The organism is Pseudoxanthomonas sp. 97-1-1, assembly GCF_057773125.1.
The window spans coordinates 57,672-113,575 of sequence record NZ_JBYMTJ010000005.1; the positions used below are offsets into that span (position 1 = coordinate 57,672).

General features: G+C 66.8%; 55 protein-coding genes and 2 tRNA genes (2 of these 57 cut by a window edge). 24 read left to right on the forward strand and 33 right to left on the reverse strand.

The window, feature by feature from the left end; genetic code table 11:
• The 7 genes from AC3DET_RS18100 to AC3DET_RS18130 form a co-directional block, all read left to right on the forward strand.
• A protein-coding gene (locus tag AC3DET_RS18100) for an efflux RND transporter periplasmic adaptor subunit (RefSeq protein ID WP_488392615.1) crosses the window boundary here: on the forward strand, positions 1-387 show its 3' end. Its footprint begins 882 nt before the window's first position; only the last 387 of its 1,269 coding nucleotides appear in the window; the start codon falls outside the window, past its left edge; it ends in the stop codon at positions 385-387.
• A 67-nt stretch (positions 388-454) separates the two neighbouring features.
• Positions 455-1,177, forward strand: coding sequence for an ABC transporter ATP-binding protein (locus AC3DET_RS18105; RefSeq protein WP_192202941.1), 723 nt, complete (start codon positions 455-457; stop codon positions 1,175-1,177).
• 75 nt (positions 1,178-1,252) lie between these two features.
• A complete protein-coding gene (locus AC3DET_RS18110; RefSeq protein ID WP_488392531.1) occupies positions 1,253-2,563 on the forward strand; it encodes an ABC transporter permease in 1,311 nt (436 codons plus the stop codon).
• Positions 2,564-2,586: 23 nt separating this feature from the next.
• The gene (locus tag AC3DET_RS18115; RefSeq protein WP_488392532.1) at positions 2,587-3,810 is read left to right on the forward strand and encodes an ABC transporter permease; all 1,224 of its coding nucleotides are present in this window, start codon (positions 2,587-2,589) and stop codon (positions 3,808-3,810) included.
• Between the two features lie 52 nt (positions 3,811-3,862).
• Positions 3,863-5,077, forward strand: a complete 1,215-nt coding sequence (locus AC3DET_RS18120; protein ID WP_488392533.1) for an ABC transporter permease — start codon at positions 3,863-3,865, stop codon at positions 5,075-5,077.
• 3 nt (positions 5,078-5,080) lie between these two features.
• Entirely contained in the window at positions 5,081-6,418 is a 1,338-nt protein-coding gene (locus AC3DET_RS18125; RefSeq protein WP_337732585.1) for a sigma-54-dependent transcriptional regulator, read from the forward strand.
• A complete protein-coding gene (locus AC3DET_RS18130; protein ID WP_192202936.1) occupies positions 6,415-7,743 on the forward strand; it encodes an ATP-binding protein in 1,329 nt (442 codons plus the stop codon). The genes AC3DET_RS18125 and AC3DET_RS18130 overlap by 4 nt, the downstream gene beginning before the upstream one ends.
• A 164-nt stretch (positions 7,744-7,907) precedes the next feature.
• Here AC3DET_RS18130 and glmU read toward each other — a convergent pair whose 3' ends face one another.
• Positions 7,908-9,275, reverse strand: a complete 1,368-nt coding sequence (gene glmU, locus AC3DET_RS18135; protein WP_488392534.1) for a bifunctional UDP-N-acetylglucosamine diphosphorylase/glucosamine-1-phosphate N-acetyltransferase GlmU — start codon at positions 9,273-9,275, stop codon at positions 7,908-7,910.
• 81 nt (positions 9,276-9,356) lie between these two features.
• Here glmU and AC3DET_RS18140 point away from each other — a divergent pair, with 81 nt between their 5' ends.
• Complete coding sequence (locus tag AC3DET_RS18140; protein WP_488392535.1) at positions 9,357-10,940, forward strand: hypothetical protein; 1,584 nt, start codon at positions 9,357-9,359, stop codon at positions 10,938-10,940.
• Here AC3DET_RS18140 and AC3DET_RS18145 read toward each other — a convergent pair.
• Positions 10,900-11,829: a glycosyltransferase family 2 protein gene (locus tag AC3DET_RS18145; protein ID WP_488392536.1), complete on the reverse strand. Its 930-nt coding sequence runs from the start codon at positions 11,827-11,829 to the stop codon at positions 10,900-10,902. The two genes, AC3DET_RS18140 and AC3DET_RS18145, sit on opposite strands and share 41 nt — an antisense overlap.
• 79 nt (positions 11,830-11,908) lie before the next feature.
• Here AC3DET_RS18145 and AC3DET_RS18150 point away from each other — a divergent pair, with 79 nt between their 5' ends.
• Positions 11,909-12,328 carry a GtrA family protein gene (locus AC3DET_RS18150; protein WP_192202932.1) on the forward strand — a complete coding sequence of 140 codons (420 nt, stop codon included), beginning with the start codon at positions 11,909-11,911 and terminating at the stop codon, positions 12,326-12,328.
• Between the two features lie 60 nt (positions 12,329-12,388).
• On the opposite strand, the gene AC3DET_RS18155 is transcribed toward AC3DET_RS18150, so the two are convergent.
• The 9 genes from AC3DET_RS18155 to AC3DET_RS18195 form a co-directional block, all read right to left on the reverse strand.
• Positions 12,389-12,811: a F0F1 ATP synthase subunit epsilon gene (locus AC3DET_RS18155; RefSeq protein WP_142126049.1), complete on the reverse strand. Its 423-nt coding sequence runs from the start codon at positions 12,809-12,811 to the stop codon at positions 12,389-12,391.
• 80 nt (positions 12,812-12,891) lie between these two features.
• A complete protein-coding gene (atpD, locus tag AC3DET_RS18160; RefSeq protein ID WP_142126048.1) occupies positions 12,892-14,298 on the reverse strand; it encodes a F0F1 ATP synthase subunit beta in 1,407 nt (468 codons plus the stop codon).
• A 39-nt stretch (positions 14,299-14,337) separates the two neighbouring features.
• Positions 14,338-15,201: a F0F1 ATP synthase subunit gamma gene (gene atpG / locus AC3DET_RS18165; protein WP_192202931.1), complete on the reverse strand. Its 864-nt coding sequence runs from the start codon at positions 15,199-15,201 to the stop codon at positions 14,338-14,340.
• Positions 15,202-15,282: 81 nt separating this feature from the next.
• Entirely contained in the window at positions 15,283-16,830 is a 1,548-nt protein-coding gene (atpA, locus tag AC3DET_RS18170) for a F0F1 ATP synthase subunit alpha (RefSeq protein WP_488392537.1), read from the reverse strand.
• 46 nt (positions 16,831-16,876) lie between these two features.
• Positions 16,877-17,404, reverse strand: coding sequence for a F0F1 ATP synthase subunit delta (locus AC3DET_RS18175; RefSeq protein ID WP_192202929.1), 528 nt, complete (start codon positions 17,402-17,404; stop codon positions 16,877-16,879).
• A gap of 17 nt (positions 17,405-17,421) precedes the next feature.
• On the reverse strand, positions 17,422-17,892 hold the full coding sequence (locus AC3DET_RS18180) for a F0F1 ATP synthase subunit B (protein ID WP_142126044.1): 471 nt from the start codon (positions 17,890-17,892) through the stop codon (positions 17,422-17,424).
• Between the two features lie 105 nt (positions 17,893-17,997).
• Positions 17,998-18,297 carry a F0F1 ATP synthase subunit C gene (gene atpE / locus AC3DET_RS18185; protein WP_055939490.1) on the reverse strand — a complete coding sequence of 100 codons (300 nt, stop codon included), beginning with the start codon at positions 18,295-18,297 and terminating at the stop codon, positions 17,998-18,000.
• 64 nt (positions 18,298-18,361) lie between these two features.
• The gene (atpB, locus tag AC3DET_RS18190; protein WP_241045911.1) at positions 18,362-19,159 is read right to left on the reverse strand and encodes a F0F1 ATP synthase subunit A; all 798 of its coding nucleotides are present in this window, start codon (positions 19,157-19,159) and stop codon (positions 18,362-18,364) included.
• 24 nt (positions 19,160-19,183) lie between these two features.
• On the reverse strand, positions 19,184-19,555 hold the full coding sequence (locus tag AC3DET_RS18195; protein ID WP_337732589.1) for a hypothetical protein: 372 nt from the start codon (positions 19,553-19,555) through the stop codon (positions 19,184-19,186).
• Positions 19,556-19,971: 416 nt separating this feature from the next.
• Between AC3DET_RS18195 and AC3DET_RS18200 the strand changes: the two genes are divergently transcribed.
• Entirely contained in the window at positions 19,972-20,907 is a 936-nt protein-coding gene (locus AC3DET_RS18200) for a hypothetical protein (protein WP_488392538.1), read from the forward strand.
• A gap of 171 nt (positions 20,908-21,078) precedes the next feature.
• Positions 21,079-21,282, forward strand: coding sequence for a DUF2061 domain-containing protein (locus AC3DET_RS18205; RefSeq protein WP_337732591.1), 204 nt, complete (start codon positions 21,079-21,081; stop codon positions 21,280-21,282).
• Positions 21,283-21,354: 72 nt separating this feature from the next.
• On the opposite strand, the gene lpdA is transcribed toward AC3DET_RS18205, so the two are convergent.
• The 9 genes from lpdA to AC3DET_RS18250 all read right to left on the reverse strand — a co-directional run bounded on the left by lpdA (position 21,355) and on the right by AC3DET_RS18250 (position 34,900).
• Complete coding sequence (lpdA, locus tag AC3DET_RS18210; protein ID WP_488392539.1) at positions 21,355-23,496, reverse strand: dihydrolipoyl dehydrogenase; 2,142 nt, start codon at positions 23,494-23,496, stop codon at positions 21,355-21,357.
• 77 nt (positions 23,497-23,573) lie between these two features.
• Entirely contained in the window at positions 23,574-25,001 is a 1,428-nt protein-coding gene (locus tag AC3DET_RS18215) for a dihydrolipoyllysine-residue acetyltransferase (protein ID WP_488392540.1), read from the reverse strand.
• 207 nt (positions 25,002-25,208) lie between these two features.
• Positions 25,209-25,730 (reverse strand): DNA-deoxyinosine glycosylase, encoded by a 522-nt coding sequence (locus AC3DET_RS18220; protein WP_337732596.1) that lies wholly within the window; start codon positions 25,728-25,730, stop codon positions 25,209-25,211.
• A 3-nt stretch (positions 25,731-25,733) separates the two neighbouring features.
• A complete protein-coding gene (locus AC3DET_RS18225; RefSeq protein ID WP_192202921.1) occupies positions 25,734-26,189 on the reverse strand; it encodes a DMT family transporter in 456 nt (151 codons plus the stop codon).
• 76 nt (positions 26,190-26,265) lie between these two features.
• Positions 26,266-27,507, reverse strand: a complete 1,242-nt coding sequence (locus AC3DET_RS18230; protein WP_337732597.1) for an MFS transporter — start codon at positions 27,505-27,507, stop codon at positions 26,266-26,268.
• Positions 27,508-27,678: 171 nt separating this feature from the next.
• Positions 27,679-30,081, reverse strand: coding sequence for a TonB-dependent receptor (locus AC3DET_RS18235; protein WP_488392541.1), 2,403 nt, complete (start codon positions 30,079-30,081; stop codon positions 27,679-27,681).
• Positions 30,082-30,155: 74 nt separating this feature from the next.
• A complete protein-coding gene (gene pgmB, locus AC3DET_RS18240; protein WP_488392542.1) occupies positions 30,156-33,134 on the reverse strand; it encodes a beta-phosphoglucomutase in 2,979 nt (992 codons plus the stop codon).
• Positions 33,135-33,410: 276 nt separating this feature from the next.
• Positions 33,411-34,445: a LacI family DNA-binding transcriptional regulator gene (locus AC3DET_RS18245; protein ID WP_446539366.1), complete on the reverse strand. Its 1,035-nt coding sequence runs from the start codon at positions 34,443-34,445 to the stop codon at positions 33,411-33,413.
• Positions 34,446-34,450: 5 nt separating this feature from the next.
• Entirely contained in the window at positions 34,451-34,900 is a 450-nt protein-coding gene (locus AC3DET_RS18250; protein WP_446539365.1) for a DUF1801 domain-containing protein, read from the reverse strand.
• Between the two features lie 323 nt (positions 34,901-35,223).
• Between AC3DET_RS18250 and AC3DET_RS18255 the strand changes: the two genes are divergently transcribed.
• Positions 35,224-35,859 carry an OmpW/AlkL family protein gene (locus tag AC3DET_RS18255; protein ID WP_446539364.1) on the forward strand — a complete coding sequence of 212 codons (636 nt, stop codon included), beginning with the start codon at positions 35,224-35,226 and terminating at the stop codon, positions 35,857-35,859.
• A gap of 70 nt (positions 35,860-35,929) precedes the next feature.
• Here AC3DET_RS18255 and AC3DET_RS18260 read toward each other — a convergent pair whose 3' ends face one another.
• Positions 35,930-36,487 (reverse strand): CcdC protein domain-containing protein, encoded by a 558-nt coding sequence (locus AC3DET_RS18260; protein WP_337732603.1) that lies wholly within the window; start codon positions 36,485-36,487, stop codon positions 35,930-35,932.
• Between the two features lie 24 nt (positions 36,488-36,511).
• Entirely contained in the window at positions 36,512-37,396 is an 885-nt protein-coding gene (locus AC3DET_RS18265) for a DMT family transporter (RefSeq protein WP_446539362.1), read from the reverse strand.
• Between the two features lie 78 nt (positions 37,397-37,474).
• Between AC3DET_RS18265 and AC3DET_RS18270 the strand changes: the two genes are divergently transcribed.
• Positions 37,475-37,957 carry a YajQ family cyclic di-GMP-binding protein gene (locus AC3DET_RS18270; RefSeq protein WP_192202915.1) on the forward strand — a complete coding sequence of 161 codons (483 nt, stop codon included), beginning with the start codon at positions 37,475-37,477 and terminating at the stop codon, positions 37,955-37,957.
• A gap of 10 nt (positions 37,958-37,967) precedes the next feature.
• Complete coding sequence (locus AC3DET_RS18275; RefSeq protein ID WP_446539410.1) at positions 37,968-38,513, forward strand: DUF1415 domain-containing protein; 546 nt, start codon at positions 37,968-37,970, stop codon at positions 38,511-38,513.
• 78 nt (positions 38,514-38,591) lie between these two features.
• Here the strand turns inward: AC3DET_RS18275 and AC3DET_RS18280 are convergent, their stop codons facing one another.
• The 5 genes from AC3DET_RS18280 to AC3DET_RS18300 form a co-directional block, all read right to left on the reverse strand.
• Complete coding sequence (locus tag AC3DET_RS18280) at positions 38,592-39,014, reverse strand: REP-associated tyrosine transposase (protein ID WP_337732605.1); 423 nt, start codon at positions 39,012-39,014, stop codon at positions 38,592-38,594.
• Positions 39,015-39,169: 155 nt separating this feature from the next.
• Positions 39,170-39,856, reverse strand: a complete 687-nt coding sequence (locus AC3DET_RS18285; protein ID WP_488392543.1) for an HAD family hydrolase — start codon at positions 39,854-39,856, stop codon at positions 39,170-39,172.
• A complete protein-coding gene (locus tag AC3DET_RS18290; RefSeq protein WP_337732607.1) occupies positions 39,853-40,560 on the reverse strand; it encodes a pseudouridine synthase in 708 nt (235 codons plus the stop codon). Before AC3DET_RS18290 ends, AC3DET_RS18285 begins: the two co-directional genes overlap by 4 nt.
• Before the next feature lie 4 nt (positions 40,561-40,564).
• Positions 40,565-41,578 (reverse strand): class I SAM-dependent methyltransferase, encoded by a 1,014-nt coding sequence (locus AC3DET_RS18295; protein ID WP_488392616.1) that lies wholly within the window; start codon positions 41,576-41,578, stop codon positions 40,565-40,567.
• A 72-nt stretch (positions 41,579-41,650) separates the two neighbouring features.
• The gene (locus AC3DET_RS18300; protein ID WP_337732608.1) at positions 41,651-41,818 is read right to left on the reverse strand and encodes a hypothetical protein; all 168 of its coding nucleotides are present in this window, start codon (positions 41,816-41,818) and stop codon (positions 41,651-41,653) included.
• On the opposite strand from AC3DET_RS18300, the gene AC3DET_RS18305 reads away from it, so the two are divergent.
• The 5 genes from AC3DET_RS18305 to AC3DET_RS18325 all read left to right on the forward strand — a co-directional run bounded on the left by AC3DET_RS18305 (position 41,817) and on the right by AC3DET_RS18325 (position 45,429).
• Positions 41,817-41,942 (forward strand): hypothetical protein, encoded by a 126-nt coding sequence (locus AC3DET_RS18305; RefSeq protein WP_255431495.1) that lies wholly within the window; start codon positions 41,817-41,819, stop codon positions 41,940-41,942. The genes AC3DET_RS18300 and AC3DET_RS18305 overlap by 2 nt on opposite strands.
• A 434-nt stretch (positions 41,943-42,376) precedes the next feature.
• Positions 42,377-42,448: transfer RNA gene (locus AC3DET_RS18310), tRNA-OTHER, on the forward strand.
• A gap of 2 nt (positions 42,449-42,450) precedes the next feature.
• Positions 42,451-42,516 (forward strand) — tRNA-Asn (locus AC3DET_RS18315).
• 371 nt (positions 42,517-42,887) lie between these two features.
• On the forward strand, positions 42,888-44,006 hold the full coding sequence (locus tag AC3DET_RS18320; RefSeq protein ID WP_488392544.1) for a slipin family protein: 1,119 nt from the start codon (positions 42,888-42,890) through the stop codon (positions 44,004-44,006).
• A 199-nt stretch (positions 44,007-44,205) separates the two neighbouring features.
• Entirely contained in the window at positions 44,206-45,429 is a 1,224-nt protein-coding gene (locus AC3DET_RS18325; protein WP_488392545.1) for an RtcB family protein, read from the forward strand.
• 121 nt (positions 45,430-45,550) lie between these two features.
• On the opposite strand, the gene AC3DET_RS18330 is transcribed toward AC3DET_RS18325, so the two are convergent.
• Positions 45,551-48,052 carry an ABC transporter permease gene (locus AC3DET_RS18330; protein ID WP_488392546.1) on the reverse strand — a complete coding sequence of 834 codons (2,502 nt, stop codon included), beginning with the start codon at positions 48,050-48,052 and terminating at the stop codon, positions 45,551-45,553.
• Positions 48,049-48,789: an ABC transporter ATP-binding protein gene (locus tag AC3DET_RS18335; RefSeq protein ID WP_488392547.1), complete on the reverse strand. Its 741-nt coding sequence runs from the start codon at positions 48,787-48,789 to the stop codon at positions 48,049-48,051. Before AC3DET_RS18335 ends, AC3DET_RS18330 begins: the two co-directional genes overlap by 4 nt.
• 70 nt (positions 48,790-48,859) lie before the next feature.
• Here AC3DET_RS18335 and AC3DET_RS18340 point away from each other — a divergent pair, with 70 nt between their 5' ends.
• The 3 genes from AC3DET_RS18340 to AC3DET_RS18350 all read left to right on the forward strand — a co-directional run bounded on the left by AC3DET_RS18340 (position 48,860) and on the right by AC3DET_RS18350 (position 50,438).
• On the forward strand, positions 48,860-49,504 hold the full coding sequence (locus AC3DET_RS18340; RefSeq protein WP_488392548.1) for an arylesterase: 645 nt from the start codon (positions 48,860-48,862) through the stop codon (positions 49,502-49,504).
• 130 nt (positions 49,505-49,634) lie between these two features.
• On the forward strand, positions 49,635-49,847 hold the full coding sequence (locus AC3DET_RS18345; protein ID WP_142126021.1) for a hypothetical protein: 213 nt from the start codon (positions 49,635-49,637) through the stop codon (positions 49,845-49,847).
• 93 nt (positions 49,848-49,940) lie between these two features.
• Complete coding sequence (locus AC3DET_RS18350; RefSeq protein WP_488392549.1) at positions 49,941-50,438, forward strand: DUF1579 domain-containing protein; 498 nt, start codon at positions 49,941-49,943, stop codon at positions 50,436-50,438.
• A gap of 24 nt (positions 50,439-50,462) precedes the next feature.
• Here AC3DET_RS18350 and AC3DET_RS18355 read toward each other — a convergent pair whose 3' ends face one another.
• From AC3DET_RS18355 to AC3DET_RS18370, 4 genes are all read right to left on the reverse strand, one after another.
• A complete protein-coding gene (locus AC3DET_RS18355) occupies positions 50,463-51,119 on the reverse strand; it encodes a DsbA family oxidoreductase (RefSeq protein WP_488392550.1) in 657 nt (218 codons plus the stop codon).
• Between the two features lie 10 nt (positions 51,120-51,129).
• A complete protein-coding gene (locus AC3DET_RS18360; RefSeq protein ID WP_488392551.1) occupies positions 51,130-52,416 on the reverse strand; it encodes a Xaa-Pro dipeptidase in 1,287 nt (428 codons plus the stop codon).
• 209 nt (positions 52,417-52,625) lie between these two features.
• Entirely contained in the window at positions 52,626-53,660 is a 1,035-nt protein-coding gene (locus AC3DET_RS18365) for an aldo/keto reductase (RefSeq protein ID WP_488392552.1), read from the reverse strand.
• Positions 53,661-53,761: 101 nt separating this feature from the next.
• Positions 53,762-54,496, reverse strand: coding sequence for an SDR family oxidoreductase (locus AC3DET_RS18370; protein ID WP_488392553.1), 735 nt, complete (start codon positions 54,494-54,496; stop codon positions 53,762-53,764).
• A gap of 199 nt (positions 54,497-54,695) precedes the next feature.
• Here AC3DET_RS18370 and AC3DET_RS18375 point away from each other — a divergent pair, with 199 nt between their 5' ends.
• Both AC3DET_RS18375 and AC3DET_RS18380 read left to right on the forward strand, forming a co-directional pair.
• Entirely contained in the window at positions 54,696-55,604 is a 909-nt protein-coding gene (locus AC3DET_RS18375; RefSeq protein WP_337732617.1) for an AraC family transcriptional regulator, read from the forward strand.
• 109 nt (positions 55,605-55,713) lie between these two features.
• Positions 55,714-55,904, forward strand: partial view of a DUF3016 domain-containing protein gene (locus tag AC3DET_RS18380; protein WP_488392554.1) — the 5' end (the start) only. 382 nt of this gene lie beyond the right edge of the window; 191 of the gene's 573 nt are visible here — the first part of the coding sequence; it begins with the start codon at positions 55,714-55,716; the stop codon falls past the right edge of the window.

Consider the following 55,904-nt stretch of genomic DNA (forward strand, 5'->3'; position numbering starts at 1 on the left):
CCCGCCACGCTGACCAGCGCCGGCCAACCGTATCCGGGTGAAATTTCCGCGGTGTCGCCCGAAGTGGTGAACGGCGAAGTCGTCACCCGCCTGCGCTTCTCCGACAAGCAGCCGCCCGGCCTGCGCCAGAACCAGCGCCTGTCCGCACGCATCCTGATGGACACGCGCCGCAACGTGCTGATGGTCGAGCGTGGCCCGTTCCTCGAACAGGGCGGCGGTCGCTACGCCTACGTCATGGATGGAAGTTCGGCGGTGCGTCGCCCGGTGCAACTGGGCGTCAGCAGCCTGAGCAACGTGGAAGTACTCAGCGGTCTGCAGCCCGGCGACAAGGTCGTCGTTTCCGGCAGCGACCAGTTCGGCGACGCCGAGCGTGTCTCGGTCAACTGATCATCAGCCCCAACCCTCCCCTACGTCTCCCACTCCACTCCCGAACCCGAAGAAGAAGGAACCCGCCATGCTTGAGATGCGCCAAGTCGCCAAGGTCTACCGCACCGAACAGGTGGAAACGCATGCGCTGCGTTCCCTCGACCTGCATGTCCGCGAGGGCGAGTTCGTCGCGGTCACCGGCCCATCGGGCTCGGGCAAGACCACTTTCCTCAACATCGCCGGCCTGCTGGAAACCTTCACCGGCGGCCAGTTCCTGCTGGATGGCCAGGATGTCAGCGGCCTGGGCGATGACGCGCGCTCGCGGCTGCGCAACCACAAGATCGGATTCATCTTCCAGGGCTTCAACCTGATCCCCGACCTCAACCTGTTCGACAACGTCGATGTCCCGCTGCGCTATCGCGGCATGCCGGCGGCCGAGCGCAAGCAGCGCATCGAAGATGCGTTGGGCCGGGTCGGCCTGGGCTCGCGCATGAAGCATTTCCCCGCCGAACTCTCGGGCGGTCAGCAGCAGCGCACCGCGATCGCGCGCGCATTGGCTGGCAGCCCGCGCCTGCTGCTGGCGGACGAACCCACCGGCAACCTCGACTCGCAGATGGCCCGCGGCGTGATGGAGCTGCTGGAGGAGATCAACCGTCAGGGCACGACCATCATCATGGTCACCCACGACCCCGAACTGGCCGCGCGCGCGCAGCGCAACGTGCACATCGTGGACGGGATGGCCACCGACCTGTCGGTGGAGCCTGCATTGATCCGTGCGGCGCACGCCGCCGAAGCCAACGCATCCGCGTAGGGCGGGCCCCGGCCCACCTCAGACAGAATCCAGACGACCACATGGTGGGCCAAGGCCCACCCTACGGAGCCAAGCATGTTCGGCTATTACTTCTCACTGGCGCTGCGCAGTTTCAAGCGCAACAAGGCGCTGACCTCCCTGATGGTGCTGGCCATCGCGCTCGGCATCGGCGCCAGCATGACCACGCTGACGGTGTTCTATGTACTGTCCGGCGACCCGATCCCGCAGAAGAGCGACAAGCTGTTCTACCCGCGCATCGATCCGCGTTCGGCGAACGGCTTCACGCCCGGCAACGAGCCGGAAGACCAGTTCACCCGCTACGACGCCGAGCGCCTGCTGCGCGACAAGAAGGGTGATCGGCAGGCCTTCATGACCGGCGGCGCTTCTTCGATCGAGACGGAAGACGGCAGGATCGAACCATTCCGCATCGACTCGCGCTACACCACGGCCGATTTCTTCCCGATGTTCGAGGTGCCGTTCCGCTACGGCAATGGCTGGTCGGCGGCCGATGACGAATCGCGCGCGCGCGTGGCCGTCATCTCCAAGGCGCTGAACGAGAAACTGTTCGGCGGCGCCAACAGCGTGGGCCGCGAGATCAAGGCCTCCGGCGCGACGTTCCGCGTGATCGGCGTGCTGGATGAATGGCGTCCCGCGCCGAAGTTCTACGACATGACCCAGGACCGCTTCACCGAAGTGGAGCAGCTGTTCGTGCCGTTCTGGACCTCGCGCGCCTTGAAGATGGGCACGCAGGGCAACATGAACTGCTGGGGAGATTCCAGCGCCGAGGAGGAAGGCTCGCAAGGCCCGAATGCGCCGTGCGCGTGGCTGCAGTACTGGGTCGAGCTGGGCACGCCAGCGAAGGTCGAGGCATACAAGCAGTACCTGAAGAACTACTCCGACCAGCAGCGTGCTGCCGGCCGTTTCGAACGAGCCGCCAACGTGGACCTGCACAACGTGATGCAGTGGCTGGACAAGCAGGGCGCCGTTCCCGCCGACGTTCGCCTGCAGGTGTGGCTGGCGTTCGGCTTCCTGGCCGTCTGCCTGCTCAACACCGTCGGCCTGCTGTTGGCGAAGTTCCTGGGCCGCGCCTCGCAGATCGGCGTGCGGCGCGCGTTGGGTGCAACGCGCAAGGCCATCTTCGCGCAGTGCCTGGTGGAAGCGGGTACGGTCGGGCTGGTCGGTGGCGTGCTGGGCCTCGTGCTCGCCTGGCTGGGCTTGCTGGCCGTTCGCCAGCAGCCGGCCGGCTACGCCGACCTCGCGCACATGGACCTGAAGATGCTGCTGGCCACCTTCGCGCTGGCGATCGTCGCCAGCCTTCTCGCCGGCATGTTGCCCGCGTGGCGCGCCATGCAGGTGACGCCCGCCATCCAGCTCAAGAGCCAGTGACCCATCCATCCAAGAGGCACGTCATGGACATCCGCCCCATCCTTTCCACCCTGTCCCGCCACAAGACGGCCGCCGCACTGATCGTGCTGGAAGTGGCGCTGTCGTGCGCCATCATCTGCAACGCCGTGTTCCTCATCACCCAGCGACTGGAGCGCATCGACCGCCCCACCGGCATGGCCAACGAGGAGATCGTGCGGATCAGCATGGGCAACCTAGGCGAAAATCCCGACGCCGACGCGCTGGTGAAGCAGGACGTCGCCAGCCTGCGCGCGCTCGCAGGCGTCAAGGCGGCCGGCAGCATCAACCACGTGCCGTTCGACAATTCATCGTGGAACACCTCCATCCAGCTCGAACCGGAACAGGAACGCCCCAGCGCACAGGCGAACGTCTATCTCGGTGATGCGGTGGTCGAAACGCTCGGCCTGAAGCTGGCCGAGGGACGCGACTTCAATGCCGACGAGTACGTCAACTGGACCGAGATCAACAAGCAGAATGCGAAGTACGCAATGCCCGCCGTGATCCTGAGCCGCGAGCTGGCGAACAAGCTCTTCCCCGGCGAAAGCGCGATCGGGAAGAACATCTACGCCTGGAACACCGACAACGTGCCGCACCGCGTGGTCGGCGTGGTCGATCGGCTGATCCGCACGAACGACAACGGTGGCATCGCGGAAGCGGGCTTCGCGATGATCCTGCCGGCGAAGGACCTGACCATGGGGACCTTCGTGATCCGCACCATGCCGGAGCGTCGTGCCGAAGTGCAGAAGGCCGCGATCGCCACGCTGGAGAAGAACAGCGCGCGGCGGCTGGTCCTGCGCGAGGGCACGTTCACCGACATCATGAGCGACTACTACCGCGGCGATCGCGCGATGGCATGGCTGCTCATCACCGTGATCGTCTCGCTGCTGATCGTCACTGCATTGGGCATCGTCGGCCTGGCCAGCTTCTGGGTGCAGCAACGCACCAAGCAGATCGGCATCCGCCGCGCGCTGGGCGCAACGAAAGGACAGATCCTGCGCTACTTCCAGACCGAGAACTTCCTGCTGGCGACCATCGGCATCGTGATCGGCATGATCCTGGCGTACGGCATCAACCAGCTGCTGATGGGCAAGTACGAACTGCCACGCCTGCCGCTGCTGTATCTGCCGGTCGGCGCCGTGCTGCTGTGGCTGCTGGGCCAGGTCGCCGTGTACGGGCCGGCGCGCAAGGCCGCGTCGGTGCCGCCGGCGGTGGCGACGCGTACTGCCTGACGCGCACGGGTCGCCGCACACACTTCCGGGTGTGTGCGGCGCCGGAATGCTCATGCCACATCCGGGATTCCTGCTGCTAGGACGTCACCACGCAGGCACATGGCTGCTCGCGTTGCAACTCGCCATCGGCGTCGTGCTGTGCGTCCATGCCTGGCAGACGTTCGCCGCGCTCCAGGCCCGACGCTTCGAACCCAGTGGCATCGACGAGAACACGTTGATGCTGGTGCCCTGGATCAAGTCGCCTGCCGCAGACGATCCGGGTGTCGAGCATGTGCTGCAGACGCTGCGCGCCATTCCCGGGGTCGTCTCGGTGGCGGCAAGCAACCAGGCGCCGTACGGACGCAATGCATGGAGCGTGCATGCCTGGACCGGATCGGACCGGAGCCCCCGCCACCTGACCTCCCTCTATCTCGTCCATGAAGGCTTCTTCGATACCCTCGGCCTCTCCACAGCAAGCGGACGCCGCTTTCTCGCCGATGAGTTCCACGACTATCCGGGCGACCAGGGCCGGCTGCACGCCGGTCCGACGTCCGCCATCGTCTCCGTGGCGCTGGCGAAGCATCTGTATGGCGATGCCGATCCACTGGGCCGCACGTTGCACGTGATGCCCGGCGTGCCGCTTCACATCGTCGGCGTGGTGGACAGGATCCCGTTGCCGGCCACGGCGCATGGCACCGACGGTGCGGCCATGGTGTTGCCGGTGCGCTTGCAGGACACGGCGGCGGCCCAGTTCGTGGTCCGCCACCGGCCCGATCCCGCGGCGATGACGGCGCGCATCCGTACCGCGTTGTTGGCGGCGTACCCGACCGCCGTGTCCGCCATGCCCGTCAGCCTGGCGACGCTGCGCGAGCAGACCTTGCGCGCGCCCGCAGCGGACGCATGGCGGTCGGCGCTCGCCTGCGCGACCTGGTGGCTGCTCACACTGGGCATGCTGGTGCTGGGCGGCCATCGCTGGATCCAGGAGCACGCGCAGGAGTTCAGCCTTCGACGGGCGATGGGGGCCAGCGGCGCCCAGCTCGCCCTGCGATTGAGGCTGGAGTATCTCCTGCTGGCGGCGGGTGCCTCCCTGGCTGCGCTGGCGTGCATGGCATGGTTGTTCCCGCTGCTCGTGCCCGGATGGCGCGCAACGGCCGCGTCACCGTGGACGCATGCAGCGGCGATTGCCTGGACTGCCCTTGCGGTGCAACTTGCTGCCGGGTGGCCTGCCCGTCTCGTGCGCCGCATTCCGGCGCACCTCGTCAGCCGCAGTCCTTCGGTTAGGCTATAGCGCATGCCCACGATCCTCGTCATCGACGACAACCTGGCCGTCAGCACGGCCTTGAACGTGCTGTTCTCGCTGCACGACATCGACACGCTGCATGCCGAATCACCCGAGGCGGGCCTGACCCTGCTGCGCGAGCAGGCGGTCGACCTGGTCATCCAGGACATGAACTTCACCGAGGACACCACGTCCGGGGTGGAAGGCGAGCAGCTGTTCACCGCGATCCGCGCGCAGTGGCCCGACCTGCCGGTGATCCTGCTGACAGCGTGGACGCATTTGGAAGCGGCGGTGAACCTGGTCAAGGCCGGCGCGACCGACTACCTGGCCAAACCCTGGGACGACCGCAAGCTGCTGGCCACCGTCAACACGCTGCTGGAACTTGCCGAGACGCGCAATGAGCTCGATCGCCGCCGCAACCGCGAGCGCCGCAGCCGCGACCAGCTTTCGGCGAAGTACGACCTGCGCAACCTGGTGTTCGAGGACCCGGCCAGCGAACGCGTCGTCGCCCTCGCCTGCCAGGTCGCGCGTTCGGACCTGCCGGTGCTGATCACCGGTCCCAACGGTGCAGGCAAGGAGAAGATCGCGGAGATCATCCAGGCCAACTCCAGCGTGAAGTCGGGCGCCTTCGTGACGCTCAATTGCGGCGCATTGCCTTCCGAGCTGATCGAAGCCGAATTGTTCGGCGCCGATGCCGGCGCCTACACCGGTGCCAACAAGGCACGCGAGGGCAAGTTCGAGGCGGCCGACGGCGGCACGCTGTTCCTCGATGAGATCGGCAACCTGCCACTGGCGGGCCAGATGAAGCTGCTGCGCGTGCTCGAGACCGGGCGTTTCGAGCGCCTTGGCTCCAATCGCGAACGCCAGGTCGTGGTGCGCGTCATCAGCGCCACCAATGCCGACCTGCCCACGATGATCCGCGAGGGTTCCTTTCGCGAAGACCTGTACTACCGGCTCAACGCGATCGAACTCGCGCTGCCGCCCCTGGCCGAACGTCCCGGCGACATCCTGCCGTTGGCCGAGCGCTTCCGTCCCGCCGACAAGCCGCTGGGTGAAAGCGCGCGCGCTGCACTGCTCCGGCACGCATGGCCCGGCAACGTGCGTGAACTGCGCAACGTCATCCAGCGTGCCGGGCTGCTGGCGATGGGGGACCGCATCGAGGCAACCGACCTCAACCTGCCCCGGCCCGCACCGGTGCGCAACACGGTCGTTGCGGAACCGGAGCGGGCCGACATCGAAACCGCGCTTGCGCGCGCCGGCGGCATCATCGCCCAGGCCGCGGCCGATCTCGGCATGAGCCGGCAGGCCCTGTACCGGCGCATGGAACGCTTCGGCATCAAGACCCCATGATCCGTCGCTCCCTCGCCGGTCGCGTGCTGTCCTGGCTGTTGCCCTTGCTGGCGCTGGCACTGGTGCTGCCGGTCGCACTGTCGCACTGGCTCGGCGACGACATCATCGCGGTGCTGGTCTCGGCCATCGTGGTGCTGCCGCTGGCGATGTGGGCGATCCATCGCGGGCTGCGCAGCACGTACTCGCTGTTCCGCGCGCTGGCGGGCAGCGTCAACAGCTATCGCGATGGCGAGTACAACTTCGGCATCCACTGGCGCGGGAACGACGAACTCGCCGAGCTGGTGCAGTCCCATGCCGCGCTGGGCGAGGTGCTGCGCGAACAGCGCCTGAGCCTGGTCCAACGCGAACTGCTGCTCGACACCATGGTGCAGAACACGCCGGTGGCCATGCTGTTGATCGCGCCCGGCGGCGACGGCGTCCGGCGGGTCATCTTCGCCAACGTGGCCGCGCGGAAGCTGCTGCACAGCGGCTGGAAACTCGAAGGCCAGGACTACGACGCACTGATCGGATCCGCACCCGTCGAGATGCGCGAAGCCCTCGCCCGCGGCGGCGACAGCCTGTTCGCCATCGGCAGTGAGGAAGAGGACGGCGAAGAGCAGGTCTACCACCTGGCGCGCAGGAACTTCCGCCTGAACGGTCGACCACACGAATTGCTGCTGCTGCGCCTGCTGACCAGCGAGCTGCGGCGACAGGAAGTGATGACGTGGAAGAAGGTCATCCGCGTGATCAGCCATGAACTCAACAACTCGCTCGCGCCCGTGGCGTCGCTGGCGCACTCGGGCGCGGAGCTCGTGCGGCGTGGCCGCCACGACCGGCTGGAGGAAGTGTTCGGCACCATCGAGGAGCGCGCACGCCACCTGGAAGGCTTCATCCGCGGCTACGCACGCTTCGCCAAGTTGCCGCAGCCGCAACTGCAGACGGTGCACTGGCGTGCCTTCTTCGAAGGGCTGCAGCGGCAGATCGCCTTCGAGCTCACGATGCCGGAGGCCGACATCGATGGCCGCATCGATGTGGCGCAGCTCGAACAGGCGCTGCTCAACCTGCTGAAGAACGCGCACGAATCGGGCACCACCCCGGAGGGCGTATCGGTCCGCGTTACGCGCCTTCCCGACTGGTTGCGCATCGAGGTGATGGATCGCGGCACCGGCATGAACGACGCGGTGCTGCAGAACGCGCTGGTGCCGTTCTACTCGACCAAGCGCAACGGCACCGGGCTGGGCCTCGCGCTGACGCGCGAGATCATCGAAGCGCACGGCGGACGCCTGTCGCTGCACAACCGCGATGGCGGCGGCCTTTGCGTGGCGATCCAGTTGCCCGAAAATTGATCTTTCCGAGGAGAAGGCTTCGGAGCCCTCCCGCTGCATCCGAGGCCGAACCCGCATGGCACCGACTCCCCCTCTCCCTCCGGGAGTGGGTAAGGGGTGAGGGTGGGCCGCCGCGATCCCGTTCAATGTACTTCCGCGAATGGCGGGCTTGAGCCCGCCCTACGCTACTTCGGCTTCTTCACCGGCCGCTGCCAGCCTTCGATCGTGACCTGCCGCGCGCGGGCAACCGTCAGCTGGTCAGCGGGAGCGTTCTTCGAGATGACAGAGCCTGCACCGATCGTCGCACCGTCGGCCAGCGTCACCGGCGCGACCAGCGAGGTGTTGGAACCGACGAACACGCGGTCGCCGATCGTCGTCGTCGACTTGTTCACGCCGTCGTAGTTGCAGGTAATCGTGCCGGCGCCGATGTTGGTGCCGCTGCCGATGACGGCATCGCCCAGATAGGTCAGGTGGTTGGCCTTGCTGCCCGTACCGATGTGCGCGTTCTTGGTCTCGACGAAATTGCCGACGTGCACGCCATCGGCCAACACGGTACCGGGACGCAGCCGCGCATACGGACCTATCAGCGCCGCACCCTGGCTGACCACGCCTTCAAGGTCGCAATGCGCGCGGACCTGGGTACCGGCGGCCAGCGTCACGTCCTTCAACCGCGTGAACGGGCCCACGATGACGCCGTCGCCCAGTTCCACCTCGCCTTCCAGCACCACGTCCACATCGATCTGCACGTCGCGCCCCACACGCACGATACCGCGCTGATCGAAACGTGCCGGATCGATCAGGCGCGCGCCCAGCGTGCACAGCGCGCGCGCGGCGCGCAGCTGGTAGGCACGCTCCAGTTGCGACAGTTGCCACGGATCGTTGGCGCCTTCCGCTTCGATGGGTTCACCCACCAGCACCATCTCCGCAGGCGTGAATTCTTCCGCCGCCATCGCGAACACGTCGGTCAGGTAGTACTCGCCCTGCGCGTTGTCGTTGGACAGTCGGGTGAGCCACCCCTTCAGGGCACTGCCGTCGGCGGCGATGATGCCGGTGTTGATGGTGCGGATGCGGCGCTGGTCTTCGTCCGCGTCCTTGTGTTCGACGATGGCGGCCACGCGCCCCGCTTCATCGCGCACGATGCGTCCATACCCGCTCGGGTCGGCGGGCTCCGCCACCAGTACCGCCAGGCGGGCGGGCGCGTCCAGCAGGCGCTGCAGGGTCTCGCTGCGGGTCAGCGGGACGTCGCCATAGAGCACCAGGACGCGCGCACCGTCGGGAATCTCCGGCATGGCCTGCACCACGGCATGCCCGGTGCCCAGCTGCTGCGCCTGGTGCGCCCAGTGCAGGTCAGCCTGGTCGGCGAATGCCGCCTGCACCTGATCGCCACCGTGGCCATGGACCACGTGCACCCCGGCGGGCGACAGGGCGCGCGCCGCGTCGATGACGTGCGCCAGCATCGGCCGCCCCGCGATCGGCTGCAGCACCTTGGGCAGCGCGGACTTCATGCGCTTGCCTTCACCGGCGGCCAGGATGACGACGTGTAGTTGCTTCATATGGTTTCCCATTACGATGATGCACGGCCTCGCGCCGAGCTGCGATGGTATCAATTCAACCCCATGCACAAGGATGTTCTCTTGATCCAGTCCCCCTCCGCCATGCCAAGTGCGAATCCCTGGAAGGCGCCCTCCCTCACCGCGCTGTTGCTGATTCTGCTGGCGATGGTGGTCCAAGGACAGGACGGCAACTGGGACTTGCGCAATTACCACTTCTATACGCCATCAGCGTTGCTTGACGGCCGCTTCAGCCAGGATATAGCGGCTGCGCAGTTGCAGACGTGGCACAACCCGACGCTCGACGTGCCCTTCGCGTGGATGGTGCGCGCAGGTTTCCCGGGCTGGCTGGTCTCGCTATGGCTGGGCTTGCACGCTTTCATCGCCGTGCTGTTCGCCCTGCGGCTGCTCGACCAGCTGTGGCCTCAGCATCGCAGTCCGCTGCGCACGGCTGTGGCCGGCTTGACGGCCGTAGGGGGGGCGGCCGTGATGCCGAGCATCGGCACCACGTTCAACGATGCCTTCGTGGCGGCTGGCATGATGGCGGGCTTGTGGTGGGCCGTAGATTCGCAGGGCCGACGCGGCGCGTGGGCCACTTGGATACCCGTTGGGCTGGCGGCGGGGCTGGCTGCCGGCCTGAAACTTACCGGTGCGATGTACTGCATCGGCTTCATCGGTGCTGCACTGGTCGCCGGTCCGTTGCGCGGGGTGCCCGCACGCCTGCTGGCGCTCGCGGCCGGCGGCATCGCGGGCGGCCTGCTGACAGCGGGACCCTGGGCGCTGTACTTGTGGCAGTCGCATGGCAACCCGCTGTTTCCCTACTTCAATGAATGGTTCAGCTCGCCGGATGCACTGCCTCATAGCCACAAGGACATGCGCTTCATTCCACAGGGCCTGAATGCGCTGCTGGTGCCTTTCCACCTGCTGGTCGAAGGCACCCGCTTCTCCGAGAGCAAGCTGGCCGACCCGCGCCTGCTGCTCGGGTTCTCCTCGCTTGCGGCCTGGTGGGTGACGGCATGGCGCGCACGCGCCCGGCACGCACGCGACATGGCCATGGTCCATGCGCTGCTGGTGTTCGTTCTGCTCAGCTTCGTGGTCTGGGTGAAGCTGTACGGCATCTATCGGTATCTGTTCGCACTGGAACTGGTCTGCTCGATCGCGATCATCGGCATGCTGTCCCAGTGGCTGCCCCGACGCTTTCCCCGCACGGTGCTGGTGCTGTCGGCGTTGCTGCTGGTCGGTGTCGCCAATCGGCCCGGCTGGGGCCGCGAGTCCTTCAGCACGCCGATGGTGGACGTGCGTCTGCCCGCGTTGCCGCGCGACGGCCTGGTGGTGCTGGCCCAGGACCATCCGCTGGGTTACGCGGTGGCGTATCTGCCCCGCGGCGTGCCGGCGATCTCGATCCACAACAACTTCATGACACCGGAACGCTGCACGCGACTGCAGGCCCGCGCCGAGCAACGCGTGCGGCAGCACACCGGGCCGTTGCTCCTCCTGCGTGAAGTGCCGAAATCCGCCCCACTCACGGAGTACTACCAGGCATACGGGCTCGCGCTTGGCGGCGCGTGCCAGACCGTGCCGACCAACCTGAGCCGGCTCGAACTCTGCCCGCTAGTACGCCGCTCCGCTACTCCGACGATCTGCCCCGCGCCAGCACCTGGTCGGTGATCAGGCGCAGGATCTCGTTCGAGCGGCGATTGACCGTGTCCAGGATCAGGCCCGTGGCCAGCGCCACTACGCCCATCAGGGTGAAGGCCACCGCCAGCACGGCGGTGGACGGATGCGTCACCAGGCCGGTCTGGGTGAATTCGTGGATGACGAACGCGCCGAAACCCAGTCCCGCCAGCACGCAGAGCAACGACAACGTGCCGAAAAAGAGCAGCGGCCGCATGTCCTTGAACAGGAACAGGATGGTCTTCAACACCCGCATGCCATCGCGGTAGGTGTTGAGCTTGGACTCGCTGCCGTCGGGTCGCGTGCCGTACTCGATGGTGCGCTCGGACAGAACGAAGCCATTGGACAGCGCGAATACGGTCATCTCCGTTTCGATCTCGAAGCCGCGCGACAGCACCGGCATCGACTTGACGAAGCGCCGCGAGAAGACCCGGTAACCCGACAGCACGTCGCGCACGGGATGCCCGAAAAGCGCACCGATGCAGCCGCGCACCAGGCGGTTGCCGAATCCATGGAAACGGCGGAACGATGCAGTTTCATGCGACTCCAGCCGCGTGCCCACCACCATGTCGGCGCGTCCGTCGGCCACGTCCTGGATCAGCGCGCGCGCGGAGGCTGCCGGATAGGTGTCGTCGCCATCGGCCATCACGTAGATCTCGGCATCGACATCGCGGAACATGGCACGCACCACGTTGCCCTTGCCCTTGGCCAACACCCGGCGCACGCGCGCGCCCGCCTGCGCGGCCAGCTCGGCTGTGCCGTCGCTGCTGGCGTTGTCGAAGACCCACACCTCGGCTTCCGGCAGCGCGTCGCGGAAGTCGGCGACGACCTTTTGCACTGTCAGTGCTTCGTTGTGGCAGGGGATCAGGACGGCGATGCGCAAGCGAAGTTTCCCGGGTCCGTGTGGGCGGCAAGCATCTTACACGGCAAGTCGAGCGCCTCCCGCGGTTTAAGATGGCGGAATGATCCATCGCGTACTCCGGCGCCACCTGCTACAGAGGGACCTGCTCCGCGAAGGCGGAAGCTTCATCGCCGTCGGCGTGGCGCAGTTGCTGCTGGACTGGCTGGTCTTCGTGGTGCTCACCGCCGTTGGCGTACCCGCCGCACCCGGCAACCTGGCCGGACGCGCATGCGGCGCGCTGCTGGGCTTCTGGTTGAACGGCCGGCTGACGTTTGCGCAGGCCGGTGCGGCGCGGCTGGGCTGGTGGCGCTTCACCAAGTTCCTGCTGGTGTGGGTGCCATTGACCGCAATCAGCACGCTGGCGGTCACCTGGGTGGCGTCGTCACTGGGACTGGCGCATGCCTGGCTGGCCAAGCCGCTGGTGGAGGGCGTGCTGGCGGTGGTCGCGTTCTTCCTGTGGCGGCACGTCGTCTACCGCTAGGTCCGGAAACGGAAACGCCGGCGCGAGGCCGGCGTTCCGATGAAGCGAAGGCGGTGGACCTCAGTGCTTGAGGTTCTTGCGCAGGCGCTCCAGCGCGCTGAGCTGGGCGATGCTCATGGCCAGCTGGGCCTGGGCTTCTTCCACGCTCATCTTCGGGTCCTTGTGGGACAGCACGCGCTCGGCTTCTTCCTTCGCCTTGCGCACCTGCGCCTCGTCGATGTCGGTCGCACGCACGGCGGTGTCCGCCAGCACGGTGACGACCTGCGGCTGCACCTCGAGGATGCCGCCGGAGATGGCGAAGTCCAGATGCTCGCCGCTCGGCAGCGTCACCACCACCTTGCCCGGCTTCAGGCGGGTGATCAGCGGCGCGTGCTTCGGCGCGATGCCGAGCTCGCCCAGTTCGCCGGTGGCGACGACCAGGGTGGCTTCACCGTGGAAGATTTCCTGCTCGGCACTGACGATGTCGCAACGGATGGTGCTCATGGAACTCTCTTTGCCGTTTGGGGCGGACCGAGGCCCGCCACCGGTTGCCGCGAAGGTGGGCCGGGGCCCACCCTACGTGCTTACGCCTTCTCGGCGAGCTTCTTGGCCTTCTCGACCGCTTCTTCGATGCCGCCGACCATGTAGAACGCCTGCTCCGGCAGGTGGTCGTACTCGCCGTCGACGATCGCCTTGAAGCCGCGGATCGTGTCCTTCAGCGAGACGTACTTGCCCGGCGAACCGGTGAACACTTCCGCCACGTGGAACGGCTGGCTGAAGAAGCGCTCGATCTTGCGGGCGCGCGACACGGCCTGCTTGTCTTCTTCGGACAGCTCGTCCATGCCGAGGATGGCGATGATGTCCTTCAGTTCCTTGTACTTCTGCAGCGTCGACTGCACGCGGCGCGCGGTGTCGTAGTGCTCGTGACCGATGACGTTCGGATCCAGCTGGCGGCTGGTCGAGTCCAGCGGGTCGACGGCAGGGTAGATACCCAGCGAGGCGATGTTGCGGCTCAGCACGACGGTCGCGTCCAAGTGGGCGAACGTGGTGGCCGGCGACGGGTCGGTCAGGTCGTCCGCGGGCACGTACACGGCCTGGATCGAGGTGATCGAACCGGTCTTGGTCGAGGTGATGCGTTCCTGCAGCACGCCCATTTCCTCGGCCAGCGTCGGCTGGTAGCCCACGGCCGACGGCATGCGGCCGAGCAGCGCCGACACTTCGGTACCGGCCAGCGTGTAGCGGTAGATGTTGTCGACGAACAGCAGCACGTCCTTGCCCTTGCCGGACGCGTCCTTCTCGTCGCGGAAGTACTCGGCCATGGTCAGGCCGGTCAGCGCGACGCGCAGGCGGTTGCCCGGCGGCTCGTTCATCTGGCCGTACACCATCGCGACCTTGTCGAGAACGTTGGAGTCCTTCATCTCGTGGTAGAAGTCGTTGCCCTCGCGGGTACGCTCGCCCACGCCGGCGAACACGGACAGACCGCTGTGCGCCTTGGCGATGTTGTTGATCAGCTCCATCATGTTGACGGTCTTGCCGACGCCGGCGCCGCCGAACAGGCCGACCTTGCCGCCCTTGGCGAACGGACACATCAGGTCGATGACCTTGATGCCGGTTTCCAGCAGGTCGTTGGCCGAGGACTGGTCCTCGTACGACGGGGCCGAGCGGTGGATTTCCCAATGGTCGGTCGCCTGCACCGGGCCGGCTTCGTCGATCGGGTTACCCAGCACGTCCATGATGCGGCCCAGCGTGCCGGCACCGACGGGCACCGAGATGGCCTTGTCGGTGTTCACGGCGATCAGGTTGCGCTTCAGGCCGTCGGTGGAGCCGAGGGCGATGGTGCGGACGACGCCGTCGCCGAGCTGCTGCTGCACTTCGAGCGTGATGGCGGTGTTTTCCACCTTCAGCGCGTCGTACACCTTCGGCACTTCGTGGCGCGCGAATTCGACGTCAACCACCGCGCCGATGATCTGAACGATCTTGCCCTGACTCATTGCTGCATTCCTCTAGATGAATTCTTGTGACTACGCGCGTCAGACTGCCGCCGCGCCGCCGACGATTTCGGAAATTTCCTGGGTGATCGCCGCCTGGCGGGCCTTGTTGTAGACCAGCTGCAGGGTACCGATGAGCTTGTTGGCGTTGTCGCTGGCGGCCTTCATGGCCACCATGCGCGCCGCGTGTTCCGACGCGATGTTCTCCAGCACCGCCTGGTACACCAGCGACTCGATGTAGCGCGTGATCACGTGGTCGAGCACGGTCGCGGCATCGGGTTCGTAGATGTAGTCCCAGTCGTGGTGCGCCACCTGCGTCTCCGCCGCCGGCAACGGCAGCAGCTGATCGAACGCGGCACGCTGGGTCATCGTGTTGACGAAGTCGTTGTAGACGACGAACACGCGATCCAGCTTGCCTTCGGTGTACGCGTCCAGCATCACCTTGATCACGCCGATCAGCTGGTCGAGCTTGGGCGAATCGCCCAGGTGCGACACGCTGGCCAGCATGTCGACCTTGACCCGGCGGAAGTACACCGAAGCCTTCTGGCCGATGGTGACCACGTCGACCTCGACGCCCTTCTCGTTCCACTGGCGGATCTCGCCGAGCATCTTGCGGAACAGGTTGTTGTTCAGGCCGCCGGCCAGGCCGCGGTCGGACGATACGATGATGAAGCCGACGCGCTTGACGTCCTTGCGCTCCACCATGAAGGGATGCTGGTAATCGGTGTTGGCCTGCGCCAGGTGGCCGATCACCTGCTTCATCGCGCGTGCGTACGGGCGCGAGGTCTTCATGCGCTCCTGCGCCTTGCGGATCTTGGAGGCCGAGACCATCTCGAGCGCGCGCGTCACCTTGCGGGTGTTCTGCACGCTCTTGATCTTGGTTTTGATTTCGCGTCCGCCTGCCATGCTCTGCTCGCTTGATTCGTCTTCGTAGGGCGGGCCCGGCCCGCCGCCTTCACGAATGGTGGGCCGGGGCCCACCCTACGCTTACCAGGTACCGGTCTGCTTGAACTCGGCGATGCCCTTCTTGAAGGCGCCTTCGATCTCGTCGTTCCAGTTGCCGGTGCTGTTGATCGTGTCGACCAGCGCGCCCTGGGTATTGGTGAAGTGCGCGTGCAGCGCGTCTTCGAACGCCAGGATCTTGCCGACCGGCACGTCGTCCAGGTAACCCTCGTTGACGGCGTAGATGGACAGCGCCTGCAGGGCGATGGACATCGGCGCGTACTGCTTCTGCTTCATCAGCTCGGTGACGCGCTGGCCGCGCTCCAGCTGCTTGCGGGTGGCTTCGTCCAGGTCCGAGGCGAACTGCGCGAACGCCGCCAGCTCACGGTACTGGGCGAGCGAGATGCGGATGCCGCCCGACAGCTTCTTGATGATCTTGGTCTGGGCCGCGCCACCGACGCGCGACACCGAGATACCGGCGTTCACGGCCGGGCGGATGCCGGCGTTGAACAGGTCGGTTTCCAGGAAGATCTGGCCGTCGGTGATCGAGATCACGTTGGTCGGCACGAACGCGGACACGTCGCCGGCCTGCGTTTCGATGATCGGCAGCGCGGTCAGCGAACCGGTCTTGCCGGTGACCTTGCCTTCGGTGAACTTCTCCACGTACTCCTCGGACACGCGCGCGGCGCGCTCCAGCAGGCGGGAGTGCAGGTAGAACACGTCGCCCGGGTAGGCTTCGCGGCCCGGCGGACGCTTCAGCAGCAGCGAGATCTGGCGGTAGGCCACGGCCTGCTTGGACAGGTCGTCGTACACGATCAGGGCATCCTGGCCGCGGTCCATGAAGTACTCGCCCATGGTGCAGCCGGAGTAGGCGCTGATGTACTGCATCGCGGCCGACTCGGAGGCGGTGGCGGCGACGACCACGGTGTGGGCCAGCGCGCCGTTCTCTTCCAGCTTGCGCACGATGTTGGCCACGGTCGAGGCCTTCTGGCCGATCGCGACGTACACGCACTTGATGCCGGTGCCCTTCTGGTTGATCACGGCGTCGATGGCCATCGCGGTCTTGCCGGTCTGGCGGTCACCGATGATCAGCTCGCGCTGGCCGCGGCCGATCGGGATCATGGCGTCGACGGACTTGTAACCGGTCTGCACCGGCTGGTCGACCGACTTGCGCCAGATCACGCCCGGGGCCACGCGCTCCACCGGCGCGGTCAGCGAGGTACCCAGCGGGCCCTTGCCGTCGATCGGCTCGCCCAGCGCGTTCACCACGCGGCCGAGCATTTCCGGACCGACCGGCACTTCCAGGATGCGGCCGGTGGTCTTGGCCACGTCGCCTTCGCGCAGGTGCTCGTAGTCGCCCAGGACCACCGCGCCCACCGAATCGCGCTCCAGGTTCAGCGCCAGCGCATAGGTGTTGTTCGGCAGCTCGATCATTTCGCCCTGCATCACGTCGGCCAGGCCGAAGATGCGCACGATGCCGTCGGACACGGAGGTGACCGTGCCTTCATTGCGCGACTCCGCGGCCAGCTTGACCTTCTCGATACGGGTCTTGATCAGGTCGCTGATTTCAGAGGGGTTGAGCGTGGTTGCCATGGGTAAGTCCTGTGTGCCGGCTCGCGCGCGGCGGTTCAATGGGAATTCAGTGCGTCAGCGCCGACTGCAGGCGCGCCAGCTTGCCCTTCAGGGAGCCGTCGATCACCACGCTGCCGGCATCGATCACGGCGCCGCCGATCAGCGATGCGTCGATGGCCGTTTCCACCTCGACCTCGCGGCCGAAGCGCTTCTTCAATGCCGCCTTGATCACGTCCAGCTCACCGGCCGGCATCGCCGTGGCGGAGGTGACCTTCGCCTTGACGATATGTTCGGCTTCGGCACGCAGGTCCTCGAACAGGCCGGCGATCTCCGGCAACTGCGGGAGGCGGCGGGCATCGGCGAGGATGCCGAGGAAACGGGCGAACGTCTCGCTGGCCCCCTCGGGCGCGAGCAGCGCCACCGCGTCGGCGGGCAGCAGCTGCGGATTGGGCAGCAGCGCGGCCACGCGCGGGTCCGCCGCGACATGCGCGGCGAAACCCAGCGCCTGCGACCAGACAGCGAAGTTGCCTTCGTCGCGCGCCGTCGCAAAGGCGGCGCGGGCGTAGGGGCGGGCGACGGTAAGGGCCTGGCTCATCGATCAGATCGTCCGGATCAGATTTCGGCGGCGAGTTCGTCGAGCAGCGCCTTGTGGGCGTTGGCATCGATCTCGCGCTTCAACAGCTTCTCGGCACCGCTGACGGCCAGCGCGGACACCTGCTTGCGCAGGTCCTCGCGGGCACGCGTGGCGGCGGCGTCGATCTCGGCTTCGGCCAGCGCCTTCTGGCGGTTGGCTTCGGCGATCGCATCGTTCTTGGCCGCATCGACGATCTGGTTGGCGCGCGCGTGGGCCTGGTCGATGATCTCGTTGGCCTTGACACGGGCTTCCTTCAACGCCTCGTTGACCTTTTCCTGGGCCTGCGCCAGATCCTTCTGGCTGCGGTCGGCCGCGGCCAGGCCTTCGGCGATCTTCTGCTGGCGTTCCTCGATGGCAGCCAGCAGCGGCGGCCAGATTTTGGTCGCAATGATCCAGATCAGGCCGGCGAAGGCCAGCGCCTGGGCAAACAGAGTGAGATTGATATTCATCGTAAACCTGCCGGTGATGAAGGGCCCGCGCACATCGCGCCGGCCCAGCTACGCCTGGTGACTGACCGCAGACCGAGGCCCGTGGTCAGGCGTGCACGCGACGGATCAGCCCGCCAGCTTGGCCAGCTGTTCGGTGAAGATCGTGATGAACGGGCTGGCGAAGGCGAACAGCAGGCCGACGGCGACCGAGATGATGAACGCGGCGTCGATCAGGCCGGCGGTGATGAACATGCGCACCTGCAGGACCGGGATCAGTTCCGGCTGGCGGGCAGCCGATTCCAGGAACTTGCCGGCCATGATGGCCAGACCCAGACCCGCGCCCAGCGCGGCCAGGCCGATCATGATGCCGATGGCGAGGGCGGTCGAAGCCTGGACCTGGGCGAGGTTGGTGAGGATGCTTTCCATGGTGATCTCCGGAACTTAAGTGCTTGAAAGGTGATGGTACGAAGGAAACGGTGAAGCGGAAACGTTAGTGACTGTCTTCCGACAGGCTCAGGTAGACGATCGACAGCATCATGAAGATGAAGGCCTGCAGCGGGATGACCAGCAGGTGGAACAGCATCCAGCCCAGGCCGAATGTCGCACCGCCGAGCATGCCGAGGATGCCGGCGCCGCCCAGCACCCAGATCAGCAGGAAGACGATCTCGCCGCCGAACATGTTGCCGAACAGTCGCATCGCCAGCGAAATGGGCTTGCTGACCCATTCGACGATGTTGAGGATCAGGTTGAACGGCATCATCCACTTGCCGAACGGCGCCGTCAGGAATTCCTTGGCGAAACCGCCCAGGCCCTTGGAGCGGAACGCGAAGACCAGCATCAGGAAGAACACGCTGATCGACATGCCCAGGGTGGCATTGACGTCGGCGGTCGGGACAGGCTTCCAGTAATGCACGCCCATCAGTTCGAGCGGCTTGGCGATGAAGTCTGCCGGGATCATCTTCAGCAGGTTCATCATCAGGATCCAGAAGAAGATGGTGATCGCGATGGGCGTCACCAGCTTGCTGGTCCCGTGGTACGTGTCGCGGGCCTGCTTGTCGACGAACTCGAGCATGATCTCGACGAACGCCTGCCACTTGCCCGGCACGCCGGCCGTGGCCTTGCGCGTGGCCATCCAGAAGGCGAACACGATCAGCAGACCCATCAACACGGCGGTCACGAAGGTGTCGACATTGATCGTCCAGAACGGACCATCGCCGCCCACCTGAGCCGTGAGGTTCTTCAGGTGATGCTGGATGTAGCTGGTGGGAGTCAGAGCTTCGCCCGCCATGAGTCGGAAACCTTTCTAGTTGGGTTATCGCTGCTTGCCGGTCGCGACCAGCACCTGTGCCACCAGTCCGGTGATCACGCCTGCCAGGAGAGGCAGCGGGGGCAGCTTGTATAGCCCCGCGCCAACGACCAGCACACCGATCACCACGACCCACTTCACCACCATCCCCGCGGCCAGCCTCAGGACCGCCGAGACGGCGCCGAGCACGCCACCACCGAAGGCCATCCAGGCCGCCAGCAGCGCGCCGGCCACGATCGCCAACCCTCCGACGGCCGCCGCAACCGCCTGGGGCACGCCCCAGAGCAGGAACAACAGCGCGACCAGCAGTACCGCGACCGTCTGCCAGACGGCGGCGCGCAACACCAGCCGCCGGCCCGCAGCGACGGAATTCAGCACACGAAAGCCCTACGGAATTGGCGGGGTACAAGGCGGTAAAGCGCCTCGCCGAGCCGCAAAAGTATAGCAGCGGGACAATTTCCGGGACAACCGCCAAAGGTCGAAACCGCGAGTTCGGCGCCGGATTCCGCCAAAGCCAGCGGGGACAAGGCTGTAACCGTTTCCCCTGTTCAGAATTTTCCGCAGGATTTCCCGGAACTTTGACGAAAACCGTCTGTCAGTCCCTCTGAGGCCTGCCGCTCAACTTCCTCGTCCGATGCTCCGTCGCAGGTTCTCCAGAAGCCCCGGTTGCCCCCGGGGCTTCCTTTTTTCCGGCGGGAAACGCTGCGGAGAGCGCCACTCGTTCAGTCAATTCACTCCCTGTCGACCCGGGCATGACGAACGTTGGGCTCCCCACACCCAACCGCATGGACCCCATGAGCCGCCACATCCCCCATCGCACCGCCGCATCGGTCTTCTGCTGCCTGTCCCTGGCCATCGCCACCTCCACCGCGTCCGCACAGGAGGTTTCCGACGACGCCCGCTTCGAACTGAGACTCTCCGCATTCAATCCCGAGGCGAACATCCGCTTCACCGGCGACGCCGTGGCCACCAATGGCGAGCGAACGGAGGAGTTGGGTGCGGCCGGGGAGATCAATGCCGACGGCCGCTGGCGCCCGCGCGGCGAGCTCGCCTTCAACATGACGCCCCGCCAGTCGCTCCGCCTTAATTACTACGACTATCGACGGGATCAATCGTGGGGCTTCGATGGCGATTGGGTCGATCCCGGCACAATCTTCGACGAGGTCGAGATCCCGGGCGAGCCGGTGGAGGTGCCTGCCGTCGATGTGTCGGGCCGCATCAGTTTCGAACTGGCCAGCCTCAACTACGAGTTCGCGATGGTCGATACACCACGCTTCCAGTGGGGCCTCGGTGCCGGCATCACCCATGCGACGCTGGCGGCGCGCGGTACCGCCAGCAGCGCGGGTACCGGGGAAATCGACCCGCAGTTGGAAGACCTGGACTGGAAACGCGATGGCACCTCGCCGAACCTGCACACCCGCGTGGCGTGGTCGCCCACGCCGCGCCTGCGCATCGAGGCGCAGGGACAGTACCTGGATACGCGCTGGGGCAACTTCATCAATGAGCAGGGACACTTCGAACGCGGCGGCCTGCTGGTCGAGTACCGGATCACCGAGCGGATCGGCGTGCATGTGGGCTACGACTGGTTCCGTCTGAAGCTCAGCGACGACTATCGCGGTTCGTTCGAGGCGCCGGCGGAGTCGGGTATCGGCACGGTGGACGTCGCGGGCAAGGCCACCGGCGAGTTCAAGGTGCATGGCCCGATGGCGGGCGTGTCGGTCCGGTTCTGACCCGGTCGCACAAGGCACGCCCGGCGCCGAACACGCCCGGGCCGCCTTGGCCAGCCATCCAGATACCCCACCCCGACCGATAGGCAATATTTATCGGTAGCAGCGGATCATTCCATTGGACACTGGCAGCTTGGACCCCATAATGAGATCAATTCTCATCTGGAGCCCGCCGTGAACAAGACCCTGAGCTTCGCGATCCTGCATTTCTCGGTGGCCTTCACCCTGGGCTACCTGTTTACCGGCAGCCTGCTGGTGGGCGGCATGCTGGCGTTGATCGAACCGGCGACCAATACCGTGGTCTTCCACTTCCATGAAAAGGTGTGGAAGCGGATCGAAGCCCGCCGGGCGTCCAAGGCGATGCCTCTGCCCGCCTGACAGGCCAGTGGCCGGAAACGGAAAGGCCGCGCATCCGCGCGGCCTTTCCGTTCCTGAAGCACCCGGTGTCGCTTACTTCTTCTTCGGGATGTACAGGTCGGTGATGGTGCCTTCGTAGACCTCCGCCGCCATCGCGACCGACTCGCTGAGCGTGGGGTGCGGGTGGATGGTCGCGCCGATGTCGCCGGCTTCCGCGCCCATCTCGATCGCCAGCGCGAGTTCGCTGATCAGGTCGCCCGCGTGCACGCCGACGATGCCGGCACCGATGATGCGGTGGGTGTGTTCGTCGAAGATGAGCTTGGTCGAGCCTTCGCCGCGGCCGATGCCCACCGCGCGCGCGGACGCCACCCACGGGAACTTGCCCACGCCGATCTTCAGGCCCTTGGCCTTCGCTTCGGTCTCGGTCACGCCGACCCACGCGATTTCCGGATCGGTATAGGCCACGGACGGAATCACGCGGGCCACCCACTCCTTCTTCTCGCCCGCAGCGACTTCCGCAGCCAGCTTGCCTTCGTGCGTGGCCTTGTGTGCCAGCATCGGCTGGCCCACCAGGTCACCAATGGCGAAGATGTGCGGCACGTTGGTGCGCATCTGCGCGTCCACCGGGATGAAGCCGCGCTCGGTGACGGTGACGCCGGCCTTGTCGGCATCCAGCTTGCCGCCATTGGGCGAACGGCCCACCGCGACCAGCACGCGGTCCCACGTGCCCGACTCGAGTTCCGGCTTCTGGCCTTCGGTGGCGCTCTCGAAGTGCACGGTGATGCCCTTCTTCGACGCCTCGACCTTGGCGGCCTTGGTCTTCAGCTGCACGGCCACGCCCTGCTTCTTCAGACGATCGGCCAGCGGCTTCACCAGGTCCTTGTCGGCACCCGGCATCAGCTGGTCCATGAACTCGACCACGGTCACTTCGGCGCCCAGCGCGCGATACACGGTCGCCATTTCCAGGCCGATGATGCCGCCGCCGACGACGAGCAGCTTCTTCGGCACCTCGGCCAGCTGCAGCGCATCGGTGGAATCCATCACGCGCGGGTCGTCCCACGGGAAGTTGGGCAGCTTCACCGCCTGCGAACCGGCGGCGATGATGCACTGCTCGAAGCGCAGCAGCTGGGTCTTGCCGTCGCTGCCCACGATCTCCAGCTCGTTCGGCGACACGAACTTCGCCACGCCGGTGACCGTGCGTACCTTGCGCTGCTTGGCCATGCCGGCCAGGCCCTTGGTGAACTGGCCGACCACCTTGTCCTGCTTGAAGCCGCGCAGCTTGTCGAGGTCGATCTTCGGCTTGCCGAAGCTGATGCCGATATCGTCGGAATGCGCGGCTTCGTCAATGAGCGCCGCCGCGTGCAGCAGCGCCTTCGACGGGATGCAGCCCACGTTGAGGCACACGCCGCCGAGGGCTTCGTAGCGTTCGATGAGGACCGTGTCCAGACCGAGGTCGGCGGCGCGGAACGCCGCCGTGTAGCCGCCCGGACCGGAACCGATCACGACGATGCGGCATTCGATGTCGGCGGGCTTGCCGGTGCCCAGCGCGGGCTTCGGCGCCGAGGTGGCCGGTGCGGCAGGGGCCGCCGGCGAGGCCGCAACCGGCGCAGGCCTGGCCGGCACCGCAGCGGCGCCCTCGCCTTCCAGGATCGCGACCAGACTGCCCTCTGCCAGCGAATCGCCCAGCTTGACCTTGATCTCCTTCACCACGCCGGCGGCAGGCGACGGCACTTCCATCGTCGCCTTGTCGGATTCCAGCGTGACCAGGCCCTGGTCTTTCTTCACCGTGTCGCCGACGGCCACCAGGATCTCGATCACCGGCACGCCATCGTAGTCACCGATATCGGGCACCTTGGCTTCGATCAATCCGCCACCGCCGGACGGCACGGGTGCCGCGGCCGGTGCTCCAGGCGCGGGCGCCGACGCGGCAGGCGCCGCCGGTGCGGGCGCAGGCTTGGCGGGCGCTGCGGGCGCGGGCGCGGATGCCGCGGCGCCTTCGGCTTCCAGTACGGCCACCACGCTGCCTTCGGACAGCGAATCGCCCAGCCTGACCTTGATTTCCTTCACCACGCCGGCGGCCGAGGACGGCACTTCCAGCGTCGCCTTGTCGGATTCCAGCGTCACCAGGCCCTGGTCCTTCTTCACCGTGTCGCCGACGGCGACGAGGATCTCGATGACCGGCACATCGCTGTAATCGCCGATGTCGGGGACTTTGACTTCAATCGTGTTCGCCATACCGCTCTCTTTCGTAGGGTGGGCCTGGGCCCACCGTGGCTTGGTCGGATCGGTGGGCCGGGGCCCACCCTACGGACTCACAGGAGTACGCGGCGCATGTCGCCCAGCAGCTGCGCCAGATACGCGGTGAAGCGCGCCGCGGCGGCGCCGTCGATCACGCGGTGGTCGTAGCTCAGCGACAGCGGCAGCATCAGGCGTGGCTGGAACTGCTTGCCGTCCCACACCGGCTGGATCGAGGACTTCGACACGCCGAGGATCGCCACCTCCGGTGCATTGACGATGGGCGTGAACGCCACGCCACCGATGCCGCCCAGCGAGGAGATCGAGAAGCAGCCGCCCGACATCTCGGCCGGGCCCAGCTTGCCTTCGCGCGCCTTCTTGGCCAGCTCGCCGCTTTCCTGCGCGATCTCGTTGACACCCTTCTTGTCGACGTCGCGGATCACCGGCACGACCAGACCGTTCGGCGTGTCGGCGGCGAAGCCGACGTGGAAATACTTCTTCAGCGTGAGGTTCTCGCCGCTGGCATCGAGCGAAGCGTTGAAGTCGGGGAATTTCTTCAGCGCCGACACGCTGGCCTTCATCAGGAAGGCGAGCATGGTCAGCTTGATGCCGGCCTTTTCGTTTTCCTTGTTCAGCGCCACGCGCAGCGCTTCCAGGTCGGTGATGTCGGCGTGGTCGTGCTGGGTGACGTGCGGGATCATCGCCCAGTTGCGCGCCAGGTTGGCGCCGGAGATCTTCTTGATGCGCGACAGCGCGACGACCTCGGTCTCGCCGAACTTGCTGAAGTCGACCTTCGGCCACGGCAGCAGATTGAGCCCGCCACCGGCGGCGGCCGGTGCGCCTGTTGCGGCCGGCGCGGCAACGCCTCCTGCCAGCGCGCCCTTGACGTACTTCTGCACGTCTTCTTTGCTGATCCGGCCACCGCGCTCGGTGCCCTTGACCTGGTTGAGGTCCACGCCCAGTTCACGGGCGAACAGGCGCACCGCGGGGCTGGCGTAGGCGACCTTCTCGGGAAGCACGCGATCGGCATTGAATTCGACCGGCGGCGTGCGCGGCGGCGAGGCTTCCGGGTCGATGCCGGGCTTGTCGTCCAGCACACGCGAGGCAGCGGGGGCGACGGCCGGCGCGGCGCGTTCCTGCGCGATCTCGCGCTGGGTGATCTTGTCGGGTGTCGGCGATACCGCGACCGGCTCGACCTTCGCGCCGGTTTCAGCGGCGGCGGTCGGTGCGGGTGCGGCGGCAGGTTTCGCCTCGGCCGCGCCTTCGCTCACTTCGATCAGCGCCACCACCGCGCCTTCGGCGATCTCGTCGCCCAGCTTGACCTTGATCTCCTTCACCACGCCGGAGAAGGCCGACGGTACTTCCATCGTCGCCTTGTCCGATTCCAGCGTGACCAGGCCCTGGTCCTTCTTCACCGTGTCGCCCACGGCGACCAGGATCTCGATCACCGGCACACCGTCGTAGTCACCGATGTCGGGAACCTTGGCTTCCTTGATGTCGGACATGGCGTTACTCCGGTGCGGACTTGAAGAGGGGAACCCCTATTGTGTCCGCAGCGGCGCGATGCGCCAACCATTCCTTCGGACTAATTGCTGTCCACGGCGGGACATTGCGTGCCGGCGCGGAGGAAAACGACTGCGCCACGCGAGCCTGCGGACAGAGTGGTATCGCTTTGGTTCGACGTTCGACTCACACGATACGCCGCCGCATTGTCAGGCGGGCATGTGCAGCAATGGCGAGATCGCGGTCCAGGCTTGCTGCAAGGCGTCGTGGCGAATCGCTGCGTTGGCGGGGCTGGTGGATGGCAATGCGAACAGGGCCGGCATGCACGCCTCCGGCAGCTGCGGCTGCACGTGGCGACGGAAGGCCTCCGCCGCCTTTCCCCCGTTGAACGCGATCGCCACGATGCTGCGGTGCGCCACCAGCATCTCCTCCAGTGGATTGGCGACCTCGCTGCCGCGCACGATGGCGGCATCCAGACTGCCGCGTCGCTCGCACTGGCCGATGACATCCCACAATCCCACGCCGGCCTCATGCAGGTACCGGAGGCGATGCTCGTACGGGGCGACCGGATCGAATCCGCAGATCGACGCCATCACCGGCCAGAACCGGTTGCGTGGATGGGCGTAGTAGCGCGCGGCCTGCAGCGAGGCGTCGCCGGGCATCGATCCGAGCACGAGTACGCGACAGCCCGCACCCACGCTGGGTGGCAGCCCGGTCAGCAGGCCCGCCACGGATCAGCCGCCCGCCGACTGCCAGGGCTTCACCACCAGCAGCGCGCCGGCGACCACCAGCAGCAGGCCGACGACACGCAGCGCATCCACCGGTTGCCGCGCATGCAGTACCCCGAAGTGGTCCAGCACGACCGAACCCGCCAGTTGTCCCGCCACCACCAGGCAGATCAACGACGCCGCTCCCAGGCGAGGCACCAGCAGGGTGGCCGAGGCAACGAACACCGCCCCGATCATGCCCCCCGTCCATGCCCACCACGGCACTTTGCCCAGCGCGGCAGGCACGAATACCGGCCGGCTGAGCCACCACCACGCCAACAGCACCCCGGTTCCGACCATGAAGGACGCCAGCGAGGCGAACACGGGGCCAAAGGTCTGTTTGCCGAGCGACGCGTTGATCAACGCCTGCAGCGGCAGCAGCATGCCGATGAAGAGGGCCAGGGCCACGCCGGTCGCGTTCATGCGTCGTCTCGTCTCGGTAACGGAAGGCGGACACGATACGCGAAGCCACCCGCCACGCGGCGTCAACGTGCTGACGTCACGCGGGTTGCGGCATGCCTCGCTTCCCCGACACCGCGCGCTGCAGCAGCGCCATCGACACCAGCAACATGGCCATCGGCGCCAGCAGCAGATAGAACGCACGCGACCCGTCGAAATGCGCGAACAACTGGCCGGTGACGTAGGAGCCGGTGGTTCCGCCCAGGGCGGAGAACACCACGATCAGCCCCGTCATCGCTGCATGCCGCGACTTGGGCAGTGCACTGAGCACCACCGAATTGATCGCCGGATAGATCGGCGCCATCAGCAGGCCGATCATCGGGAACACATAGGCAGCCGCGGGCGCGTTCCACCAGGTCATGCCGTCGCGTGCCTGCACATTCGCCGCCAGCGGCAACGCCAGAAGCACCAGCGCTGCCATCGCCGCCACGCAGCCGGACAGTAGCCAGAACCACGGCACGCGCCGCAGCAGCACGCCGCCTCCCAGGCGACCGAGCGCCAGCGACCCGGCGAAGATACTGGCCGCCTGCACGCTGAGCGTGGTGGGCAGGTGCAGGATCTCGCGATTGAACGTCGGCAGCCAGGTATTGATGGCCTGCTCCATCAGCACGTAGAGGAAGGCCGACACCAGGAACACCACCACCAGTGGCATTGCCAGCAGGCGGAACATGTCGATGAAGGATTCCCCCGCCGCATGGCCGTCGCGCGCGGCGCGCTCGTCCAGCGTACTGGTCGCGAGCAGCGCGACCACCGCTGCGCACATCGCCGCAAGCACCCAATAGACATCCAGCCAGACCGGATCGCCCGGCGCATCCGCATTGATGAAGGCCGCGAACAACCAGGCACTGCCGAGGATCCCGACCATGAACCAGCCTTCGACGGTGCTGGTGAGCGCCGCATGCGCCTTCGCATCGTCGGTCAGCAGGCCGATGCTGGAGTAGACCGACACCTTCACCAGCGCGAACGACACACCGACCGCCGTGAAGAGCAGCTTGGTCGCCCAGAACGCCTGCAGCAGCGGCATCGCGATGCAGGCGGCGGCGACCAGCAGCAGGCCGAGCATCATCGCCCGGCGGTAGCCCACCCTCGGCAGGAACGACGCGACCAGGAACGAGGTGATCGCGATGGGCAGGTCCTTGAACGCCTCCAGCAGGCTGGCATCGGCCTTGGTGATGCCGAATCCCTGTATGGACTGCAGGATCACGGTGCCCACGGAATTCAACAGCATGGCGAAGATCATGTAGGTCAGGATCATTGCCAGGATCATGCGGGTGCGTGTCATGGGCGGTACCGGTAAGCGCAAGCGCCTCCTGACCGCCTGGCCCGGAGTGCGCGGAGGGAGGTCGCGTGGTCACGCCACGCGGCACCCGGCGGGAAACAGTATCCACCGCCGCGCCGGGGAGAGACGGCGCGGCGGTGGAGGACGGCCCGCATCAGGGCGGGCCCCGATGCCTCACCAACGATAGGCGACGGAGGCCTGGTACGACGTGCCTTCCAGCGGGCGACCCATGAACACGCCGCCACTGGTCGCATTGCCCAGCACGCGTGCATTGCCCTCGGTCAGCGCGATCTCGTCGGTGACGTTGCGGCCCGAGAAGGTGAACTCCCAGTTCTCGCCCACGTGTGCGCTGGCCCCGATGTCCCAGGTGTCGTATTCGGGAAGCACCTGGCCATTGGCGGGATCGGAGTAGCGGTCACCGACATGCGTATAGGTGGTGAACACCTTCAGGTCGCCCCACGGCATGGACCAGTAGTAGCTCGGTGTCAGTCGCGCGCGGAACTTCGGCTGGCGCACCACCTGGTTGCCATCGTAGGTGGCGAAGTCGCCGTACTTGGCACGCAGCCAGGTCGCATTCCACGCCAGCTCGAAGCCGCCCACCGGACGCCACGCACCTTCGAACTCCAGGCCGCGCGCCTTCGAGTCGCCGATGATGACGACGTTGTTGCCGTTGTTGTCGAACGCCTGGTAGCGCAGGCCGGTGAAGTCGTTGTAGAACGCGGTGAGGTACATCTCATACGTCTCGCCGCCGGCCTTCAGGCCCAACTCGTACTGGTCGATCTCGGTCTTGTTGTTGGCGCCGTCGCGCAGGTTGTCGAACTGCGGGAAGGTGAAGCCCGAGTTGACGCGACCGAACAGGCTGACGCTATCGTTAAGCGTGTAGTTCAAGCCGGCCGTCCAGGACACGTCGCTGTCGTTCTGGTCGATGCTGCGTGGCGTGGTCGAGACCGAAGTGTTGTTGTCGTACAGCGTGTTCGGATTGCCGTCCAGGTCGACCGTGACCGGATCCCACACCGTGCCGTTCACTTCCTGCCGCTCGTAGCGCACGCCGGCATCCAGGCGGATGCGGTCGTTGACGGTCCATTCGTCGGCGATGAAGAAGGCCGCGTTCTGGCCGTCGTAGTCGCCGCGGATGTTGTAGAACGCCGTGCCCACGAATCCGTCACGCGTCGCCACCTGCCCGTTGGACAGCGCCAGGTTCACGCGGCGCGCGTTGTCCTGCGCGGTCAGCAGCATGTTGTTGCCCAGCCACCAACGGTCCTTGGATGAATAGTCCGCGTAGTACACGCCGAACGTCAGCGCATTGCTGTCGGTCAGATCGACGCTGAAACGCAGGTCGTTGGTGAACGAGCTGATCTCCTTCTCCACCACCCAGAAGCCTGCGGTCAGCACCTGCTGGTTCGGATCCACCGTGCCGCCGCCATTGACGAAGGTGCCGGTGCCGGTGACGCCCGCCCCGTAGGTGTCGGTGATGTAGGACGACAGGGTCTGCGGGTTGGCGCCGGTGAACAGCGCGTAGGTCGGCGCGTCGCCCTTGAGGTAGTTGAACTTGTCGCTGATGGTCCAGTTGCCGACGTACCAGTCCAACGAGCCGCCGAACACGTCGATGTCCACGCCCCGGCCATCGGCCAGGTCGCGGGTCATCGTCTGGTTGCCGACGCCGGTGGGCAGCGTTACCCGGCGGAAGTCGTCACCGACCAGCGTGCCGGTGGTGGCGTCCAGGCCCGGGAAGCTGGAAATGTCCTTGCCGTTGTTGCGCGAAACCAGCGGCACCGCCGTATAGAAGGTGTTCTGGTCGTCGGTATGACGCGCATAGAGGTTGAACTCGCCTTCGGCCCAGCGCTTGGTCAGCGTGGCGCTCAGCTGGCCACCCTTTTCCACGGGGAAGCCTGTCTGGCGCACGCCGTCGGTCTCGCGGTAGAAGCCGCCCACACTGTAGTACCAGCCGCTGTCCGCGCTCAGCGGACCACCGCTGTAGAAGTCGACCCGGCGCAGACTGTCGGTACCCAGCGTCAGGCGCACGCTGCCCTCCGGCGTGTCCTCGCCCTTCTTCTGGATGAAGTTGACCGTCACGCCGGGCTGCCCGTTCGAGTAGATCGGGCTGGGACCGCCGCGCAGGCCTTCGACGCGCGCGATGGTGTCGTCGATGCGGAACAGCGTGGTGTTTTCGAGGAACGACAGCGTCGGCGGCGGGAAGATCGGCGAGCCGTCCAGCTGCAGGGTGAAGAACGGTGCGTCGCCCTCGGACGGCATGCCGCGCACGAAGACGTTGGCGCCGGTGCCGCCACCGCTGGCCTCGGCCCAGACGCCCGGCACGATCTTCAGCAGGTCGGCAGTGCTGGTGGGCGCGGTTTCCTGGATCTGCTCCGGCGTGGCCGTGCTGATCGAGAAGCTGGCGTCGCGTTTGCGCAGGCCCTTGAACTTGGCCGTACCGCTGACGATGACGGCGTCGAGTGTCGTCGCCTCGTCGTTAGCGGGCGCCGGGGCGGCTTCCTGGGCGCCCGCCAGTACCGGCGCGAGCGCCAGCGCGATGGCGGCCGACAGGGCGTAGCGCATCGGGTGCTTGGTGTGTTGCATGGTCTCTCCCTCCACGTAGTGCGTTTGTTGTTGTAGTGACAGGCTGCCGCCGCGGCTTCTGTGGCCGTGTGCGGTCAAGGCGAAACGAACGTCCTCAGGTCGAACTTGGCGATGCGGGGAATCACGGCATCGGCGTGGCGCAGCGCGCGGGCGTCGCCGATGCCCACGGCAGCCATGCCGGCGGCATGGATGGCCTCGATGCCGGCGGCGGCGTCTTCCACCCCGATGCACAGGTGCGCGGGCACGCCGAGTGCGGCGGCCACGTCCAGGAAGATGGCCGGGTCCGGTTTGGCGCGCGCGATGCGGCCGGCATCGGCGATGTAGTCGAAGCAGTCGGCGATGCCCAGCTTGTCCAGCAGCGCAGGCGCGTTGCGGCTGGCGGACGCCAGCCCGAGCTTCAGGCCCGCCGCACGCGCGGCATCCAGCACCTCGCGCACACCGTCGAACAGATCCTGCGGACCCACGCTGGCGATTTCCTGCACGTAGTAACCGTTCTTGGTATCGGCCAGCGCGCGCTTCTCGTCTGCGCTGTAGGCGCGTGATTTGCGCTCCAGGATGATCTCCAGCGAAGCCATCCGGTCCACACCCTTGAGCCGCTCGTTCACCAGCAGATCGAATGGGACGTCGATTTCGTCGGCCAGCCGTTTCCATGCCCGGTAGTGCGTATGCGCGGTGTCGGTCAGTACGCCGTCCAGGTCGAAGACCAAGGCACGGCAGGCACGCGGGAACACGGCTTTCGGCGGCGACGGCACGGCAAGCGGCAACACGGTTTCCCGCCCCGGCTTCAGCACCACTTCGCTCCCGGCATGGGCGAAGGCGAGCAGGTCACCCTCGTCCAGCCGATAGCGCACGCCCCGCGCATCCACGTCCACCCGCAGTGCGCAACCGCGCCAACGCAGGTTGAAACCGTAGCCCTTCCAGGCGGTGGGCAGCGTCGGCGCGAACTGCAGGCGACCGCCCACGATGCGCAGCCCGCCGAAGCCCTGCACCAGCCCCAGCCAGCTGCCCGCCATCGCCGCCATGTGCACGCCGTGGTCGGTGTTGCCATGCAGGTCATCCAGGTCCACGCGCAGACTGGCGTCGAAATAGCGCCATGCCTTTTCGTCGTGCCCGACCTCGCTGGCGAGGATGCCGTACACGGGCGCCGACAGCGTGGAGTCATGGGTAGTGACCGCTTCGTAGTAGTCGAAGTCGCGACGCTTCGCACCCAGCGCGATACCGTCACCGGCCAGCACCATCGCCATCACCACGTCGGCCTGCTTGCAGACCTGGTGGCGGTACAGCGTCAGCGGGTGGTAGTCGAGCAGCAGCGGGCGGTGCGGCCCTTCGCGCTTCGGAAACGGCCAACGCGGCTTGCCGAGGAAATCGTCGTCCTGCGGATGGATGCCCAATGCGTCGTCGACCGGCAGGTACATCGCCTCGGCGGCACGCTGCCACAGCGCGACTTCGTCGGCGTCCAGCCCGATGCGTGAGGCGAGTTCCGCCAGCGCAGCGGGCCGCGCGGCCGACAGCCGCGCCCAGGCCTGGACCGCACGCAGCAGGTGCCGCTGCGCCATGCGGTTGGTGTACCAGTTGTTGTTGACCAGCGTGGTGTATTCGTCCGGGCCCGTCACTTCGTGGATGCAGAACGCACCGTCGAGCCGCGGATTGAAGTGGCCCGCCTGCGGCCAGATCCGTGCGGTCTCGAAAAGAATCTCGGCGCCAGCCTCGCTGAGGAAGTCGAGATCATCGCTGGCGTCGAGATAAAGCCCGATCCCGTACGCGATGGCGGCGTTGATGTGGTACGCCGCCGAACCGCTGGGATAGTGCGCGGAACATTCGCGGCCAGCGATGGTGCGCCAGGGGTACAGCGCGCCGCGCGGATGGTTCATCGCACGCGCGGTGTCGCGTGCTCCATCCAGTGTGCGGAAGCGGTACATCAGCATGGCGCGTGCCACGTCGGGCGCCGTCAATGCCATCACAGGCAGCACGAAGGCCTCGGTGTCCCAGAAGCAGTGGCCCTCATAGCCTTCGCCGGTGATGCCCTTGGCCGCCGTGCCGTTGATGCCGTCGCGACCGGCCGATTGCAGCAGGTGGAACAGGTTGAAGCGCAGCGCCAGTTCGGCCGCCGGATCGCCCTCCACCGAAATGCCGGCGCGTTGCCAGAACGCCTGCAGAGTCTCCGCCTGTGCGCGGGCGATCGCATCGAAGCCCGCGGCCTGCGCACGCGCCAGCACTGCCTGCACGCCATCGCGCACGGTACCGTTGCCATCGTCGTAAGCGACGAACTTCTCGACGACCACCGACGCGCCCGGCGCGAGTACGGCCTCGAAGCACTGCTCGACGCGCCCTTCGCCGGCATCCGCTGAAGCGAACGCGACCCCTTGCGACAACCGGTGATGCTGGGCACAGACCAGCGTGATTCCGCTGTGGTGCGTGCGCTGGGTGAGCCATGCACCGCCGGCACCGGCATGTTCGTCGAACACGTCCATCGCCTCGCCACCGGCCACGCCGATGCGGGGATCGTCGCCCTGTTCGATCGCCTGGCGCCCGGTTTCGATCGACGAACGCAAGGTCAACGGACCGGCATAGTCGATCGAGGCGACTTCGAAGCGGATCGCCAGCAGCGCGCGCTCGGCCAGCGGTACCACGCGCTGCGCACGGATCTCCAGTGTGTGGCCCTGCGGCGTCTTCAGCCTGAGGCGGCGGTCCAGCGTGCCCGCAGCCAGGTCCAGGGTGCGTTCGAAGTCCAGCCACGCCGCTTCCTCAACCCGCAGCGGCGCATCGCCCAGCTGCAGCCGGATGTGCTTGCCTTCTGCCACCGGCACGCGCGTGTCGGTACTGCGCGTGAAGCCCGGGAAACGTTCGTGGTAGTGGATCGGGTTCTGCTCGAACACGCTCGACAGGAAACTGCCGTCGCTGACGCTGTCGCCTTCCTCGAGGGCGCCGCGCACGCCGAGCGTGCCGTTGGCCAGCGCAAACAAGGTCTCGTCACGGGCGGCACGCGCCGCATCGAAGCCCCGCTGGGTCAGTCGCCACGGATCGGGCCGCATCTCGTCGGCGCCCGCGTCCATTCCTGTTGCATTGCTTTGCCTCTGTTCCACCGACATCCCCGCTCTGGCCTGGCGCATCCCGCAGTGGCACCACGGGCGGAGGCACGCTAGGAGCCGTTGTTATCGATGTCAAGTTATCGATGTCAGAGCAGCACTACAGTGACTTGAAACGTCGCGCCCCGGAAGGTAATCCCGGGAGAACAACATGCTTTTTCAATGACTTGCAGGCGATACCACCCAAGGCGACCGACGAAAATGTCCACCGGGTGGCCGCTGCGATGCAGCAGCGGCATGCGCTCAGGTCGCGCGTACCACCAGGTGCGTGGGCAGGGTCTCGGAGGTGGTCGCTTCGCCCTCGATCAGGGTGCGGACCTTGCGCGCCAGCAGCACGCCGGCATCGATGAAGTTCTGATGCACGGACGTCAATGGCGGTACGTAGGTGGCACCCAAGGGCGTGTCGTCGTAACCGATCACCGACACGTCCTCCGGCACGCGGCGGCCGCGCTCGATCAGCGCGCGGATCGCACCGATGGCGAGCAGGTCGCTGGCGGCGAACAACGCATCGACCTGGGGGTGCTCCTGCAGCAAGGCGTGCACGGCGTCCGCGCCTGCCCCCACGGTGAAACTGGCGACGGTGGGCGTCAGTGGCGTGATGCCATGCCGTGCCAGCGCCGCGGTGAAGCCTTCGAGGCGCTCGGCGAACTCACCGTGCGCGGGATCGCCGAGGAACGCAGGTCGGCGGCGGCCGAGTGCGATGAAGCGCTCCGCCGCCAGCGCTCCGCCGCGACGGTTGTCGCTGCCGACGACGACTTGCGACTCATGCCGGCTGACCGCCCCCCAGACCACCATGGGCCGGCCCCAGCGCTGCACCGTGTGCATCGCATCCTCGTGCGCGCCCTGGCCCAGCAGGATCACGCCATCGGCGGCCTGCACGTTCGGCAACGCGCCCCCTTGCAGCGAGGTCAGCAGCACGCTGTAACCGGTCGATGTGAGTTCCTGGGTGATGCCGCCCAGCAGGTCGAGCGGATAGGGCCCCGACATCTGCCTTTCGACGGTGGGCTTCATCTCCACCACCACGGCCACGGTCATGCTGCGGCGGAGCTTGAGGTTGCGTGCGCTCACGTTGAACGCATAGCCATACTGCTGCGCGACCTGGCGCACGCGTTCGCGGGTCTCGGCGTTGACCAGCGGGCTGTCGCGCAATGCGCGCGAGACGGTGATGGCGGAAACACCTGCCACCTTCGCCAGGTCCGCCATCGTCAGGTGGCCGCCGGGTTCCGGCAGGTCCGTCCTGGCGCGTCCGGTGCGCGGCTTGCGTTTGGCAGGGGGCATGCGGGTCACTTCCGGGCGCGGCTGGCTTCGTATTGTGCAATATGCGCGTCCACCGGCGTGGACGCGATCACCGCGCCGATGGCATCAGGCAACAGCTCATCCCATGTCTTGAAGCGCAGGCAGGACTTGCCCATGTCCAGCTTCCGGCCAGCGGCGGCGTACGCGCCACGCAGGACCGCATCCTGGCTGGAGTCCGCATGGCAGCCCGTCAGGTAGAGCGCGTAGTACTGCTTCTGCGCCGCCAGCGCGACGTACGGCAGCGGCTGCCTGTTGTAGGTCGTCGGATAGCGCGAGAGCGGGATCTCCCAGCTGATCATCCCCCAGCTCATCGTCTCCGCGTAGCCTTCGGGCAGGTGGCGATTGACCAGCTCGCGCACCCTTGCCACCACCTGCCGCCGTGCCTCGGGCAGTTCCGCAAGATAGCCCTCGACCGTCTCCGCCTTGCTGCTGACCATGGGCATCGCTCCTCGTGCCTGCGACAGTAGCGCAGCCAGGCGCGCACGTCATTCGGAGTCCGCCCACATCGCGCGCGACAGATCCGGGACAGGCAACGAAAGACCCTCGCCGCTGGACCGGGCGCATGCGCGAGCTCATGGTCAGCGACATGCACGCACGGTGAAGAATCGCGTTCGATTCCACCCGGTTCGCTATTCGTTCACGTCGAGACGTGGCAGACGTTCATGCGCTGGTGGTTACGGTGCGCTCGCCCTGATCGCGACGACGCAACCGATGCGCCGCCGCGCAGCGGGGACAAAAGAAAACAACAGGAGACACCCGCATGACGTCCATTCGCACCCTCACTATTGCCCTTGCCACCCTGATGGCCGCTCCCGTCGCATTTGCACAGGACGCATCGACGGACGCCCCCTCGTCCTCAACCGGAAAGCGCTTCGCCGTGGTCGGCGGTGCCGCCATCCTCAAGCCTGATCGCGATCCAGCGCCGGGGCTGAAGATCGATGGCGATGTCGCGCCGGTCATCAGCGCCAGCTGGTATGCCACCGACAACATCGCGGTGGAGCTGTGGGGCGCCGCCGACAAGTTCAACCATCGGGTCAAGGCCGACGGCCCGGGCAAGATCGGCACCGTCGACCAGCAGCCGATCGCGCTGAGTGGCCAGTACCATTTCGGCACGCCGGACAAGGTGATGCGTCCGTTCGTGGGGCTGGGCTATTACGAGTCCAACTTCAGTGACGAGACCATCGGCGGCGATGGCGCGCACGTGGGCCTGGAAACCGCCAAGGGCGCCATCGCAACGGCCGGCATGGACTTCAACATCAACGAGCGCTGGTTCGCGCGTGCGGATGCCCGTTACATGAAGGGCGATGCCGGCGTGCGTGTCGCAGGCCAGGGCACCGGTGAAGAACTGACGATCGACCCCTGGGTCGTGGGCGTGGGTATCGGCGCGCGCTTCTGATCCATTGCTCCAACGCGTCGATGCGGCGGCGGGCCTTCGGGCCCGCCGCCTTTTCATTGGGCGGGACGGATCACCGCGCGACGTGGCCGCGCAGGCGTTGCAAGCGCGTGACGCGCCACTTCACGCCCCAGGCATAAACCAGGTAGTAGCCCAGCAGCAGGCCGGCCACTGCCAGCAGGCTGCCGTGGCCGCTCAACAGCGCATGGGTCGCCGGCACGCCGCCGCTCCGCCAGTACTGCGCCATCTGCACGAATCCCAGCACGATGCGCCCGGCCACGATGGCGACCAGCAGCAACGCCAGCCAGGCATTGGGCTGATAGAACACGCCCTGCGGCGCGACATCCCAGCGCGTGAGCCATACGCCCACCAGGCCGAGCAAGCTTCCGGCAGCCAGTCCCACTCCGGCACCGACCAGGCTGTCCGGCCACCAGAACAGGCCGAACGCGCTGACCGCGATGAAGATCGCCACCGACACCAGCAGGCTCCATGCGTTGAGCGTCAGCAACCAGCTGCGTGCCATGCGGCGCGCTCGGCCGTAGCGGTAACGCTGCCACAAGGAGACGGGCAACAGCACCGCCCACAACGCCAGCAGCAGGAAGACGAAAAGCAGGACAAGGACGATGGGCATGCGCGCATCATGCCGCAACGTGCGTCAGGGGTGTTCGGCTTCCACATGGACCTTTTCGCGCCGCAGCAGGTACAGCCCGCTGGCGACGATGATGCCGGCGCCGATCCAGGTGATCCCGTCCGGCAGCACCGACCACAAGGCCACGTCCAGCAGCACGCCCCATACCAGCGCGGTGTATTCCAGCGGCGCGATCAGCGAGGCCTCGCCCCGGCGGAACGCCTCGGTCAGTGCCACCTGTGCCAGCGAACCGGAGACACCGACGCCCGCGATGATCCAGCCATGCGCGGGCTGCAGCGGCTTCCACGCCGGAAGCGCAAGCAGCCACGCGCCCAGCGACAGCAGGACGACGAACCAGAACACCATCGCCTGCGTGCTGTCGCGCTGCGCCAGCATGCGCACGGTGACCGCACCCAGCGCATAGCAGATCGCGGCCAGCAGGATTGCCAGCCCACCCTGGGTCAGCATGCCCTCGCCGGTGGGTCGCAGGATCACCAGGACTCCCACCAGGCCGATGAAGATCGCCACCCAGCGTGCCGGTCCCACGCGCTCTTTCAGCAACGGACCCGCCATCGCCGTGACCAGCAGCGGCGCGACGAAAGTGATCGCGTACGCCGTGGACAGCGGCATCGTCCGCAAGCCGTAGACGAACCCGCCCATCATCGCGATGCCCAGCACGCCGCGCAGCAGATGCAGCGGCCAGTACACGCGCAGCAACAAGCGCGGCGGCACCGTGGCCAGCACCCACAACGCGACCAGGGGCAGCGAGGAGAGGCCGCGCAACGCAGCGACCTGCAAGGGCGGATAGTGCGCAGAGAGCAGCTTCAGCCCTGCATCCATCAACGCGAACATCAGGACGGCCGCCAGCATCAGCAGGACGGCGGAAGCGAGGGAGGGGCGGGGCGCGGACATGCGCCATTATCACCGGCCGGCGCTCGGCGGCGAGGGCGGCACGCTAGAATGGCGGCGCATCAGACAGGAAGACCCCCCATGCCCTCTTTCGACGTCGTCTCCGAAGTCAACGCCCACGAACTGACCAACGCCGTGGACCAGGCCAACCGCGAGCTCTCCACCCGCTTCGACTTCAAGGGCGTGGAAGCGAAGTTCGAGCTGGAAGACAAACTCATCACCCAGTCCGCGCCGAGCGACTTCCAGCTCAAGCAGATGACCGACATCCTGCGTGCCCGCCTGATTGCCCGCCAGATCGACGTACGCTGCCTCGAGTTCGGCGACGTGGACACCAATCTGGCCGGCGCGCGCCAGAAGGTCACCGTCAAACAGGGCATCGAACAGAAGCTGGCGAAGAAGATCGTCTCCACGATCAAGGACGCCAAGCTCAAGGTGGAAGCGCAGATCAACGGCGAGAAGCTGCGTGTGACCGGCAAGAAGCGCGACGACCTGCAGGATGTCATCGCCCTGCTGAAGAAGACCGAGTTCGAACTGCCGCTGCAGTTCGACAATTTCCGTGACTGACGTTCCGCACATCGCCAGCGGCGTGGCCGATCCCATCGCCACCACCCGCCAGTGGGTGGAGCGCGCGGTGATCGGCCTGAACCTGTGCCCGTTCGCGAAAGCGGTGTACGTGAAGCAGCAGGTCCGCTTCGTGCTCAGCGATGCGAGCACCCCGGAGGCACTGCTGGAAGAACTGGCGGAAGAACTGGTGCTGCTGCGGGATGCGGACCCCGAACAGGTCGACACCACGCTGATCATCCATCCCGACGTGCTGACCGACTTCCTCGACTACAACGATTTCCTCGACAACGCCGACGCCGCGGTCGAGGCACTGGACCTGCAGGGCGTGATCCAGGTGGCCAGCTTCCACCCGGACTACCAGTTCGCCGGCACCGCCCCGGACGACATCAGCAACTACACCAACCGATCGCCCTACCCCACCCTGCACCTGCTGCGCGAAGCCAGCATCGACCGCGCGGTGGAAGCCTTCCCCGATGCCGACGTCATCGTCGAGCGCAACGTGAAGACGCTGGACTCGCTGGGGCATGCGGGGTGGGCGAAGCTGTTCGGGGAGTGAGAGAGGTCTGGCTCTTCTGTAGGAGCGACGCAAGTCGCGACCGCCGACCGTCCGCCCCATGGCTCCGTCATCGCTTCTCTAGGCCTGGAGCCACACCGCATCCCAGTACGGATAACTCCCGATCCTGTCGACCAATCCAGCGCGCAATGGATTGGCGACAAGATAGCGCGCGGCGGCCCGCAGGCCGTCATCCGAACGGATCGCACGATCATGGAAGCCAGGCGCCCACACGCGTCGCGGACCTTCAGGCCTGGCCGCCGCGCGTGACGTATTGGTCTTCAGGCGCTGCACGCAGACGGACAGGGATTCCATAGCTCCCAACTCGATCAGCCCATGCCAGTGATCCGGCATGAGTACCCATGCCAACAGCCGGGAGCGATACCAAAGCCGCCTGTCGGTGGCCGCACGCGCGGCATCATGGGCCACGGCGGTATCGGAGAACAGCGGTCGGCGGTCATGCGTGACGAAGGTGACCAGGTAGACCTGTCCTTCCGCTGACATGCGTCCGTGACGCAAATCGGCGTGACCTCCAGTTCGTCGCAGGCAGTCGGCGTTATCCATGCCGGTGAGCATGGAATCACACCAAGGGCCGCCATATCAGGAGACCTCGCGCATTCGAGTGGGAATTTGCCGTGCGGTCGCGACTCACGTCGCTCCTACAAAACCTCTCCAAGCAAACGCTGCTCCAGCAACATGCGTGCATCGTCCAGCGATGACAGGATGGTGTGCCCAAGCGCACGCACGGCGTCGTCCGGTTCCAGCAGGTCCGGGATCTGGATCGGATGCATGCCGGCGGCAAGTGCGGCGCGCACGCCGGTGGGCGAATCCTCCAGCACCAGGCACCGCCGTGGATCGACGCCGAGCGAGCGTGCCGCGAGCAGATAGACATCGGGCGCAGGCTTGGGATGCTCGACATCGCTGCTGGTGCAGATGGCGTCGAACCGTGGCAGCAGGCCGGCGGCATCCAGCTTGCGCAGCGCCAGCGGACGACGCGTCGACGTGGCGACGGCGCGTGGAATCCTGCGGGAATCGAGGAAATCCAGCATCTCGATGATGCCGGGACGGTGTGGTACACCCGCCGCGACCACCGCCTCGTAAAGCACGTGCGAACGCTGCAACACGCGCTCGCGCTGCGCTTCGCCGATGGCTTCGTCCAGCAGGTGGCGGCAGACGGCCTCGCTGTGGCCGACCATCGACAGCCACAGCACCTCGGGCATATCGTGGCCAAGCTCGCGCGCGGCTTCCGCCAGGCAACCGATGATCGCGCGTTCGCTGTCCAGCATCAGGCCGTCCATGTCGAAGATCACCGCCTCGGGCACGAACGGCAGGCGTGCAGGACTCACGCGTTTCCCTCGAACAGCTGGCGGAGGTCATCCTCGCCCAGGAGGCGCCACTGCCCAGGCTCCAGGTCGCCCAGCGTCAGTCCCCCGGTGCGACTGCGATGCAGCGCCTCCACATGGTTGCCGACGGCGGCGAACATGCGACGCACCTGGTGGTAACGACCTTCGGTGAGCGTGACCTGCGCATGGCGCGGGTCGATCACGTGCAGGCCGGCCGGCGCCAGCGGCGTCTGCTCCGATTCCAGCATCAACGTGCCACTGGCAAAGACCGCACCTTCGTCGCCGCGCAAATCCTGCGCCAGCGTGACGTCGTAGACCTTGGGCAGGTTGGCCTTCGGCGAGATGATCCGGTGCAGCAGTCCACCGTCGTCGGTGAGCAGCAGCAGGCCGCTGGTCTCGCGGTCGAGTCGCCCCACCGTGGACAGCACCGGCGAGCGATCGCGGAAACGCGACGGGAACAGGTCGTAGACGATGCGGCCGGTATCTTTGGTCGAGCAGGTGTAGCCGACGGGCTTGTGCAACAGGATCGCCAGCCCCGGCGCAGGATCGAGCGGCTCGCCATCTACGCGGATGTTGTCGTGGTCGACCGGATCATCGGCGTACAGCACCTCGCCCGCGGCGTCGGTGATGCGTCCCTCGCGGAACATCCATTGGACCTGCTTGCGGCTGCCATACCCTAGGTTGGCGATGTGCTTGACGATCTTCATGCGTTCACCGCCTCGCCTTGATGGCGGCAATCACCTTGAAACCGTCACGCTCGCCGGCCACGCGCACGTCGCCGAAGCTGTCGTTCAAGGTCTGCTCGTACGGCAGATGGCGATTGGCCACCAGCCACAACCGGCCGCCCGGCTTGAGCGCGGCCGCGGCGGCGGTGATGAAGCGCTGGCCGATATCGGGGCGATCCGCACGGCTCTGCGTGTGGAACGGCGGATTGCTGACGATGAAGTCGTAGCGGCTCGGCAGTCCTGCGGTAACGTCGTGCCAATGGAAACCGAGCGTTGCGGTCGACCCGGTGTCCGCGAGGTTCGCCTTCGCCAACGCCAACGCGCGCGCTTCGGCCTCGTAGAGATCGAGTGCGGTGATGCCGGGATTGCGGGCGAGCAAGGCCAGCGAAAGGAATCCCCATCCCGCGCCCAGGTCGGCGCCGTGGCCGGCGATATCGGTCGGCAGGCACTCGACCAGCAACGCAGACGCCGGATCGATGCGGTTCCAGGCGAATACACCGGGACGGCTGAGGTAGCGCCCGCCTTCGATCCGCCGAGGCGCATCGAGCGCCGACCATTGACGCAGCAACGCCTCGTCGGTGCTGTCTCCGAGGGTCCTTGTCCAGAACGTGCGGCAGTGGAATTTTGTCAGCGTGCCCGCGAGGCCTGCGAGTTGCTTCAGGTCGGCTTCGCCCGATTTCGCGCCTTCGTTGTTGGTCATCGCGGCGACCACGATGCCGCCCGGTGCGACGCGCTCGACGGCCCGCGCCAGCAGTGCACGCGCTTCTTCGCGTTGGCGTGGTGGAAGCACCAGCACCAGGGGATAGCGCGTGTCGCCCTCAGCGGCATCGGCCACCACCTGAAGTCCCGCACGCTCCAGCAGTTCGGCATCGGGCCGGAAACTCTGTTCGCATACCAGTTGCGCAAGCGGGAACTGGCGCAGTGCAGCGCCATCGCGCGCGCGCAGGAACAACACCGGACCCGCCGGCCAGGCCAGCTGCCCTTGCGCGAACGGCAGCATCAACGCATCCAGCGCGGGATCGGAATATCGGGAGGCCAAGGGAACACCATCAACGGGAAGCAGGGCGCAATTCTACCCGTGCGCACGCGGCGGTTCCGCGTATGCGCGCAGCATGGAAGGAATGCCGCTTGTCGGGCTGGCGATACCGCAGTTAAAAAAATGTTGCACAACGAAAACAACCCGCGTATCGTGCGCGGCCTTCGGCCCCTGCGGCTGTTTTTTCACCAGAATGATTTCCATGAAGCCCGCGCACTCCATCGCCAACACGCTTGACCTGCAGCCATCGCGCTGCGGCCTGCGCGTGCGTGCGTATGCGTTCGATGCCAAGCCCGGCAACGAACCCGCGCGGCATCTGGCCACCTGACATCCGGCTGACTCCCAGGGAGATCGGCCACCCCGATCTCCCGAGGAAACGCGAACGCCCTCGGGTCGCAAGCCCCGGGGGCGTTTTGTTTCCAGCGTTCGCGGAGGATGCGCATGCATCGACCAGGTTCCATCCATTCCACCACGGAAATTCCTTTCCGCCCTGAAGCATCCGGGTAACGCATCCACGCGTCCCGAGGCAGGGGCGCGGCTGCAACCGGCGCATGTGCGCTGCGTTGTGATGCTTCGACGCGAGCGGCGCAGGGAGTGGACACCACAAGGGCGCATGGCGCCCGCACGAATTGCCGGTTGGCGACAGCCGGCAATGGGGAGCATCGATCGAACACACTACAGCGGTACGGGTTTGTATCCCGTCCGGTGCGCGCGGCGCTGCCGTGGCGTATGCCGAAGCGTGGGAGGCGGTGTTCCTCGAGCGGACGATAGCTCAGCTTGGGAGAGCAGCGGCATATGCCGTTGGCCACCGGTTCAAATCCGGTTCGTCCACCACTGGATAGCTCAGATGGTTAGAGCATCGGACTGTTAATCCGACTGTCGCGGGTTCGATTCCCGCTCCAACGCCTGCAAGGGCACATGACCTTTCACGTCATGACACCGGGACGCAAGTCCCACCAGGAAACGCCCCGTGTGGCGCAACGTCTCTCCGCGATGGACTGCGGAAAGACAGGGCGCCGCAGCGGGGATGGTGCCGGCTCCGCGCCCTCGACGCGGATGCACGCCGCGATCGCTGCGATCTCCGGATCACCGCTTGCGACGACGCCTCCGCCGACAGCGCCGGCTGTCCGCACCGCCTCCGTCCAGGGACGTTTCCAACTTCTTCCGCTGTCCGCATGTCGCGGACGGCACACCATCGTCGCGGGAATCGATCCTCCGCGACGATGTTTGCCAACTGGATCGAACCACCAGAGCCAACAAGGAGAACAACGCCATGTTCTGGACCAAGAGGGTCGTGATCGGTGACGGCGAGCGCGGCCTGGTGTATCGCAACCGTCGGTTCGAGCAGCTGCTCGTGCCGGGTGTGTACCGCTGGTTCGACCCGATGGGTCGCATCGAGGTGCGCACTTTCAACATCGCTGCGCCGGAATACGCCGGTCATGATGTCGACGCGCTGATCGCGCGCCTGGGCGAAGGCCTGGGCGAGGTCTTCGTGCTCGCCGACATCGGCGTGGACCAGGTCGGCCTGGTGCTGAAGAACGGCAAGCTGGAAGACGTGCTGCCGCCCGGCACGCGGCGCCTGTACTGGATCGGCCTGGTGAAGGTCGAGGTGCGCGCGGTGTCGCTCGCCACGCCGGACGTGGACGTCGCCGTGGCGCGACGCCTGCGCCAGCTGGGCGCGCTGTCGAAGCTGGCGATGGTGGCCGATGTGCCGGCGGAATTCGCGGGCCTGGTCTTCATCGACGGCAAGCTCGATCGCACGCTCGCCCCGGGCAGCTACGCCTTCTGGAATTTCCAGAAGAACGTGGTGGTGGACATCGTGGATCTCCGCGTGCAGACGATCGAGGTCTCGGGCCAGGAACTGCTGACCCGCGACAAGGTGAGCCTGCGCGTGAACCTCGCCGCCAGCACCCGCGTCACCGACGTGGTGGCGGCGCGCACCAAGGTCGCGAAGGTGGGCGACTTCGTCTACCGTGAGTTGCAGTACGGCCTGCGCAAGGTGGTCTCGGCCAGGACACTGGACGAACTGCTGGGCGACAAGGCCTCGCTGGACGCCGACATCTTCGCTTACGTACGTGGCCAGTTGACCGGCCTCGGCGTGGAGGTGCTGGGCGTCGGCGTGAAGGACGTGATCCTGCCGGGCGAGATGAAGGAGATCCTCAACGGGGTGGTGCAGGCGGAGAAGACGGCGCAGGCCAACGTGATCCGCCGCCGCGAGGAGGCGAACGCCACGCGTTCCCTGCTCAACACCGCGAAGCTGATCGACGAGTCGCCGGTGCTGATGCGCCTGAAGGAGCTCGAGGCGCTGGAAAAGGTCACCGAGAAGATCGACAAGCTCACCGTGTTCGGCGGCCTGGATGGCGTGCTGAAGCAATTGGTGACGTTGAAGTAGCGGAAACCTGCCCCCTCCCCCGTTCACGGGGGAGGGCTGGGGTGGGGGCCGCCGGAGCACGGCACGCGTCGGCGCAAGGAGAGCGCGAGGACGTGGTCCGGCTTTCGGCGGAGGACGGCGCTGCGGCGTAGTTCGCCCCCACCCCAACCTTCCCTCGCACGCGGGGGAAGGGGCTTTATCCTTTCAATGGAGTGAACACATGAACATGCATTCCCAATTCGAACTGCTGCACGCCGAGGGCAGCACCACGCCGATCAAGGGCTGGGTGCGCGGCGTGCCCTTGGACCAGGGTGCCCATGAGCAGCTGCGGAACATCGCGGCCATCCCCTTCGTCGGCCCGTGGGTCGCAGTGATGCCCGACGTGCACCTGGGCAAGGGCGCCACCGTGGGCTCGGTCATCCCGACCCGCGGCGCCATCATCCCGGCCGCCGTCGGCGTGGACATCGGCTGCGGCATGGCCGCGGTGCGCACCACGCTGCGCGCGAAGGACCTGCCGGACAACCTGGCGCAGTTGCGCTCGAGCATCGAACGCAGCGTGCCGGTCGGCAACGGCCGTGGTGGCGAGCACTGGAAGCTGCCCGACAGCATCGCCACGCGCATCGCGCAGTCGGGGCTGGAGCCGCGCCTGGAGGCGATCAAGCAGAAGCACCGCAAGATCCGCACCGACAAGCTGGACCGCCAGATCGGCACGCTGGGCGGCGGCAACCACTTCATCGAGATCTGCCTGGACGAGGCCGACGCGGTGTGGGTGATGCTGCACAGCGGTTCGCGCGGCACCGGCAACCTGATCGGCACGTACTTCATCGAGCGCGCGCGCGAGCAGTTGGCGCACCGCGTGCTCGGCTTCCACCTGCCGGACAAGGACCTGGCCTTCTTCATGGAAGGCGAGCCCCTGTTCGACGACTACGTGGAAGCGGTGTCGTGGGCGCAGGACTACGCCCGCGAGAACCGTGAAGCGATGATGTCGCGCGTGCTGGCCGAGATGCGCCACCGCCTGCCGAAGTTCCAGTTGGAGAAGATGGCGGTCAACTGCCACCACAACTACGTGCAGAAGGAGATGCACGGCGGCGTTGATCTGCTGGTGACCCGCAAGGGCGCGGTGAGCGCGCGTGCCGGCGAGCTGGGGATCATCCCCGGCAGCATGGGCGCGAAGAGCTTCATCGTGCGTGGCAAGGGCAACGCGGACAGCTTCCACAGCTGCAGCCACGGGGCCGGCCGCGTGCTGAGCCGTACCGCCGCGCGCCAGCAGATCACGCTGTCGCAGCACCGCGAAGCAACGGCGCACGTCGAATGTCGCAAGGACGCCGGTGTGATCGACGAATCGCCGGCGGCCTACAAGGACATCGACGCCGTGATGTCGGCGCAGTCCGACCTGGTGGAGGTGGTGCACACTCTGCGCCAGGTCGTCTGCATCAAGGGGTGAAAGTCTCCTGATGCTGCCTCGGAGCCATCCAGCAACGGATGGCTCTTTTTTGTAGGAGGGGCTTCAGCCCCGACCGCCATCCCTGATGGTCAGGTCGGGGCTGAAGCCCCTCCTACAGGCGCTATCCCTGCAGTTCGCGCAACGTCACCGACGGCGGCGCATCCAGCACCTTGCGCGTGGCGAACAGGCCGGCACCAAGGGCTGCGAGCATGCCCAGCCCGCCACCGATGGCGGCCAGCTGCCAGTTCGCCTTCCAGGGCAGGTCGAACACCTGCGTGGCCACCACGCCCGACAACACGGACGCCGCTATCGCCGCCACCAGACCCGCCAGCAGGCCGATGGCGGCGAACTCCGAGGCCTGCGCCAACCGCAGCTGGCGGCGGCTGCCGCCGAGCACGCGCATCACGCCGCCCTCGAGCAGTCGCTCGTCCTGGCTGGCGCTCACCGCCGCCATCAACACCAGCAGGCCCGCCGCGAGCGAGAACCAGAACACCACCTGCACCACCTGCGAGACCTGCTCGGCCGTGCTGCGCACCTGGTTGAGCACCGCCTCCACGTCGATCACCGACAGGTTGGGGAACTGGTCGACCAGCTCGCGCGTGAAGGCAGCATCTCCCGACGGCACGCTGACGGCGGTGATGTAGCTGGCGGAGTAGCCATCGAGCGCACCCGGCGAGGCGACAACGAAGAAGTTCGGACGGAAGCTTTCCCAGTCCACGCTGCGCAGGCTGGTGACGCGGCCCTCGAAGCGCTGGCCGGCGATATCGAACGCCACCCGGTCACCGACCTTCCATCCCAACGCCTCGGCGAACTCCTCCTCCACCGACAACTCCGGTGACGACGGTGTGCGTCCGGTCCAGAACTCGCCGGCCGTCACCTTGTTGTCGTCACGCAGTGTCGTCGCCATCGACAGGTTGAACTCGCGCTCGGCGCGGCGCTGCGTGCGCTCGTCAGCCTCTTCGTAGTCTGCGCCACTGCTCGGCTTGCCGTTGAGTTCGACCAGCCGGCCACGGATCATCGGATACAGGTCCACCGCCGAGAGCCCGCGCGTCTGCATGAAGGTCTTCACCGGATCCACCTGGTCCGGCTGCACGTTGATGATGAAGCGGTTGGGCGCATTGGCTGACAGCGCGAGCTGCCAGCGATCCAGCAGGTCGGTGCGCACGAAGGTCAGCAACAACAGTGCCATCAGGCCGAGGCCGAGCGCCGACACCTGCGCGATCGACGTTCCCGCCCGGCGGCTGACATTGGCCAAGCCGTAACGCAGGCTGCCGCGTAGCCGCGAACGCAGGCGACGCACCAGCAGGATCATCGCCCAGGCCAGCAGCGAGAGCACGGCGAGCGTACTGACGATGCCGACCAGCATCGCCGTGCCCAAGGCGGGCGAGCCGGCCTTCCACCACAGCAGCGCGCCCAGACCGACGAAGCCGGTCAGCGCGACCAGCCATGCGCTCGGTTCGGTACGGTCGAGATCGCGCCTCAACACGCGCAATGCCGGCACCCGACGCAGCGCCAGCACCGGCGGCGCACCGAACGCGAGCAGCACGATCATGCCCACGCCATAACCTTGCAGCGCCGGCATCAGGCCTGCTGGCGGAATGTCGATCTTCAGCGACTGCTGCAACCAGCTACCGATGCCCCATTGCAGACCGAAGGCGACCAGCACGCCCACCGTGCACGCCGCCAGACCCAACAGCACCAGTTCGCCTACGTGGATACCCACCAGCGTGCGCTGCTGGGCGCCCAGGCAGCGCATCACCGCGGTGCCGGACAGGTGCCGTTCGCTGTGCCGGCGCGCGGCCATCGCCACGGCGACCGCCGCCAGCACCACGGAGACCAGCGCGGCGAGACCGAGGAAACGACTCGCGCGATCAAGTGCGGAACGCACCTCGGGCCGTGCGTCCTGGATGGTTTCCATCCGTTGCCCACGCGCGAGTTGCGGCTTTGCGGCCGCCGTGAAGCTTTCCACCGCCGCCGCCTCGCCGGCAACGACGAGTCGGTAACGCAGCCGGCTGCCTTCCTGCACCAGATCAGTGGACGGCAGATCGGCAAGATTGAGGAAGACCTTCGGCGCGACGTTGAAATAGTCCAGCGCGGCATCCGGCTCCTGGGTGACAAGCGCGGCCAGCTTCAGCGTGCGCGTGCCGATGCCGATCCCGTCGCCGGGCTTCGCACCCAGCGTCTCCGCGCCGGCCTGGCTGATCCACACCGTGCCGGGTGCCGGAATGCCTGCAGCATCGCGTTCGACGCCACCCGCGCGATCCACCAGGCGGAAGTTGCCGCGCAGCGGGAAGCCTTCGCCCAGCGCACGCAGGTCGCCCAGCGAGAGCGATTCGCCCGCGCGTACCATGCTCTGCAGTTCATGCGTCTCGGTCACCCGCAGGCCGGGTGCCCGGGCGAGCGCACGCAGTGCGTCCGAAGGCGGGGCATCGCCGCGCACCACCACGTCGCCACCGAGCAGCCGGTTCGCCTCGATCGCCAGCGCGCGCTCCGCGCGGTCGGTGACGAAGCCGACGGAGGTCACCGCCACCACGGCGAGCACCAGCGCGGCGAACAGGATGCGGATGTCCCCCGCCACCAGGTCGCGCCGCAGCTGGCGCCAGGCCAGCGCGAGCGTCTTCATGCCGCAGAACCCTGCAGGCGACCGGCATCCAGGCGCAGGCGGCGCTGGCAGCGTTCGGCGAGATGATCGTCGTGGGTGACCAGGATCAGCGTGGTGCCTGCATCAGCGTTCAGCGCGAACAGCAGCTCGATGATGGCCTGCCCGGTATGCGTGTCGAGATTGCCGGTGGGTTCATCCGCGAACAGCAGCGAGGGCCGCGTGACGAACGCGCGCGCCAGGGCGACGCGCTGCTGCTCACCACCCGACAACTGGCGCGGATAATGGCCGAGGCGCTGGCCAAGGCCGACTTTTTCCAGGATCTGCCGGGCAGGGCCTTCCGCATCGGCGTCACCGCGCAGTTCCAGCGGCAGCATGACGTTTTCCAGCGCCGTCAACGACGGCAGCAGTTGGAAACTCTGGAAGACGAAGCCGACCTTCTCCCCGCGCACGCGCGCACGACCGTCCTCGTCCATGTCCGAAAGGCGCTCGCCATCCAGTGTCACCGTGCCGGCACTGGGCACGTCCAGGCCGGCCAGCAGCGACAGCAGCGTGCTCTTGCCGGAGCCGGATGCCCCCACGATGGCGACGGTGTCGCCATGCTCGATGCGGAAGCCGATGTCGTCGAGTATCGTCAGGGCACCGTCGGGCAGCGGCACATGCTTGCCCAAGCCCTGCACGTCGAGCACGGCATGGCGCGCAATGGGGGGGGCTTCAGTGGGGAGTCTGCTGGCGTCGGCCATGATCGTCTCGTCGGTCATTTCGTGGATCATCGGGAGCAGGGATTAAATGTTTCTTAATTTGAACAGGTATGGGGCCAGCGACGTACGCATGCAATGGGCCATGGGCTTGGCGCTGCTTCTGCTCGTCGCACTATTTGCACGTCCCGCCGCAGCGCAGAGTGCGCAGGCCGCGCCCGCGAAAGGCACGCGCACCGTCCTGGTGATGGGCGACTCGCTCTCGGCGGCATACGGCCTGGCGCCTCCGCAGGGATGGGTGTCGCTGACCGCGGACCGGATCGGCAGGACGAAGCCGGGCTGGCGCGTCGTCAACGCCAGCATCAGTGGCGAGACCACTGCAGGCGGGGCGGCGCGCATCGCGGCGGAACTGCAACGCCACAAGCCCGCCGTCGTGGTCATCGCGCTGGGCGCGAACGACGGGTTGCGGGGCCTGCCACTGGTGCAGACGCGCGCCAATCTGGAAAAGATGATCAAGGCTGCGCAGGCAGGCAAGGCGAAGGTGCTGCTGGTCGGCATGCGGATGCCGCCGAATTACGGCCCCGATTACACGCGCGGCTTCGAACAGAACTTCAGCGCGCTGGCCAAGCAGTACCGCACTGCGCTGCTGCCGTTCCTGCTGGAACCCATCGCACTGGACCGCAATGCCTACCAGGCCGACAACCTGCACCCCGTCGCCAGCGCCCAGCCGAAACTGCGCGACCACGTCTGGACGGCGCTGGAGCCGTTGCTGCGCTGAGGCGTTGCACCTACACGGCGGTAGGAATTTTCCTACGCCGATACGGGCAGTCCGCCGAATGTGATAACTGGCACATTCGCGCACAGTCCCCATGCCGGTTCCCTGCCCGGCATGCTGACTGGAGTACGCAATGCCCCGCCTGCTTTTCACCATCGCCGCCGATGCCAGCGGCTGGCAGCTGTACGAAGGCCAGTTCGGCCGTGACTGGTTCGACAACCTCGGCGACGCGCGCGAGAACGCCAAGTTGCTCGCGGCCACCCTGCACCAGCATCACGGCATCCCGACCGCCGTGGTGGTCGAGATGCCCAGCAACGAGTCCGTGCTGTTGGCACGCCACGGCTGAAACACCGCTCCGGGCGCGCGGGCGACTGCGCGCCGCTGTCCGCCCTCCGTCACCGGATGGCATGATCCGCGGCACACACCTGGAGAGAGCGCCATGGGCAAGCACGCGTTCGAAGAGTCGCTGGCGCAAGGCCGGCACCGGCAACTGGCGCAGATGGCCGGTGAGTGGGAAGGCCGCTTCCGCCTGTGGTTCACGCCGGACGAACTGGCTTGCGAGGCCCCGCAGCGGGGACGCATCCGCAGCGTGCTGGGCGGACGCTTCCTGATGCACGAGTACGAGAGCCGCTTCAACGATGAGCCCATCGAAGGCATCGTGCTGTACGGCTACCACCTGGACGATGGTCACTGGGAATCCGCCTGGGTGGAGAGTTTCGGGACGGGCACCAACATCATGTTCTCGACCGGCACCGGCAGCGCACCGAGCCCCAACGTCCTGGGCAGCTACGGCGACGGACAGGGTGGTCCGCGCTGGGGCTGGCGCACGACGCTGGAGCAACCCGACCCTGACACGCTGGTTATCACCATGTTCAACATCACCCCGCAGGGCGAGGAAATGCGGGCGGTCGAGACGCAGTACACCCGCGTCGGATAGGCAGCCGTTGCAGGGCGGTAGCGATCAGGCCGCGATATCCGACAGCTGGCGCAGCGCCTGTTCGAACACCTCCACCGGTTGCCCGCCCTGCACCAGGTGGCGGTCGTTGAAGATCACCGACGGCACCGCGCGGATGCCCTGCCGCTGGTAGAAGTGTTCGCGTTCGCGGACCTGTGCAGCGAAGGCATCCGTGTCGAGGATATGCCGCGCCGCCGCGCCATCCAGTCCGGCGGATCCCGCGATGGCGGCCAGCGTGTCGCGGTCGGACACGTTTCTTCCTTCGCCATGGTACGCATTCAGCAACGCATGCTTGAGGGCACGCTGCTGCGGGGCGCCGAGTTCGTCCGCCCAGTGCAGCAGGCGATGCGCGTCGAAGGTGTTGTAGATGCGGTCGCGCTTCTGCAGGTCGAAGACGAAGCCCAGCGCCTCGCCGCGCTGGCGCAGCGCCTCGCCGTTCTGCGCCAGCTGCTCGGGCGTCAGACCGTACTTGCGGCCAAGATGATCCGCGATGGACTCGCCTTCCGGCGCCATGTCGGGATTGAGCTCGAACGGCTGGAAGTGCAGTTCCACCTGCAGGTCGCCGCCGATGTTCGCCATGGCGCGCTCCAGCGCGGCCAGGCCAACCGCGCACCAGGGGCAGGCCACATCGGACACGAAATCGATCTTCACGGGCGTGGACATGCGCTACGCCTCACTCGCTCGCGGTGTTCTTGTAGACACGTCCCTGCTTCATCACGAAACCGACGTTTTCAAGCACCGCCACGTCCTGCAGCGGGTCGCCATCCACCGCGATCAGGTCGGCGTAGTAGCCCGGCTTGAGGACGCCGGCATCCTTCTCGATGCCGAACAGCCGCGCATTCACCACCGTCGCCGAGCGGATCGCCTGCAGGGGCGTCATGCCGAACTGCACCATGCGCGAGAACTGGCGCGCATTGAGGCCATGCGGGTAGACGCCGCCATCCGTACCGAATCCCATGACGACGCCGGCCTGGTGCGCTTTGCGGAAGTTCTCGCGCTGGGTGGCGCCCACGCGGCGTTCTTTCTCCAGCGATTCGGGCAGGAACCCGGCCTTCTCGCCCTCACCGAGGATGTACTCGGTGTTGTAGATGTCCATCACCAGTACGGTGCCGTTCTTCTTCGCCAGCGCGATGCCCTCATCGTCGATGAAGCTGGCGTGCTCGATGGAATCCACGCCGGCCAGCAGCGCATTGCGGATGCCGGTGGCGCCATGCGCGTGCGAAGCCACCTTGCGGCCCAGCGCATGCGCTTCATCCACGAGCGCTTTCAGTTCCTCCAGCGAATACTGCGGCGCACCGACCTCGGTGCCCTTGGACAGCACCCCGCCGGTGGAACAGGTCTTGATGAAGTCGGCGCCGAACTTGACGTTCTGCCGCACCTTCTGCCGCGCGGCCCACGGGCCGTCGGCCACGCCCTCGCCTACGGCCTTGTACTCGGCCGGCAGCAGGTTGTTGTCGCTGCAGTGTCCGCCGGTGATGCCGATGGACACGCCGCCCGCGAGGATGCGCGGACCTTCGACTTCCCCCGCCGCGATCGCATCGCGCAGCGCCACGTCGGCGTAGCCGGGCGAGCCGGGCACGCGCACGGTGGTGAAGCCGGCGAGCAGCGTGGTGCGCGCGTTCTTCGCGCCCTTGATCGCAGCGGCGGGCAGCGAGATGGCCAGGCGGCGATAGCCCTGCAGGTCGGCGTCGCCATGCAGGTGGACGTGCGCGTCCATCAGACCGGGCAGCACGGTCTTCGTCGACAGGTCATGGACCGTCGCACCGGCCGGTACCGGCGTGCTCGCGACAGAGCCGATGGCGGTGATGCGCGTGTCCTCGATGACGATGGCCTGGTCGGCCAGCAGGCGACCGGATTCGACATCGAGCAGGCGGCCGGCCTTGACATAGGTGGTGGCCGCGAGCGCGGGCACAGCGGTGGAAAGCAAGGCGGCAATGGCCAGCAGGGAAAGGCGGCGCATCGGGGCTCCAGTGGAAGATGATCGCGCGACTGTAGCAAGCCAGCCCTGTAGGAGCGACGTAAGTCGCGACCGCAGATGCCGAGGCGACAACCATGCTTGACCCGCCAGCAACGGCGGGTCGCGAGGATACGGTCGCGACTTACGTCGCTCCTACAGGGTGTTTCGGCGCGCGGCGGACCGGGTGGCCCAGCCCGCGAGGGGCCGGTGCTTCAGACCGGCGTGGGATTGCGGTACGCGAAGCCGGCCTGGTGCCAGTACGGATACGGTTTGGGTCGGTGACTGGCGGCATCCAGCTTCGCCACCTGGTCCGGGGTGAGATTCCAGCCGACCGCACCCAGGTTCTGCTTCAGCTGTTCCTCGTTGCGCGCGCCAATCACCACCGTGCTGACCGTGGGGCGTTGCAGCAGCCAGTTCAGCGCGACCTGCGGAATCGACCTGCCGGTTTCCTGCGCGACTTCGTCCAGCGCATCGACCACGTCGTACAGGTATTCGAGGTCGACCTGCGGGCCGGCGTCGTTCGCCGTCTGCGACTGCAGGCGGCTGTTCTCGGGAAGCGGCTGGCCACGCCGGATCTTGCCGGTCAGACGGCCCCAGCCCAGCGGACTCCACACCACCGCACCGACGCCCTGGTCGGCGGCCAGCGGCATCAGCTCCCATTCGTAGTCGCGGCCGACCAGCGAGTAGTACGCCTGGTGCGCGACGTAACGCGACCAACCGTGGCGGTCGGCGGCGGCCAGCGACTTCATCAGGTGCCAGCCGGAGAAATTGGACACGCCCAGATAGCGGATCTTGCCCGCCTTCACCAGCGTATCGAGCGTGGACAGCACTTCCTCCACCGGCGGACGCGCATCGAAGCCGTGCAGCTGGAACAGGTCGATGTAGTCGGTGCCCAGGCGCTTGAGCGCGGCATCGACGGCGTTGATCAGGTGATGGCGCGAGGAACCGACCTGGTTCTCGCCGTCGCCGAAGCGGAAGGTGGCCTTGGTGGAGATGATCAGCGCATCACGCGGCCTGCCCTTGATGGCTTCGCCGAGGATCTCCTCCGCAGCGCCCTTCGAATAGACGTCGGCGCTGTCGAACATGTTCAAGCCCGCATCGAGGCAGACATCGACCAGTCGGCGCGCCTCGGCCACGTCGGTGCTGCCCCAGGCACTGAACAACGCGCCCTGGCCACCGAAGGTGCCGGTGCCGAAGGAGAGGACGGGAACGCGGAAGCCGGACGCGCCGAGGTAACGGTATTCCATGAGCGGATGCTCCAGAAGCGGGGGAGTGCGCCATTGCACTCCCCTGCCGCGACAGCGGCAACCCCTGGCGGTGGAAAACTCCGTTGCCTGCCGACGAAAACTCAGTTGGGGCTGGCCGCCGGGCGCACGATGATCTCGCTGACGTCCACGTCGTCGGGCTGCTCCACCGCGTAGGCGATGGCGCGCGCGATGGCCTCGGCGGGAATCGAGACCTGGCGGAAGTCCTCCAGCCACGCCTTGATCCCGGCATCGCTGGTGGTCTCCGCCAGTTCGCTGGTGGTCACGCCCGGCGACACCACCGTGACGCGCAGGTTCTCGTGTTCCTGCCGCAGGCCTTCGGAGATGGCCAGCACCGCGTGCTTGGTGGCGCAGTAGACCGAGGCGCTGGGCCATACGCGGTGACCCGCGGTGGAGGCGATGTTGATGACCTGTCCGCCACCCTGCGCCTGCATCACCGGCAGCGCCGCGGCGATCCCGTGCAGCACGCCGCGGATGTTGACGTCGATCATCTGGTTCCATTCGTCGATCTTCAGCGCGGCCAGCGGCGACAGCGGCATGACGCCGGCATTGTTGACGATGACGTCGAGACGGCCGAACTGCGCGCGGGCGAAATCGACGAACGCCTGCATGTCGTCCAGGCGGGTGACGTCGAGCGCGCGCTGGCGGGCGGTGCCGCCTTCGGCTTCGATGCCGGCGACCAGCTGTTCGAGCCGGTCGGTACGGCGCGCGCCGAGGACGACGCGGGCGCCACGGCGCGCGAGTTCACGCGCGGCGGCTTCGCCGATGCCGCTGCTGGCACCCGTGATGGCGATGACTTTTCCTTCGATTCCGGACATGGAGCACCTCGTTGGGGGGAAGCACGGCGCGGGCTGCGCCGGAGCGGAGCGCAGTCTGTTCCTCCCGGCCGGGATTTCGATATCCGGTTCCTCCGCGATCATTGCCTGATCCTGCGGAGGCCGCCCGCACCCCATTCCCTCCCCCGGCCCGTTGCGTAGACTCGTTTCCACTCCCCACGCACGTTCCACAGGCCTTCCCATGCCCGAAGCCGCCCCACTACTCGATGACCGCGTCCGCGAACTGGCCGGCCTGATTGAACGATCCACCGGCAACGACGGACTCCACGCCACGGCGATCCCCGCGCTGCAGTTCTCCCGCCTGAGCGCGCCCATGCCGCTGCCGATGCGCGGCGTGCAGGAAGCCGCACTGTGCCTGATCGTGCAGGGTGCCAAGCGGGCGATCCTTGCCGACGAGGTGTACGAGTACGACGCCAGCCGTTTCGTGGTGGCCTCGGTGGATCTGCCCGTGACCGGCCAGGTCACCCGGGCATCGTCCGAAGCACCCTACCTGTGCCTGGTGCTGAAACTCTCGCCGGCCACCATCGCCGAGATGGTCACCGAAGCGGAATCCGCGAAGACACCGTTGCCTCCACCTTCGCGAGGCCTGTTCCTGCAGCCCAGCAGCGTGGAGATGCTGGATGCGGCCATCCGCCTGGTGAAGCTGCTCGACACACCGCAGGACATCGCGCTGCTGGCGCCGCTGGTGCAGCGGGAGATCCTCTACCGCGTGCTGTGCAGTCCGCAGGGCGCCATGCTGCGCCATATCGGCATCGCCGACAGCCAGGGCCAGCGCGTGGCGAAGGCGATCCACTGGTTGCGGCAGCACTACGCGCAACCGCTGCGCATCGACCACATCGCCCGCGAAGTGCACATGAGCGCCTCCGCCCTGCACCACCACTTCAAGGCGGTCACCGCGATGAGCCCGCTGCAGTACCAGAAGCAGCTGCGCCTGCAGGAGGCCCGCCGCCTGATGCTGAGCGAAGTGATGGATGCCGCCAGCGCCGGCCATCGCGTGGGCTACGAGAGCCCGTCCCAGTTCAGCCGCGAATACAGCCGCATGTTCGGCGCACCGCCGGTCCGCGACGTGGAGCGCCTGCGCAACCTTTGACGGGCGTGGAAACAGCGGCTGAACGCCGCCGCGACAGACCCGGCTCCGACGTTGCCGCACCCCCGGGAGCAGGCGCACACTCAAATGTGACACCTACCGAGGAACGGCCATGAAGACGCCCGCCCTGTTGCTCATCGCCATCGTCGCACTGGCGACCGCCGTGCCCGGCATGGCACGCCAGAAGAACGTCACCGATCCCGGCATTCCGCGCAGCCTGCCAACCGAAGGCGGCGCTGTCAGCGTGAGCTGGACCGATCCCGCACAGTTCAGCGAGATCAAGTACAGCGGCAGCCGCTGGGA

Bases quoted from the DNA above. Each gene is read 5' to 3' on its own strand.
- AC3DET_RS18105 (WP_192202941.1), top strand. From the start codon at position 455: ATGCTTGAGATGCGCCAAGTCGCCAAGGTCTACCGCACCGAACAGGTG.
- AC3DET_RS18110 (WP_488392531.1), top strand. From the start codon at position 1,253: ATGTTCGGCTATTACTTCTCACTGGCGCTGCGCAGTTTCAAGCGCAAC.
- AC3DET_RS18115 (WP_488392532.1), top strand. From the start codon at position 2,587: ATGGACATCCGCCCCATCCTTTCCACCCTGTCCCGCCACAAGACGGCC.
- AC3DET_RS18120 (WP_488392533.1), top strand. From the start codon at position 3,863: ATGCCACATCCGGGATTCCTGCTGCTAGGACGTCACCACGCAGGCACA.
- AC3DET_RS18125 (WP_337732585.1), top strand. From the start codon at position 5,081: ATGCCCACGATCCTCGTCATCGACGACAACCTGGCCGTCAGCACGGCC.
- AC3DET_RS18130 (WP_192202936.1), top strand. From the start codon at position 6,415: ATGATCCGTCGCTCCCTCGCCGGTCGCGTGCTGTCCTGGCTGTTGCCC.
- glmU (WP_488392534.1), bottom strand. From the start codon at position 9,275: ATGAAGCAACTACACGTCGTCATCCTGGCCGCCGGTGAAGGCAAGCGC.
- AC3DET_RS18150 (WP_192202932.1), top strand. From the start codon at position 11,909: ATGATCCATCGCGTACTCCGGCGCCACCTGCTACAGAGGGACCTGCTC.
- AC3DET_RS18155 (WP_142126049.1), bottom strand. From the start codon at position 12,811: ATGAGCACCATCCGTTGCGACATCGTCAGTGCCGAGCAGGAAATCTTC.
- atpD (WP_142126048.1), bottom strand. From the start codon at position 14,298: ATGAGTCAGGGCAAGATCGTTCAGATCATCGGCGCGGTGGTTGACGTC.
- atpG (WP_192202931.1), bottom strand. From the start codon at position 15,201: ATGGCAGGCGGACGCGAAATCAAAACCAAGATCAAGAGCGTGCAGAAC.
- atpA (WP_488392537.1), bottom strand. From the start codon at position 16,830: ATGGCAACCACGCTCAACCCCTCTGAAATCAGCGACCTGATCAAGACC.
- AC3DET_RS18175 (WP_192202929.1), bottom strand. From the start codon at position 17,404: ATGAGCCAGGCCCTTACCGTCGCCCGCCCCTACGCCCGCGCCGCCTTT.
- AC3DET_RS18180 (WP_142126044.1), bottom strand. From the start codon at position 17,892: ATGAATATCAATCTCACTCTGTTTGCCCAGGCGCTGGCCTTCGCCGGC.
- atpE (WP_055939490.1), bottom strand. From the start codon at position 18,297: ATGGAAAGCATCCTCACCAACCTCGCCCAGGTCCAGGCTTCGACCGCC.
- atpB (WP_241045911.1), bottom strand. From the start codon at position 19,159: ATGGCGGGCGAAGCTCTGACTCCCACCAGCTACATCCAGCATCACCTG.
- AC3DET_RS18200 (WP_488392538.1), top strand. From the start codon at position 19,972: ATGAGCCGCCACATCCCCCATCGCACCGCCGCATCGGTCTTCTGCTGC.
- lpdA (WP_488392539.1), bottom strand. From the start codon at position 23,496: ATGGCGAACACGATTGAAGTCAAAGTCCCCGACATCGGCGATTACAGC.
- AC3DET_RS18215 (WP_488392540.1), bottom strand. From the start codon at position 25,001: ATGTCCGACATCAAGGAAGCCAAGGTTCCCGACATCGGTGACTACGAC.
- AC3DET_RS18225 (WP_192202921.1), bottom strand. From the start codon at position 26,189: ATGAACGCGACCGGCGTGGCCCTGGCCCTCTTCATCGGCATGCTGCTG.
- AC3DET_RS18230 (WP_337732597.1), bottom strand. From the start codon at position 27,507: ATGACACGCACCCGCATGATCCTGGCAATGATCCTGACCTACATGATC.
- AC3DET_RS18235 (WP_488392541.1), bottom strand. From the start codon at position 30,081: ATGCAACACACCAAGCACCCGATGCGCTACGCCCTGTCGGCCGCCATC.
- pgmB (WP_488392542.1), bottom strand. From the start codon at position 33,134: ATGGACGCGGGCGCCGACGAGATGCGGCCCGATCCGTGGCGACTGACC.
- AC3DET_RS18245 (WP_446539366.1), bottom strand. From the start codon at position 34,445: ATGCCCCCTGCCAAACGCAAGCCGCGCACCGGACGCGCCAGGACGGAC.
- AC3DET_RS18250 (WP_446539365.1), bottom strand. From the start codon at position 34,900: ATGGTCAGCAGCAAGGCGGAGACGGTCGAGGGCTATCTTGCGGAACTG.
- AC3DET_RS18255 (WP_446539364.1), top strand. From the start codon at position 35,224: ATGACGTCCATTCGCACCCTCACTATTGCCCTTGCCACCCTGATGGCC.
- AC3DET_RS18260 (WP_337732603.1), bottom strand. From the start codon at position 36,487: ATGCCCATCGTCCTTGTCCTGCTTTTCGTCTTCCTGCTGCTGGCGTTG.
- AC3DET_RS18265 (WP_446539362.1), bottom strand. From the start codon at position 37,396: ATGTCCGCGCCCCGCCCCTCCCTCGCTTCCGCCGTCCTGCTGATGCTG.
- AC3DET_RS18270 (WP_192202915.1), top strand. From the start codon at position 37,475: ATGCCCTCTTTCGACGTCGTCTCCGAAGTCAACGCCCACGAACTGACC.
- AC3DET_RS18280 (WP_337732605.1), bottom strand. From the start codon at position 39,014: ATGTCAGCGGAAGGACAGGTCTACCTGGTCACCTTCGTCACGCATGAC.
- AC3DET_RS18290 (WP_337732607.1), bottom strand. From the start codon at position 40,560: ATGAAGATCGTCAAGCACATCGCCAACCTAGGGTATGGCAGCCGCAAG.
- AC3DET_RS18295 (WP_488392616.1), bottom strand. From the start codon at position 41,578: ATGCTGCCGTTCGCGCAAGGGCAGCTGGCCTGGCCGGCGGGTCCGGTG.
- AC3DET_RS18305 (WP_255431495.1), top strand. From the start codon at position 41,817: ATGAAGCCCGCGCACTCCATCGCCAACACGCTTGACCTGCAGCCATCG.
- AC3DET_RS18300 (WP_337732608.1), bottom strand. From the start codon at position 41,818: ATGGAAATCATTCTGGTGAAAAAACAGCCGCAGGGGCCGAAGGCCGCG.
- AC3DET_RS18320 (WP_488392544.1), top strand. From the start codon at position 42,888: ATGTTCTGGACCAAGAGGGTCGTGATCGGTGACGGCGAGCGCGGCCTG.
- AC3DET_RS18325 (WP_488392545.1), top strand. From the start codon at position 44,206: ATGAACATGCATTCCCAATTCGAACTGCTGCACGCCGAGGGCAGCACC.
- AC3DET_RS18330 (WP_488392546.1), bottom strand. From the start codon at position 48,052: ATGAAGACGCTCGCGCTGGCCTGGCGCCAGCTGCGGCGCGACCTGGTG.
- AC3DET_RS18335 (WP_488392547.1), bottom strand. From the start codon at position 48,789: ATGACCGACGAGACGATCATGGCCGACGCCAGCAGACTCCCCACTGAA.
- AC3DET_RS18340 (WP_488392548.1), top strand. From the start codon at position 48,860: ATGCAATGGGCCATGGGCTTGGCGCTGCTTCTGCTCGTCGCACTATTT.
- AC3DET_RS18345 (WP_142126021.1), top strand. From the start codon at position 49,635: ATGCCCCGCCTGCTTTTCACCATCGCCGCCGATGCCAGCGGCTGGCAG.
- AC3DET_RS18350 (WP_488392549.1), top strand. From the start codon at position 49,941: ATGGGCAAGCACGCGTTCGAAGAGTCGCTGGCGCAAGGCCGGCACCGG.
- AC3DET_RS18355 (WP_488392550.1), bottom strand. From the start codon at position 51,119: ATGTCCACGCCCGTGAAGATCGATTTCGTGTCCGATGTGGCCTGCCCC.
- AC3DET_RS18360 (WP_488392551.1), bottom strand. From the start codon at position 52,416: ATGCGCCGCCTTTCCCTGCTGGCCATTGCCGCCTTGCTTTCCACCGCT.
- AC3DET_RS18365 (WP_488392552.1), bottom strand. From the start codon at position 53,660: ATGGAATACCGTTACCTCGGCGCGTCCGGCTTCCGCGTTCCCGTCCTC.
- AC3DET_RS18370 (WP_488392553.1), bottom strand. From the start codon at position 54,496: ATGTCCGGAATCGAAGGAAAAGTCATCGCCATCACGGGTGCCAGCAGC.
- AC3DET_RS18375 (WP_337732617.1), top strand. From the start codon at position 54,696: ATGCCCGAAGCCGCCCCACTACTCGATGACCGCGTCCGCGAACTGGCC.